This window comes from Amycolatopsis keratiniphila subsp. keratiniphila (assembly GCF_001620365.2).
In the GTDB taxonomy this organism is placed as follows: domain Bacteria; phylum Actinomycetota; class Actinomycetes; order Mycobacteriales; family Pseudonocardiaceae; genus Amycolatopsis; species Amycolatopsis keratiniphila.
On sequence record NZ_LQMT02000021.1, the window covers coordinates 114,086 to 160,159 of the forward strand.

Genomic DNA, 46,074 nt, shown 5'->3' on the forward strand with positions numbered 1-46,074 from the left:
GCATCTGGAACGCGACGGGCTGGTGAGCCGGACCGTCTATCCGGTGGTTCCGCCCCGGGTCGAGTACGCGCTGACGCCGCTGGGCATGACGCTGCACAAGACCATCCAGTCGCTGGTCACCTGGACCGAGGACCACCAGAGCGAAATCGCCCTCGCGCGCGCCCAGTACGACAAACGCGTCACCGCCTAGGGAGTCGCATGGCCAGGCTGTCCGGAGGGGATCCGTCACTGCTGCGGCGGCTCAACGCCATCGCCGTCCTGCGCGCGCTGTACGCGGCCGAGGAGCTCACCCTCGCGGAACTGGTCAAGGCGAGCGAGGTCTCCCGGCCGACCGTCGAGGAGATCGCCGCGGACCTCGGCGAACAGGGCCTGGTCGAGGAGGTCCCGCTCTCCCCCGGCGCGCCGCGGCCGCGGGGCAGACCCGCCAAGCGGTACCGGTTCCGCCAGGAGTCCGGGCACGTCGCCGGCCTCGAGATCGGCCCGCATCAGGCGTTGTGCCTGGTCGCCGACCTGCGGGGCGACGTCGTCGGGCGGGCGAGGGCCGGGCTCACCCCGGAAACGGCCGCCGCCGACCGGCTCGGCGCCGCGCACCGGGTGCTCGGCGCGGCCGCCGAAGGCCATGCCAACCTGCGGGTGCTCGGCGTCGGCACCACCGGTGTGGTGTCCGGCGGCAAGGTCGTCCACAACTACCGGCTGCCCGGCTGGACCGGCGTCGACCTGCCCGTGGAGTTCGGCGGCGGCTGTCCGGTGCTGGCAGGCAACGACACCGAGCTCGCGACGCTGGCCGAGCACTGGCGCGGCGCCGCGCACGGCCTCGACGACGTCGTCTACGTACGGGCCGGGCCCGCCGTTTCGCTGGGCCTGCTGCTCGGCGGGAAGCTCCACGCGGGCCACCACGGGGCGGCGGGCGAGATCGGCGCCCTGCGGCAGGCGGGCGGATTCGTCGAGCTCGTCGCCGCCACGATCATCGCCGTCGACCCGCAGTTGGTGGTGATCGACGGCGCCGAGGACCCGCTGACGGTGCCGCTGCGCGCCGAACTGGCCCGCCTGGCGCTGTTCCCGGTGCGCGTCGAAACGTCGGCGCTCGGCGAGGACGCGGTCGCGCTCGGCGCGGTCCGGCTGGCGCTGAGCCGGGTCGAGCGCGAACTGTTCAGCGTCGCGGACGTCGCCTGAGCAGGCTGATCACCACGATCAGCACGGCCACCGCGCCACTGGTGAACAGCTGCGTCCGCGCGTCGGCGTCCGTCCACATGAGAACGAGGACACCCGCCATCGCGAGCAGCGCGACCCAGCTGAGCCACGGGAAACCCCACATCCGCACCGGCAGGTCGGCGGCCGTGCCGTCGCGTTCCGCCGCCTTCCGCAGCCGCAGCTGGGAAACGGCGACGAAGATCCAGACCAGCAGGATGTTCGCCCCGATGGCGTTGAGCAGGAACGGAAGCACGTGTTCGGGGGCGAGGAAGTTCAGCAGCACGGCCACGAAACCGAAGGCCACCGACGCGAGCACCGCCGTCCGCGGGACGCCCGCGCCGGACAGTTTCAGCATCGCGCGCGGCGCTTCACCGCGTTCGGCCAAGGAGAACACCATCCGCGAGGCACCGTAGAGGTTCGCGTTGAGCGCCGAGAGCAACGAGGTCAGCACGACGAAACTCATCAGCAGCGCCGCCGACGGCACCCCGACCTTCTCCAGGATGGTGACGAAGGGGCTGGTGTTGGCCGAAGCGGATTCCCATGGCAGCAACAGCACCATCAGCGCCACGGAACCGATGTAGAACAACAGCAGCCGCACGATGACCGTGCGCGTGGTGCGGCGGATCGAACCCGCCGGGTCGTCGGACTCCGCCGCCGCGATGGTCACCAGTTCCATGCCGCCGAAGGAGAACGCGACCGCGAGCAGGCCGGTCAGCACCCCTTGAAGGCCGTTGGGCAGGAAACCGCCGTGTCCGGTGAGATTGCTCAGCCCGACCGGCGTCGTGCCCGGCAGGATCCCGAACACCGCGAGGGTGCCGAGCACGAGGAACGCGACCACGGCGGTCACCTTGATCGCGCCGAACCAGAACTCGAATTCCCCGAACGAGCGCACGGCGAACAGGTTCACCACGGTCAGCACCGCCATGAACAGCAGCACCCACGTCCATTGTGGAACCTGGGGCAGCAGCTCGTTCGCGATCGCCGCGGCCGCGGTCGCCTCGGCGGCCACCACGACCACCAGCAGCGACCAGTACAGCCAGCCGACGGTGAACCCGGCCCAGCGGCCGAGCGCCTTCTCCGCGTACACCGAGAACGAGCCGCTGCTCGGCTCGGCGGCCGCCATCTCGCCCAGCATGCGCATCACGAGCACCATGAGCAGGCCCGCGACCACATAGGACAGCAGGATGCCGGGGCCCGCGGTCTTGATCCCCGCGCCGGTGCCGACGAACAGCCCGGCGCCGATCGCCCCGCTGATGGCCAGCATGGTGACGTGCCGCCGCCGGAACCCGTTTCCGAGCGATTTCGTCTCGATCGCGGTCACGGGTTCGGCGGGACCTGGTGCGGGCATGGCGGATCCATTCGTCTGCGGTACTGGCGAGCTCAACCGCGGGACAACTCTTCCAGCCGCTCGTGCAGCCGGTCGACGTGGTCCTCGCTTTCGGGCTTCATCAGCACGCTACGCAGGATCCTCGCGCCGTCCGCATCCGCGTCGACCCCGGTGTGACGCAGACCGAACTGCGCCTCGCCGATCCGCAGCGTGCTGAGGAAGACCGGCTCCCTGGCAGCCGCCATTCCGGTGCGCAGGATCCGCGCGCTCTCCTCGTCGATCTTCGACAGCGAAAGCGGCTCCGTGCGGGGGAAGTAGGTGACGATGTCGAGTTCCGGTGGCTGGTACAGGTCGAACCGCTCGGAGTCTTCCAGCAGCTTCGCCCACCGCAACGCCGCGCGGCGCCCGGCCGCGAGCACCTTGCCCAGCCCGTCGGGGGTGGGCGGCAGGACGCGGAAGGTGAGCCACAACGCGGCGGCGGCCGCGCCCGCCCGGGAGCATTCGAGGCTGATCTCGCCGAGATGCAGCTCTTCCGAGGTGAAGTAGGTGTACGGCGAATCGTGCAGGAAGAACCGGCCCACCGCGGGGTCGGAGAACAGCACCGCGCCGCAGCCGTAGGGCTGGAGGCCGTGCTTGTGCGGGTCGATGACGATCGAGTCGGCCTCGGCGATGGCGTGCCACGGGGCTTCGGGCAGCCCCTCCGGACCGTCCAAACCGGACAGAATCCGGAAGAATCCCCCGTAGGCGGCGTCGACGTGCACCCGGACGCCGTAGCGCTCGCGCAGCGCCAGCGCCTCGTGGATCGGCTCCACCGTGCCGAGCGCGGTCGTCCCGGCGGTGAGGACGACGGTGCCGATCTTCCCGGTGCGCAGCAGGTCTTCGAGCGCGTCGAGGTCCATCGCGCCGCGCGCGTCGACGGGCACCGTATGCCCCTCGACGCCGAGGACGCCGCACATCCGGCCGTGCGTGTAGTGCGCCTCGGCGCTGTACGCGATGCCCTTGCCGGGATGCGTTTCCCGCGCGACGAACAGCGCCTCGAGGTTCGCGATCGTGCCGCTGGTGGTCAGATGCCCCAGGTGCTCCGCGTAGCCGAACATCGTGGCCAGTGCCTGGACGACCTCGCGTTCCATCTCGGCCGTCGCGGGGCCGCCGTCGAGCGCGTGGTTGTTGGGGTTGACCAGCATCGCGGTCAGGTAGCCGACCACGGCGGCCGGATGCGGCGGTTTGAGCATCTGGCCGGCGTAGGACGGGTGGAAGAACGGGTAGTTGTCCTTCAACCGCTCGGTGAGCTCCTCGAACGCCGTCTCGAACCGCCCGTCGGAGATCTCCAGCGACGGATGCGGCCGGACCGGGGTGAACGTCTCCGTCCACGCCTCGTTCGACGTCAACGCCTGACCGAGCCAGTACCGGAAGTCCATCAAGGGCGCCCTTCGCTTCGTTCGGCTCCAAAAAACGTAGGAGTCGCCGGAGGTCCCGCGCAACCGTCTTCGGTAGGGGTCAGCTCCCCCGGGTCCGCCGCTCCTCGCCCTTCTCCTCCAGCTGCCGGACGATCTCCCTCAACGAAGCGGCCAGCTCGGTGCACTTCTCGGAGCTGAGCCGTCCGGTGACGAACGCTTCCTCCTGGTTGAACTCCGGGAAGAGCTCCCGCATCAGCCGCTCACCCTCCGGGGTCAGCGCGAGCAGCACCAGCCGTCCGTCGACGGGGTGTTTGCGCCGGGTGACCAGGCCGTGCGCCTCCAGGGTCTTCATCACCCCGGTCAGCGTCCCCTTGGTGATCCCGGATTCCGCGGCGACGTGCCTGGTCTCCTTCTCGCCGAAGATCCAAACCACCCAGAGCACCACGAACGCGGTCCAGGTGAGGCCCGCGGTGCGCAGTACCGAGTTCTCGAAGTGCAACCGGACCGCGGTCGCGGCGCGGTGGAGGTTGGCCACCGCCTCCATCCGCTCCCACAGCAGCGGGATACCGCCCAGTTTGGCCCGGACGGCGTTCTCGGTCTCGGCCAGCGTGTGATACCCGGTCAACAGCCACATCCTCACCGGCCCCGGAGGCACCAGCCCGGTGGGCACGCACCCCCGCGCACCCGCTCCGCAGATCGTATGCGGAACGGGCGGGAGTCCACAGTGGTCTTTCCGGGTTGCTCTTCGCTAAGCGGCGGGCGCCAAGGGCTCCAGCAGATCCTGTCCTGTTTCGGACAATTCCGCGGGTACCCGGCTGCCGGGAACTCCGCCGGGGGTCCGGATCAGCCCGGCGTGGGCCAGGCGGTGGGCCGTGCTCTGGTCACTGCACGGCAGGCCGTCGACGTAGAGATCGGGCTCCAGGCTGACGGTGATCTCGGCTCTGCCCTGTGCCACGGCTCGCAGCATGGCCAGTGCTCGCGCTGACCAGCCTTCGGTGTGTTCGGTCATTCGGGGTCACTCCTCTGACCTGAGGTTTTCCCGGCGGCCGCGGTTCAAACATGAGCCCGGTCACCGTTGGGGAACGGCCGCGCGGTGCTCGGCGATGTCCCCGAACAGGTCACCCATCTCCTCGACGCGCTCGAGCACCTGCTCGGCGGTGAACAGCAGGTCGGCGGCCTTGCGGCAGGCCTCGACCTCCTCCCAGGTCACCGGCGTGGAGACGGTCGGGACGGCGCGGCCGCGCAGCGAGTACGGCGCGATGGTGGTCTTGGCGGTGTTGTTCTGGCTCCAATCGATGAACACGCGGCCGGGACGGATGGCCTTCGTCATCTTGGCGACGATGGTTTCCGGTGACCGGCGCGCGAGTTCCTCCGCGACGGCCTTGGCGTACTCGGAGGTGCGTTCGTCGGAGCGCGTGCGCACCGGGCAGTACAACTGCATTCCCTTGTTGCCGCTGGTCTTCGCGTACACGGTGAGACCGTCTCCGATGAGCAGGTCGCTGAGCGTCTCGGCCACCCGGCAGCAGTCGACGACGTCCGCGGGCGGCCCGGGATCGAGGTCGAACACCAGCAGATCGGGTGATTTCCGCGCGCCGCGCGCACCGACCGTCCACTGTGGAACATGCAGTTCCAGCGCGGCGAGATTGGCCGCCCACATCAGCGTCGGGAGATCGCCGACGACCGGGTAGTCGAGCGTCTCCTCCCCGCCCCGGCGGCCGCGGTTGGTGAGCCGCGCGGTGCGCACCCAGTCGGGCGCGTGCCGGGAAACGTTCTTCTCGTAGAACGGTTCGCCGTCGACCCCGTCGGGGAACCGGCGGAAGGTGGCGGCGCGATCGCGCAGATGCGGGAGCATCACCGGGGCTATCCGGCGGTAGTAGTCGAGGACCTCGCGTTTGGTGAACCCGTGCGCGGGATAGAGCACCTTGTCCAGATTGGACAGCCCCAGCCGCCGCCCCTCGACCTCGACCGTTATCCGCTCCTCAGGCACCCTTCGACGATAGATCACCGGCGGGGTTTCCGGGGTACCGTGAGGCATGAGCACCGTGCCGGACGCGATCGCCCCGATGCTGGCGACCGACGGCGACCTGCCCATCGGCGGGTGGGGGTACGAATACAAATGGGACGGCTACCGCTGCTGCCTGCGTGTCGCGCGCGACGGCGAAACGCGCCTGACCAGCCGCCGCGGGCTCGACATCACGGCGACGTACCCGGACGTCACCGGCGAAGCACTCGATGGACGCGAAGCCGTCCTCGACGGCGAGATCGTCGTGCTCGACGAGCAGGGGCGGCCCAGCTTCCCGCTGCTCCAGACCCGGCACCTGCGCACGCCGGACGCGTCGCTGCTGGAACGCAGCCCGGTGCACTTCTTCGCCTTCGACGTGCTGCTTCTCGACGGCGACGTCCTGCTCGACGAGCCGTACGAGGCCAGGCGCGAGGTGCTGACGTCCTTGGGCGCCGGCGGCCGCATCGCCATCCCACCGGGGTACACCGACGAGGACATCTCGCCCGATCAGCTGCTCGACGTCGTCCGGCAGCACGGGCTCGAAGGCTTGATCGCGAAGAAGCTCGACAGCCGGTACTACCCCGGCAAGCGGACACGGCAGTGGGTCAAACGGGCGCTCTGGCACACCCAGGAGGTCGTGGTCGGCGGCTGGCGGCCCGGCGACGGACGGCGCTCGGGGACGCTCGGCGCGTTGCTGCTCGGCGCCCACGACGAAGCCGGGGACCTGCGCTACATCGGCGACGTCGGGACCGGGTTCACCGACAAGGTCCTCGAAGACCTGCATGCCCGGCTCACCCCGCTGGAGCGGAAGAAGCCTCCCTTCGCTTCGGAGGTCCCGCGCGATCGGGCGCGGCGGGTGCACTGGGTGGAGCCGGAGCTCGTCGGCGAGGTCGTGCACCGGAACTGGACGCCGGACGGCCGTCTGCGGCATACGACCTGGCGGGGTTTGCGGGCGGACAAGACGCCTGAGGACGTCAAGCTTCCCTCCGCTGGGTGAAGCGCAGCAGATTGCCGGAGGGGTCGAGGAACGCGCAATCACGTACTCCGCCGGGCCGGTCGATCGGTTCCTGCATCACTTCCGCACCCGCGGCCTCGATGCGCTCGAAGGTGTCGTCGCAGTCGTCGGTCGCGAAGACGAGTCGGTTCAACAAGGCCTTGGACATCAGTTCCTCGATCGCGGACCGGTCGGCCGGTGAGGCACCGCGGTCCGCGTCAGGTGGTTCGAGGACGATCCGCACGTCCGGCTGCGAAGGCGGGCCGACGCTCACCGGGCCGTCACTCCACACGGTGAAACCGAGCACGTCACGGTAGAAACCGAGCGCGCTGCCGAGATCGTGGACGGCGAGCGTGCACGAGAAGAACCGGATCATCGGGCACTGAGGAAGACGATTTCGAGACCGCGGAGGCGTTCCGGGTCCGTGTCGATGTCGATCCGGGTGATCTTCCCGTCGTGAACGCTGAACGTGAAGACGGCCTTCGCTTCGCCGCGATGCGACCAGACCGCCGACGGATCCCCGCCGACCAGGGCCGGCCGGGCTGCCTCCGCGCGACCGGAGAAGAAGGCCGCGACCGCGTGGCCGCCGCGGACCTCGCCGACCACGGCGTCCGGGTCGAGCACTTCGAGCAGGGCTTCGAAATCACCGTTCCGGGCGGCTGCCAGGAAGGCGGCGATGACCTCCCGCTTCGGCGATCGCGCCGCGTCGGTCTCGTCGGAAGCGGTCTGCACCCGGCGTCTGGCCCGGCTCGCGAGCTGCCTGGCCGCCGCCGGCGAACGGCCGAGAACCGTGCCGATCTCGCCGAACGACACGGCGAACACGTCGTGCAGGACGAACGCGAGCCGCTCGGCGGGGTTCAGCTTGTCCAGCACCACCATCAGCGCGACCCCGACCGAGTCGGCCAGCAGCGCCTCGTCCTCCGGATCCTCCCTGGTGACATCGGGCAGCGCGGGCTCGGGCGGCATCGCCCCCGCGGACTCCTCCCGTCTGGCGCGGCGGGCTTCCAGCATGTTCAGGCAGACCCTGGCGACGACCGTGGTCAGCCAGCCCGCCGGATTCTCGATCTCGTCGGTGTCCGCGCGGCTGACCCGCAGCCACGCCTCCTGCACCGCGTCCTCGGCCTCCCCGGGTGAGCCGAGTATCCGGTAGGCCACCGCCCGCAAGCGGCCCTGGTGCTCGGCGAACCGCTCGCTCACCCACTCCTGCTCGGCCATCTGTCACATTCCTCCGTCCGGGTCTGTCACAGCGAATGACCGGCGAACCCGTCCCGATGTGACATCGCCGGTCCGACCACCCGTTTCGGATCCACAGGAGACCATCATGAAAGCGCACGTCAGCTCGATCCTTCTCGGCGTCCAGGACCTGGCCAGGTCCAAGGCGTTCTACACGGAGGGCCTCGGCTGGAGGATCAAGGACGACTACGGCGTCTCGGTGTTCTTCGAACCGGACGGCGGCACCTGGGTCGGCTTCTACGGCCGCGAAGGCCTCGCGGCCCAGGTGGGCACGAGCGCGGAGGGCAATGGCTTCAGCGGACTGGTCCTCAGCTACGTCGTCCGCAGCGAGGCGCGCGTCGACGAGATCGTCGCCGAGGCCGAGAAGGCCGGGGCCACGATCCTGAAGCCCGCGGGCGCCCTGCCGTGGGGCGGATATGGAGGCACCTTCGCGGATCTGGACGGCTACGTCTGGAGCATCAGCTACAGCGGGAAGGGCACGGATCAGCCGTACGCGGAGTGATCATCGGCCGAGCCCGGGTCCCTCGTGTTCTCGCGAGGGGCCCGGTGTCTCCGGCGTGTCAGCGCCATGGCGGTCCGGTGTCAGGCGGGTCGACGATCGTTGCTTTCACAACGAGAGATCACCACCACCAAGGAGTTCGAGATGTCCGTCTTCCCCACCCCGCAGCCGATCACCGCCGCCCTGGCCGTCGCCGGCGCCCGGGTCCGCCTCACCGCGAGCGAACGCACCGACACGGTGGTCCTGGTCGAGCCGATCGACGCCACGAGCAAGTCGGACGTGAAGGTCGCCGAGAACACCAAGGTCGGCTTCGACGGCGGAAAGCTGTCGATCGAGACGAAGAAGGCGGGAGGCAAGAACGGCTCGGTCGCGATCACGATCGAGGTGCCCACCGGTTCTCAGCTGGCCCTGAACACCGCTTGGTCGGACGTCGACGCCGACGGCCGGTTCGGTGACTGCGTGCTGGAGATGTCGTCGGGGCAGGTCCGGATCGACCGCGCCGCGTCGGTGCGAGGCGACCTCGCTGCCGGCGAGATCGCGATCGGGCACGTCGCCGGGGCCGTGAACATCGAAGGCGGCTCGGCCGGAGTCCGGATCGGCGAGGTCGAAGGCACCGTCAAGTATTCGGGCTCGACCGGGAAGGTCTGGATCGGGCACGCTCGGTCCGAAATCGAACTTTCCGGCTCCAGCGGCAGTTTCGACATCGACCGCGCCGACGGCGACGTCGTCGCGTCGGCGGCGAACTGCCCGATCCGCGTCGGGCGGCTGTCGCGCGGCGAGGCCGAACTGATGAACGCTTCCGGCGGCATCGAGGTCGGTGTCGACGGGGACACCGCGACGGTGGATGCCAAGAGCACCAAGGGATCCGTGCACAACTCGCTCGCGACCGCCGGTGAGGGCGGCGTGGGCGGCGTCAAGATCCACGCCCGCACGCGACTGGACGACATCGTCATTCACCGCGCCGCGTGATTCCGGATGGGCCGGTTGGGGTGGTCGCGTTTAGTCGGCTAATTGCGGCCACCCTCGCTCTCTGCATTGCCTTTAGGCGTCCTACATCGTTCGATATAGCCTGAACATGCTATAGCACAGGTGTTCGATCCGGCGTAGCGTTGATCTTGTGTCCAGCGACGAAGCACCTCCGAAGACGACCACCGAGTGGTGGCGCGTCGACACCGCGACGCTGCACGCCCGCAAACAGGAACTCGAAGTCCAGAAACGACAGTTGGATGCCGAGCAGAACGCGATCCTCGCCGAAATCAACTCCCGCGGGATCCGCGGCTGCAGCGGTCATTCGACACTGGCCGGGTTGATTCTCGAGGACTTCCTTGTCTCGGACAAAGAAGCCGCCGCCCGCGCCGACCGCGTCCTCGCCCTGCACCCCGGCCCCGCGATCGGCGGCGACCCCGAACCACCCCTGGCGCCACTCACTGCCGAAGCCGCTGCGGAGGGCGCGATCGGTGGCGGCCAGATCGACGCCATCATCAAAACGCTCGCCCGCATCCCCTCCACCGTCCCCGACGACGAGGTGCGGGCCGGGGAGAAGATCCTCGTCGAACTGGCCCGGCACGCCGGACCACGCCAGATCGCCCGCGCCGGACGTCGCCTGCTCGACGAACTCGACCCCGACGGCAAAGAACCCCGCAACGACGACCCCAAAGACACCCGCCCCGAACTACGCTTCGTCAAACATCGCGACGGCACCTTAGGCCTCAAGGCTCGCCTGGATCTGGAAACCTACGCCCGCCTGAAGTCCGACCTGGATCCCATGGCCAAACCCCACAAAGCCATCGACGGAGTCCGGGATGCCCGCACCCAGGACGAACGCTACGGGGACGCCTTCACCGACTACGTGCGGTTGAAGACCACCAGCCGCAACCTCCCCGGCCAAGCAGGCGAAGCCACCCACATCCTCATCACCATGTCCTACGACGACCTGATCCGCGACATCGGCGAAGCACACCTCGACCTGGTCGGCCCCATCAGCGCCACCGACGCCCGCATCCTCGCCTGCGACGCCCGCGTCCGCCCCGGCGTCCTCGGCACCACAGGCGACCCCCTCGACATCGGCCGCTCCAAACGCACCGTGTCCTTAGCACAGAAATACGCGCTCACCCTCCGCGACGGCGGCTGCGCGTTCCCCGGTTGTGACATGCCCGTCCCCCGCTGCACCGCCCACCACATCGTCTTCTGGCAACACCACGGCGAAACCAAAATCGACAACCTCGTACTCCTCTGCACCAAACACCACCGACTCATCCACCGCAGCGAATGGAAAGTCCAGATCGCCCAAGACGGACTCCCCGAATTCACGCCGCCCGCCTACCTCGACCCCACCGGCACACCAAGGAGGAACACCATGCACCTCAGAACATAGGCCGAACCACGGCTGCCCATGTCGTGTCCGCCTAGCAACCCGTACGGCGAAGTGACTGCGCTCCGGTGCCCCGATGCGACCAATATGGCATTGGGGACACTCAACTCGCTGGCCTCGGGGCGTAAAGCGAACCCGGCCGCAACCAGCAAGGCGCGAAGGGGCCTGTCACCGCATCAGACGCAACGAAAGCCCCCTTCAGCCCACGGACAAGCGCGTCACCTTTGCCTCACCCCTCAGTAAACTCGGAACACGCCGACAACCTCATCTAGGAGTCGCTCGATGAAGCTCGACTGGGCCGGCTGCCTCAACAGCCGCGACGTCGGGGGCTTGCTCTCGGCCGATGGACGGCGGATCCGTTCCGGCGTGCTTTTCCGGTCCGACAGCCATAATCGGTTGACCGTCGACGGGATAGCCGCGGTCCGGGCGGCCGGGATCGGTCGCATACTCGACCTCCGGTGGACGCGGGAAACCGAGCTGGAGCCCAGCCCGTTCGCCGGCGATCCGGTGTACCGCAACGCGCCCTTGATCGCCGAACTGGCCGAACAAGGCACCACCATGCCGGACGCGTACCGCACGATGCTCGACGACAACCGACGTCAGATCACCGGCGTCTTCGTTCAGCTGAGTGACGCTCCGCCCGGTCCGCTCGCGGTGCACTGCAGTGCCGGGCGCGATCGGCCGGCAGCACCCCTCCGCCTGACGAAGGGAGGAGCCACCAGGACTCAGCTAAGCCAGGTGAGAGATCGTCTGCTCGCTTAAGACGAAGCGAACCGGTCCAGCGCCGCGAGTTTCCAGGCCCGCTTCACGTCGCTCGAGTGGTGTCCTGAATCGTCGTCGATCAGCAACTCCGCGCCGGGCCAGGCGCGGGCGAGTTCCCAGGCCGTGTCCACCGGGCAGCTCAGGTCACGGCGGCCGTGGATCAGTACTCCGGGAATGTCGCGCAACAGACCGGCGTCGCGGATCAGTGCGCCGGGCTCCAGCCAGCCGGCGTGGGAGTAGTAGTGCGTGACGATGCGCGCGAGCGCGAGTTCCCATTCGCCGATCGAACCATTGTGGACGGTCGCGCCGGGTTCGAGTGAGAGCACGGTGTCCTCCCAGCGGCACCAGGAACGGGCGGCCTCGATCCGCACGTTCGGGTCGGGATCTTCCAGGAGCCGCGCGTAAGCGGCGACCAGATCACCGGAGAGATCACCTCGGAAACGGGCCCATTCCTCGGGGAAGAACCGGCCGGCGCCGTGATACAGCCAGTCGATCTCGGAGGGCCGTGTCGTACTGATGGCGCTGACGACGATCTCGGTGACCCGCTCCGGGAATCGTTCGGCGTAGGCGAGTGCGAGGGTGGTGCCCCAAGAACCGCCGGTGACGAGCCAGCGCTCGATCCCCAGATGTTCCCGCAGGCGTTCCATGTCGGCGACGAGATGATCCGTCGTGTTGTGCCGCATGTCGGTCGCCGGGTCACTCGCGTGCGGGGTGCTGCGACCGCAGCCGCGCTGGTCGAACAGCACCGCGCGATAGCGGGCCGGGTCGAACATCCGCCGCATCCCCGGCGTACAGCCCTGCCCGGGGCCGCCGTGCAGCATGACCGCGGGCTTCCCGGCGGGGTTCCCGCAGGTCTCCCAGTAGACGAGGTTGCCGTCACCTACATCGAGCAGTCCCTTGTCATATGGCTCGGCAGGTGGGTACAGATCGATCATGAACGAAGACTAGACCGTCAGTGAGGCCACGAAACACTTTCGCCGCAACGAAGTTCAGCACACCGGCCCTTTCCTCACCGCGCCCGAAGGGGCAGATTCGGAGGTTCACCGGCGAAAAACCACGAACGGGGAACCATGGCGGTCGACGGCATGAACCACACCGTTGGGGTGGAAGAAGAGTTCGTCCTGCTCGACCCGGTCGACGGCTCGGTCGCGTTGCGCGCGCCCGAGCTTCTCGAAAGCCTCGCCCCCGGGCCGGACGTCACCGGTGAGCTGATGCGGTTCCAGATCGAGACCGCGACCGGCGTCTGCCGCGGCCTGGACGAGGTGCGCTCGGAACTGACGCGGCTACGGCAGACGGTCGCGACGGCGGCGGAAGCCGACGGCTGCCTGATGGTGGCGGCCGGGATCCCGCCCGGCCGCCTGCGGGGAGACACGCTCACGCCGGAACCCCGATACCGGCGGATGGCGCAGGCGTTCCCGGAGCTGATCGGCGAGGCCGGGACGTGCGCCTGTCATGTGCATGTCGGCCTGCCGTCGCGGGATCTCGGCGCCCGCGTCCTCGCCGGGCTGCGGCCGTGGCTCGCGCCGTTGCTGGCGCTCAGTGTCAACTCCCCGGTGGAGAACGGTGCCGACTCCGGCTGGGCGAGCAGGCGTTTCCCGATCTGGAACCGGTGGCCGACGGCGAAGCCGCCCGACGAATGGTCCGGCGCGGCCGCGTACGACCGGAGCATCCGGGAGGCCTTGCGCCGCGGCGCCGCGCTCGACGCGGCGGGCGTGTACTTCTACGCGCGCCTTTCCCCTCGGCATCCCACGGTCGAGGTGCGGATCGCCGACGTCTGCCTCGCCGTCGACGACGCCGTGCTCCTCGCGGCGCTGGTGCGCGGGCTGGTCGCGACCTGCGCCGCGACGACGAGACCGCCGCGCGCCCGCGGTGCCCGGATCGACGCCGCCTTGGCGGCAGCCGCGCGGAGCGGTCTCGAAGGGCCGGGCATCGACGTCTTCACCGGACGGGAGGCCGATCAGCGGGAGCTGATCGGCGAACTGGTCGAGTTCATCCGGCCGGCGCTCACCGCGGCGGGCGACGCCGAAGACGTCGACCGGGGGTTGGACTCACTGTTCGAACACGGGACCGGCGCGGACCGGCAGCGCCGGTTGCTCGCGGAAGCGGCTTCTCCCGGCGAGTTCGCCGCGGATCTCGCCCACGCGACGATGAACGTCCCCGCCCGGTAGACGGGCCGTCGTCACAGCCAGCCGGACTCGCGCGCGATCCGCACGGCGTCGACCCGGTTGCGGGCGCTGAGCTTCGAAACGATCGTCGTCAGGTAGTTCCGCACGGTGCCGGCGGACAGGAACAACTCGGCGGCGATCTCGGTCGGATCGGAGCCGACCGACGCCAGCCGGAGCACCTCGATCTCGCGGGCGGTGAGCGGGCATTCCTCGCTGTCCCAGGCGGCGAGCGCCAGGTCGCCGTCGACGACGCGCCGTCCGGCGGCGACTCCGCGGACCGCGTTGGCGAGCCGGTCGGCGGGCGCGTCCTTGCGCAGGAAACCGTTGACCTTCGCGGCCAGCGCCCGCCGCAGGGTGCCGGGGCTGCCGAGCGAGGTGAGGATCAGTGTGCGCACGCCGGGCAGTTGCTCGTGCAGTTCGGCGGCCGCGGTGAGCCCGTCCTTGCCCGGGAGGTCGATGTCGATCAGCGCGATGTCGGGGCGCGCGGACTGGGCGAGCGGGAGGATCTCGTCGCCGCTGGCGCATTCGGCGACGACTTCGATGTCGGGTTCCAAACCGAGCAGCGCGACCAGGGCCCCCCGGACAATGTGCATGTCCTCGGCCACCAGGACCTTGATCATCGACCCCATCTGCCTTTCGCCTGCGTCTCGCCCCACGAGCCGACGATACTATCCTCACACACTCGTTCCGCGAAATGGAAACCGGCCCTTGACCGCCGCGGGGGGACGCGGTCAAGGGCCGGTTCTGTGTTGCCGCGGGAATACGTTCTTCGGACCGCGCCAACACGGCCGGGGAGGTTCCGGCGTGAATGCGCTACCAGGAATTCTGCGGTCGCCGACCACCAGGATCCAGTGCGCGTACCACCGGTGGACCATGGTTTTCGCATGCTCCACACCCCGTGAAATTTTCACGTCGGCGCACACATGAATCCATATCCGGCGGTGAATCAAGCACTTCAGGAGAAGCCGTGGCGAACACTACTGTCGGAAACCGCAAAGCATGCCAGAAATCCTCGAGCGAAAGGACGGCACAATGGATGAGACTGTCCGGCGAGCCGTGGAGCGAGCCATTGGGGCCATGAACGAGAAACTGGGCGAAGAGCTCACTATCGACGACATCGCCCGCGCCGCGACCTTCAGCAAATTCCATTTCACCAGGGTGTTCCAGCAGGCCACCGGGGTCTCGCCCGGCCGGTTCCTGTCCGCGCTGCGGCTCGACGAGGCCAAGCGCCTGCTGCTGACCACCTCGATCACGGTCGCCGACATCAGCCACCGCGTCGGCTACAACAGCGTCGGCACCTTCAGCACGCGGTTCAGCAGCCGCGTCGGCCTGTCCCCGTCCGCGTACCGGCGGCAGGGCGGCTTCCAGCGCCGCCTGGCCGGCGAGCCCCGCCCCGACCCGAAGCGGGCGATCGTCCGCGGTTTCGTGTCGGCGCCGCCGGAGATCTCGCCCGGCCTCGTCTTCGTCGGCCTCTTCCCGACGCGGATCCCCGAGGGCGCGCCCGTGCGGTACACGGTCATCGACGCCCCCGGCCCCTATCAGCTGACCGAGGTCCCGGAAGGCGACTGGCACCTCGTCGCACACTGCGTGACCGGCCCGCTCACGCGCCGCGGCACCGGATACACCGGGCACCACGGTCCGATCACCGTCGAGCCGGGGGTCACCGCGCGGCTCGCGGACCTGCGGATGCGCCCCAAGCGCCTGTTCGACCCGCCGGTCCTGCTCGCGCTGCCCGATCTGCGGCACCGGCCGGAGCCGGTCAAGCGCGCGGCCTGACCCTCACCCGGATGTCAGGAAAGGGTCGTTCAGGACGGGAAACGTCTTGAACGACCCTTTCCTGACATCTGCGGGACCTCAGGCGGAGAGCCGGCCGGCCGAAGGGGCCAGACCCTCCCGGATGTTCTGCCGCCACAGCTCGTACGCGGGCGTCCCGTCGGCGGCGTCCTCGGTGACCTCGGTCGAGTCGGCAAGCCGAACGGCCTCCTCGATGCTCAGCCCGGCGAGCGCGCGGGCGGCGCGGCGGGTGTGCGGCGGGACGAACGACGAGAACGTCCTCGCCTTCACCGCGAAGACGACGCCGAGCCCGAGCTCGTCCTGGTGCTCCCCCGCCGCCTCGCGGAGCCTCACCAGCCCGGGCCGGTCGCAGCCGCCCGCGAAGGTCGAAGCCAGCCCGACACCGCTCCAGAGGTCCGGGCGGCGTCCGGCCGGGAAGCGGTCCACCGCCGCGGCGACCTTCACCGGATCGCCGCCGTTGATGAACCACAGCGCCCGCCCGATGCCCTGGTCGCAGGCGCGCGGGAAGTACGCGGGGGCGCCCGCCCACGGGTACGGCTTGGGGACGAACTGCTCGTCGACCCATTTGCGCGTGTCGAAGTAGGCGCGGTCGAAGGCGTAGCCGTCGACGGCCAGCCAGCTCATCGTCGGGTGGAACGGCACGCCGTCCAGCTCCGGCAGCACCTTCTTCCACAGCGGCCGGGGCAGCCGGGCCATCGCGAAGCCGATGCCGATGTAGGTCAGGAACACGTGCGGGAGTCCGGGGCCGCTCATCAGTTCGGCCGTGCGGTCCTTGCGGCCGCCGGGCATGACGTCGAGGATGGTGAACGCCATCGCCGCGCCCTCGTAGGCGAACCCGCGCATCTCCGGCTCGACCATGTCCAGCCGCCGTTCGGCCTCCCACAGCGCAGGCGCGTCGATCCCCCACTCGAAGCCGCACACCACCGACTGCGGGATCGACTCCAGCCGCGCGGTCGACGGCGTCCGCGGCACTCCGAAGCCGCGCCCCTCGAAGCCGACCGAAGCCAGCGAAGGCGCGAACATGACCTTGCGCAGGGCACCCAGCAATGAGCTCATCATACGTCCTTTGTGGATAGTGGCGGCTTCGCGCGAACCGGCTCGTGCCGAGGAGACCATGCCGCGATCGACGTCCGATCGAGGTCGGCGCCGGTACCGCCGAACAGTCCATCGCCGTCTCCGGAATGGAGAGAGTTCACCCGTTCGCCGGACCGATTCACCGGAATGGAACGTACTCGACAGGGAATGAAAACCACTTGAGGTAGCAATTTTACCTTCTTCTGACCTGACAGCGAGTAATCGATCGCTCGCAGTTTCAGTACCTTCGAAGCCGACGCATCGCCGCAGCTCACCGCCACATTGATCATGTCGGGCCGACCGCGAGGAAAAGCGCAACCTTGCATCGTGCGATTCCGATTCACTCTTCCGGGTTTGCTATGTACACTGAGAGTTAGCGCGTTTTCTGGGGAAGAGGAGGTCGGAGTGATCCGAGTCCTATTGGCCGAGGATATGCACATGGTCCGTGGCGCCTTGGTCGCCCTGTTGAACCTCGAACAGGACATCGAGGTCGTCGCCGAGGTCTGCTCCGGCGACAAGATCCTCCCGATGGCCGCGGAGTATCTCCCGGACGTCGCGATCATCGACATCGATCTACCGGCCAAGGACGGGCTCGCGGCCGCTTCCGAGCTCTGCCAGCAACTTCCGAGCGTCCGCACGCTGATCCTCACCTCGCTCGGCCGCCCGGGCACCGTGCGCCGCGCGCTCGACGCGAAGGTCAACGGCTTCCTGCTCAAGGACGCGCCGGCCGACAAGCTCGCCAACGCCGTCCGTTCGGTCGCCATCGGCCGCCGGGTCATCGACAGCGAACTGGCGTTGTCCGCCTGGGAAACGGAAGACTGCCCGCTGACCCCGCGGGAAGCGGAGATCCTCCGCCTCGCCGCGAACGGGCGCACGGTCGCCGACATCGCGGCGGAGCTGTTCCTGTCACCGGGGACCGTGCGGAACTATCTCGCCACCGTGGTCACGAAACTCAACGCCCGCAACAGGGTGGACGCCATCCGCATCGCCACCGATTCGGACTGGCTCTGACCCGTTCCGCGTCTTCTCTTTTGCCACAACCGGTTCATCGCGGCAGGTTGTGACGATCGCATACCGCGCAACGAAGAAATCATGGCCGACCGGGTGTTTCCGGCACTGTTCCGAAGGTTCCGCCTCTGTCACCGTCATCGAGGGGGACTCCGCCGGAGGGGCAGGGATGCACGCGATGACCATCGAAGCGGGTGACACGGCCAGGTTGCTGGGGCCACTCGAGCTGCACATCGACGGCGCCGACCGCGCGCCGAGCACGCCGAAACTCCTGCAACTGCTGGCGATGCTGCTCATCCGTCCCGGCAAGACGGTCCACGTCGACTCCCTCGTCCACGAGCTGTGGAACGACGCGCCCCCGCGCAGTGTCCGCCGGACCCTGCACACCTACGTCCACCACCTCCGCCGCCACCTCGACCCCGGTGGCAACGGCGGTCTGCTGGTCACCAGCTCGCCCGGCTACCGGCTCGAGATCGACGCGGGCGTGGTCGACGTGTCGGAGTTCCAGCGGCTGCACCGGCTCGGCCGCGACCTGCTGGACGAGGGTGACAACGCGGCGGCCGCGCACGCGTTCCGTACCGCGCTGGACCTGTGGTCCGGTCCCCCGCTGGCGAACATCCACTGTGGACCGACCTTGGCCGCCTACACCGTCTATCTGCTGGAGCATCGGCGCAACGCCCGCGACCTGTGGATCGAGGCCGAGATCCGGGCGGGCAGGCACCGGGAGATGCTCGGCGTGCTGCGGTCGCTGACCACCGCCGACCCGTTCGACGAAACCCTGCACGCCCACCTGATCCGCGCGCTGGGGCTCAGCGGACGGCGCAGCGACGCGCTGGCGGCCTACGAGTGGCTGCGATCCAGGCTCGAGGACGAACTGGGGGTGACACCCTGCGCCGAACTGCGAGAGCTGCACCGCGAGCTGCTCTCCGAGGGACATCCGGTCCGCTGAAGCACCACCCGCCACCACCAGATCAAGGAAACTGAGGAGTCAAGCATGACCGCTCGTACCTATGGCCAGTTCTGCGGCCTCGCCCGCGCGCTCGAGATCATCGGGGAACGCTGGTCCCTGCTCGTGATCCGCGACCTCGTGCTCGGGCCGAAGCGCTTCGACGAGCTCCAGCACGGCCTGCCGAAGATCCCGACGAGCATCCTGTCGACCCGGCTCAACGAACTCGAACGGCACGGGGTCGTCCAGCGCCGGGTGCTCTCACAGCTCGACGCCGGGGTGGTCTACGAGCTGACCGAATACGGCAACGACCTCGACCAGATCCTGCTGCAGCTGGGCCTGTGGGGCGCCCGTTCGCTCACCGACCCGGCAGCCGACGACCTGTTCACCCTCGACGCGGCCATCCTGTCGCTCTACACCACGTTCCAGCCCGACGCGGCCCGCGGCATCGACTGCGCGTTCGAGCTGCACTACGGCGACCAGATGATCGTGCACGCGGTGGTCGAGGACGGCGCCATGACCGCCGGGGAGGGCCCGCACCCGAACCCCGACCTCGTCATCGAGCCGCGCGGCCCGGTCGTGCTGAAGCTGCTGAACGGCGAGATGGCCGCCGCGAGCGCGCTCACCTGCGGCGCGGTGGCCATCAAGGGCGAGCCTGCCATGCTGGAGCTGTTCACGCGGCTGTTCCACATCCCCTCGGCCCCGTCCAAGGCCGAAGGGCTCGTCACGCACTGAACCGCGGGCGCGTGGGACCGGGACGCCGGTCCCACGCGTCATTCGAAGCGCGAGGTGTCGCCCGCGCCCCGGCGTACGATCTCCGGCTCGCCCGACGAGAAATCGATGACCGTGGTGGGCTCGACCCCGCAGTCGCCGGAGTCGATCACCGCGTCCACCACGTGCTCCAGATGCTCCTTGATGTCCCAGCCCTGGGTCATCGGCTCCTCCTGGTCGGGCAGCAGCAGCGTGCTCGACAGCAGCGGCTCGCCGAGTTCGCCGAGCAGCGCCTGGGTGACCACGTGGTCGGGGATGCGCACACCGACGGTCTTCTTCTTGGCGTGCAGCAGCCGTCGCGGCACCTCCTTGGTGGCCGGGAGGATGAACGTGTAGCTGCCCGGTGTGGACGCCTTGACCGCGCGGAAGACCGCGTTGTCCACGTGCACGAACTGGCCCAGCTGGGCGAAGTCCTGGCACACCAGGGTGAAATGGTGGCGGTCGTCGAGTTTGCGGATGCTCCGGATGCGGTCGATGCCCTGCTTGTTCCCCAGCTGGCAGCCGAGGGCGAAACAGGAATCCGTCGGGTACGCGATGAGCCCGTCCTCGCGCAGGATGTCGACGACCTGTCCGATCGCGCGTCGTTGCGGATTCTCCGGATGTACGTCGAAATACCTGGCCATGCGCAGAGCTTAGGGCCACCGGTGCCCGCCCGCCCCGCGTGGCGTACAAAGTGGAACCCACGTCTTCCATCGTGGCGTGTTCCGCGATCCCCGGCGTGGTCCGAACGCCCCACACCCGCGCGGGTGACCACGGGGATTTTCCCTGTCCCGGGCGGGAAAATGTCTCCCTGATCATCCTCCTCCCCGCCACGGAAGCGGGAACCGGGGTAACGAAGATGGGTTAGGATCCGAATCACACCGCGATGGAGGTCGTGCGACGGCCTCGGCCGTCGCAAGGGGGCAGCACGACAAGGATCAAGACGTCTTCTGTTACCACTGGGGTGCCCGTGCCGGATCAGCTCGCCGTGACCGCCGAACCTCTGGGTACCGCCGGGGTCGACCGGCGGCCGCGCCGGGCACTGTTCCTCGCCGGGCTGATCATCACCGTCGTCTTCGTCAACTCGTGCCTGTTCGGGCTCCTCGCGGTCTTGTTCCGGCCGGGGGTGGACTTCTGGCAAGGCCTGCTGGCCGTGCTGTACGTCGGTCCCGTGCTGGCGATCCAGCTGCTGTACTTCAGCCGTCCGGCGGTCCGGCTCGACACCAAGCTCGCGAAGGCCATGCTGGTGGTGCAGGCGTGCCTGGCGTTCTTGTCGACCCTGCACTTCGACGCGGCGTTGAGCTCGCTGACCACCCTCGCGGCGGGCAGCGCGCTGCTGCTGTTCCGGCCGCGGACGGGCTGGACGGTGTTCACCGTGTTCATGGCGGGCACGATCTGGATCCTGTGGACCTACGACGAGACCTGGCTCGGCGCGCTGTTCGACAGCGTCACCGCGGTCTTCTACGCCCTGGTCGTGTACCTGCTGACCTGGCTCGCGCGGCTGGTGACCGAACTGCACCAGGCCAGGACCGAGCTGGCGAGGCGGGCCGTGGCCGAGCAGCGGCTGGCCTTCGCGAGGGACCTGCACGACCTGCTCGGCCTCAGCCTGTCCGCGATCGCGCTCAAGGGCGAACTGGTGCACCGGCTGCTGAGGAAGTCGCTGGACCGGGCGCGTGAGGAGCTCGCCGAGATCACCGGGATCGCGCAGCGGACGCTGTCCGACGTGCGGTCGGTGGCCAGGGGCTACCGGGAGCTGTCGCTCGACAAGGAGTCCCGGACCGCGGTGTCGCTGCTCTCGGCGTCGAACGTCGCGGTGCGGGTCGACCTCGAACAGGTCGAGCTCCCGGTGAAGCTGCGCACCCTGCTGGCGAAGGTGCTGCGCGAGGGTGTCACGAACGTGCTCCGCTACACCGGCGTCGAGCACTGCGAGATCACCGTGCGCGCGAGTGGCGGCCGGGTCGCGCTGGAGATCGTCCACGACGGGACGGCGCACGACGACGTGCCCGAGGAGACGGCCGAGAGCCTGCGCGAGGTGACCGGGGAGGTCGCCGGGCACGGCGGGAAGCTGAGCGCGGGTCCCGACGCGGCGGGCCGGTGGCGGCTGCACGCCGAACTCCCGGTGCCCGAACAGGCCGAGCCCACCGAGACCGCGCTGGCCGAGGGTTCCGGGCACTGGTCCCGGATCGACGCCAGGAACGTCCAATGGACGATGACGGTGGTCTTCATCGTCTTCAGCCTCTCCGCGATGGCACGGGCGTTCATGCTGACCGACGACGGCTGGTCCCTGGCGCTCATCGCCGGCTACCTCACCGCGCTGACCACGCTGCAGCTGTCCTACTTCGCCCGCCCGAACGTCCGGTTGCGCTCGCGGCAGAGCTACGCGCTGCTGTTCGTGCAGGCCTGCCTGATCTTCCTGCCGCTGATCCCGCTCGGGAGCGCGTGGGTGAGCCTGCCCAGCCTGTTCGCCGGCACCGCGCTGCTGGTGCTGCCGCCGCTGGCGGGCTGGACGGCGTTCGCGGTGACCGCCGCCGGGGTGGTGCTGATCCGGATCGCCTACGGCACCGACTTCCTCGGCGGCTTCTACACTTTCGCGTCCATCCTGAACACCGGGCTGATGGTGTTCGGGCTGATCTGGCTGATCCGGCTGGTGACCGAACTGGGCGAGACCAGGAAACGCCTCGCCGAGGTCGCGGTCGCGGAGGAGCGGCTGCGGTTCGCCCGCGACCTGCACGACCTGCTGGGGATGAGCCTGTCGGCGATCGCGCTGAAGAGCGAGCTGACCACCCGGATCATGGACATCGACACCGATCGCGCCTCCGCCGAGCTGGTGGAGATCCTCGGGCTGACGCGGCAGGCGCTGACCGACGTCCGGTCGGTGGCGAGTGGCTACCGCGAACTGTCGCTGGATCAGGAGTCGCGGTCGGCGCAGGCGGTGCTGGTGGCCGCCGACGTCCAGGTGCGGCTGGAGATCGAGCACGAGGACCTGCCGACGACGGTGCGGACCGTGCTGGCCGTGGTGCTGCGCGAGGGCGTGACGAACGTGTTGCGGCACAGCAAGGTCGAACGCTGCGAGATCGCCGTGCGGCGGACCGGCGACGGCGTCGCGCTCGACATCGTCAACGACGGCGTGGTGAACGGGCGGCCGCCGAAGCCGGAGCAACCGGTGCGGGTGGAGGCCCCGGGCAGCGGCATCACGAACATGTCCGACCGCGTCGCCGGGCTCGGCGGGGAACTGACCGCCGGCGTGGAGCCCGACGGGCGGTTCCGGCTGCGTGCCGTGGTGCCCGTTTAGATCCAGCCCGATTCCTTGGCGATGCGGATCGCGTCGACCCGGTTGCGCGCGTTGAGCTTCGACACGATCGTGGTCAGGTAGTTGCGCACGGTTCCGGTGGAGAGAAAGGCCTTCGCCGCGACCTCCAGGGTGTCGCGGCCTTCGGCGGTGAGCCGCAGGACGTCGATCTCCCGCGGCGTCAGCGGGCATTCCACGGTGTCCCAGGCGGCGAGGGCCAAATCGCCGTCGACCATCCTCCGCCCGGCAGCCACCCCGCGCACGGCGTTGGCGAGCTTCTCCGCGGGGGCGTCCTTCAGCAGGAAGCCGCTCACTTTGGCCGCCAATGCCCGCCGGAGCGTGCCGGGCCTGCCGAGGCTGGTCAGGATCAGGGTCCTGACCTCCGGGAGCTGCTCGTGGAGCTCGGTGGCCGCGGTGAGCCCGTCCTTGCCGGGGAGGTCGATGTCGATGATCGCGACCTGGGTGCGGGAGCCCCGTGCGGCGGGGAGGATCTCGTCACCCGACGCCACCTCGGACACCACTTCGATATCCGGTTCGAGCCGCAGCAGCGCCACGAGCGCCCCGCGGACGATGTGCATGTCTTCGGCCACGAGAACCCTGATCACCATGGCGCCGTCCCCTCACGCACACCCCCATGGCCCCCAACATAAACACGCCCGCACGGAACGCGTTCCACCGTTCGGGTGGTGAGCCGGCCGGGGACGGCCGGGCGACAGGGTCACCTGTCGACGGAATTCGCAGTCGGTCGGCTACTTTCCGTCGACCTGACGGGGAGGCACCCCGCACACGAAACCGGCCGCCACTCGCCTTCAGGGTGCGAGTGACGGCCGGAAGAGTGCGTTCAGCTCGCTTCGGCCAGCGGCGGGGCGGTGCAACAGGCGCCGGTGAAGCAGCTGAATGCCTCACTGCGGTGCTGGTTGGTCCAGTGGTCGAACCGGTCGATCACCAGCTCGACCTCGTTCCCGGCGAACCCGGTGTCGATCCCCCGGACGGCGAAGAGCGAGCGGACGTTGTCGGTCGCGGTGTTCATCATCGATGGCTCCCAGGCTGTTCGGTGGTGTTCCTTCGATGAGGAAATCGTGCTGCTCAGGGCGGGTACGCGGCCAGTGCCATGCATCATCGCGGGGATGTGCTTTTCACCTAAGCCGGAAGGTGCCTTCCGGCTGCTCCGTTTCCGCGATCATGGGCGCCGAACGGAGTAGCGGGCACCGATTTCGACGACGGAAAGTGGTGGCGCGATCTCAGCACGACATGGTGACCCCGCGTGGTCATCACCCGGTTACCCGCACCCGAATGGCCCAGTCAGCGGGATGCGTCTCCGAGCAACGTCGCGAGGCCGGCGTAGCCGCCTTCCTTCAACCGCACGCCCGAGATCTTCGCGTAGGCGTCGTCGGCGCGGATCCCGAGCCCCTCGACCATCCGGTTCATGAAGTTGAACAGGGCGCACACGAGGACGGCGTCGTGCAGCGCGGTCTCGTCCCAGCCCGCCGCGTACACCGCTTCGGCGTCCGCGTCGGTCATCCGAGCCGGAGTGCGCGTCAGCTTGCCCACGTAGGCCAGCACGGGCTTCATCCGGTCGTCCACGGGCGAAGAGTCGAGATCGGCCAGCGCGGCGGCCAGAAGTCCTTCCGGCACACCGAAAGCCTCCGCGGTGACGGTGTGGACCCCGTGGCAGTACCGGCAATCGTTGACGCCGGAGACGTAGGCCGCGATCAGCTCCCGCTCCCCCGCGCCGAAGGGCGACGGCGCCCGCATGAGGAGTTCGTGGAGCTCCAGCAGTTTCGACGCGGGCGCGGGGAATTTCTGGAAGACCTGCAGCAGTGTGGCGTCAGTCGGCAAAGACCCGAGATAGGACATCCTGTGTATCGCTCCCGTTTTCCGGCGCCCGCCGGTGTCCGGCGAACTCGTTGACGTCGTCGCGACGCAGCCAGCAGGCCGCGAGGCACGCCACCGATGCCGGCCCCAGCCCGGTCACCGTGGCGGTGACCCGCGCGGTGGCGTGTTCCCATTCTCGGCGCAGGGAACCCGCCGCCGTCATCTCCGGACCTGCTTCGATCAACGGGCGGACCGCGCGCCAGCGAACGATCCCCGCCTCGACGAGCGCGCCGAGGCCGAGGTCGAGCGCCTCGTGCCGGGCCTGGTCCACGGCGAGGGCCACCAGCGCGGGCTCGTCGGCGAGCCGGGCCAGCCCGACCCCGGCGAGCAGGCGTTCGGCGTCCAGGCCCAGCAGGATCACCCCCGACTCGGTCGAGGGCGGGTCGTCGATCGACGGCAGGGTGAACCGGGAGTCGTAGGGCTCAGACACGGGCGACGTCCTTCGTGGCCGTCCGCAGCGGGGTGTCCCGGTGGAGGTTCCCGGCGACGGCCGCCGCGACCCGGGCGGTGGCGACCCGGTGGCCGTCGATGTTGCGGGCGGCCGGGCCCAGCGCCATCCCCGCGGCCGCGCCGACCGCGAAGACCCGGGGAGCGCCGGCGTAGGCGAAGGTGCGCTCGTCCAGCCGCGGCCAGCCGCCGCGATCGAGCACCGCCTCGTCGGGCATCAGGCCATCTCCGATCGACGGTGTGGTGCCGAGCGCCAGCACGGCGTGGTCCACGGAAACCCGTGAACCGTCTTCGAGGTGGAGTCCCACGCCCGGCGTCACCTTCGTGATCGCCTTGCCGCGATGCACGATCAGCCGCCCTTCGGCTTCGGCCGCCTCGAGCATCGGCCGGAACTCGAACATGATCGACGCGCGCCGGAACCGGCCCATCAGTTCGAGCCGCTCCGCCCAGCTCACCCCGTCGAAGCGGGCACGGCCTTCGGGACGGAAGAACGACGAGTTGACGTCGGCGCACTGGTAACGTTCGCCGGCTTCGCGGACCACCCAGTGCACCTCGCGCCCCTGGGCGAGCCCGTTGGAGATCAGGTGCGCGGCGGTGAGTCCGGCGCCGACGACGGCGAGGCGCTTCCCGCCGTCGGGCACGGGTTCGTCCCAATAGGTCACTCCGCGCGGCGGATGGCCGCCACCCCACCAGGTGTCCGGGGCGGACCGGCGTTCCTCGCCGAGGCAGAGCACGACGTGGCGCGCGGTGACGGAGAACCGGTCGGCGCGCACGGTGACCGCTTCGGAGGTCGGCAGCACCTCGCGCACCGAGCCGCGCCAGGTCCGTTCGGTGACGTGGTGGCTCGCGGCCAGATGGCGGCAGTAGGCCTCGAAGACGTCGACCGGGACGACCGAACGATGTCCGGCCTGCGCCATGCGGATCTCCCGGCGCTCCACCGGGGTCAGCACCGACCAGTGCAGCCGCGCGAAGTCCAGCAGTTCGCAGTCGCGGTAGCCCTCGACGCCGGGGTGGTGTTCGTACGGCGACCGCAGCACGCGCTGGCCGAGCAGGTCGACACGGTCGAAGAACCGGCCGCAGGGGCGGCCGTCGCGGTCGACGAGGACGAGGTCGCGGACGCCGTGGTGCCACAGGGCGGAAGCGACGGCGAGCCCGGCCGGGCCCGCCCCGACGATGACGACGTCGGCGGCGGACGGCGGCTCGGGGGTGATCGCCGCACGGGAACCGGGGAGAATCGGCCATTCCCGCCCGCGCGGCGATTCGAGCAGATGCGGTTCCGGGACAAAGGTGATCACCGGGGTGCTCAGCCGATCACGGTCACCGGGACGATCAGCTCGATCACGGGGCGCTGCTTCATCCCGTCGCTGATCAGTTCGTCCAGGGTCTGCTGCGACTGCTCGGCGGTGTCGGTGGCGATCGGGCTGTAGCGGGAATAGGAATAGGTCGGCTTCCGCCCGCCGGCGTCGAGCGAGTACACCTTCAGCACGGCTTCGCCGGGCCGGACCTCACCGTCGTAGAAGGTGAGACGGCGCTGATCCGGTGTCATGAAGGATTTCGAGAACTGGCGGGAAAGCACGAGGGTGTCGGCGTCGTTGACGAAGGTCGAGTCCTCGTCGGTGACGACCTGCATCGCGACCCAGGTCTTGTCGGTCAGGTTGGTCTCGGATTTGATCACCTGCCAGCGGCCGGGTTCGGGGAGATTGACGCTGACCGAGATGTCGTGCTCGGTGGTGTCGATGGCGCCGGAGATCATCAGCACCCGCCGTCGGACGTCGGCGACCCCGGCCATCTGGATGTCACGTGCGCGCACCCGTGTGGAAACATCCAACCCCGGGAATTCAGGAGATGACATCTTTCATGCCTCCAGACCTCGACAACCGCAATTCCAGACCGGCAGAATTTCCCCATCCGCAAACACCCGCAGAATTTCACGCCGAACTGGACGATGTCAAGGTGAGGAACACATGATCCATTGGTACGAAAGGCTGCCGGTACCGGGGCGCGGACTGGGCCGTTCAGCGGTACCGGCTCAGGAGCCGTCGACGTCGTCGGCCCATGCCGCGGCGGGTGTCCCGTGCTCCAGCGCGCCGATGTAGACGATCTCGAACGAGGAATCGGTCCGTTTGAGCCCTATCCTGATGACGAGATCATGTTTCACCAGAATGATGAACTGATGCGGATCGCGGCCATCTCCGAAAATGTCGTAGATGAGAAACGCGGATCCGTCGGCTACCGCGAAAAGCGCTTCGTAGATAACATTGCGGTCGGCCTGCGGAGCATTGATCGCCCATTCTTCCAGCACCTGCAAACCCGACGTGAGCTGGAGGCGCATAGCCATCCGGAGGCCTCCTCGTGGTCTGGCCGGTTCGCGGGCGATCCTCATTCTCGCGCGCGCGATATCCGGCGGTCTTCTTCGTCCGTGCTGTCCGTACGGGGGTGATCTAGTTGTAGCCGAGGACGATGTGCTCGGCCGGGAAATCGTTTTCGGCTGCCGGCCTCGGCTCCGGGACGAACGCCGTCGCGTCGGCCTCGGCGGCCCCGCGCGGGTCGAGATCATCGGTCACGACCCAAATTCGCACCTGTGCCGTCATGGCGTTCCTCCCGGCCTTCGATGAACGACTCACTTGACAACCAAGGATGACCCCGTCCGATCGGGAGCCGGTCGTGACGCGATCGAGGATGCCGGGCGCGCGCGGTGAGCAAAGGAAAAGTCGCCGGTGGCGGGGTGCCGGTAGTGCCCTTGTGGTACCCCGAAACCCAAGGAGCGCGCCATGACCGAACGTCTCGACCCGTATGAGATCTACGCCGAAGACGAGCTCGACGTCGACCTGCTCGGCCTGTCGTGGCCCGACCCCGCGGTCCCCGAACAGCGGGACCGGCAATGAGCGCGGCGGAGCGGCAACGGACCTGCGCGGCCTGCGGGGGCGCGTTCGAGCCCGGGGAACGGACGGAGCTGGAGACGGTGGTCGACGGCGGGATCCTTTACGTCGCCGTGCACACCAGCCACAGTACTTATCCGCCGCGGCGGGAGACCGAGGCCGCGCGCCGGCTCGCGTGAGGACACGACGCGAAAGCCACTTTCGCAACGTTGAACGTTGCGAAAGTGGCTTTCACAGCACCATGACCGCGTTTCGCGCGCGGCTCAGCGCAGCGCGGAGGTGCGCCAGCTCGGCGCGACGAGCGGCGACCAGGCCGATCGGGCCGGCGCCGCGGGCGGGGGCGCGGCCGAAGCCAGCGCGGTGAAGACGGCGACGAGCGCCGCGAGGTCGGCGTCTTCCGGGTCCCCCCGCAGGACCCGGAAGACCGGCGCACTGTCCATTCCGGACGGTGACATGGGTTCCCCCGTTCAGATCGGGTGGTTGCCGTGCTTGCGCTGAGGCGCCGCCTTTCGCTTGTCCTGCAGTATGTCCAGCGCTCTGGCGACGGCGGACCGGGTGTCCGCCGGGTCGATGATGTCGTCGACCAGGCCGCGTTCGGCCGAGTACTGCGGGTTCATGAACTCCTCGGTGTACTCGGCCACCAGGTGGGCACGCAGGGCGTCCGGATCGGGTGCGACGGCGAGATCCTTGCGGAACAACACGTTCACCGCGCCCTCGGCGCCCATGACGGCGATCTGGTTGGTGGGCCACGCCAGCGAGAGGTCGGTCCCGATGGACCGCGAGTCCATCACGATGTACGCGCCGCCGTACGCCTTGCGCAGGATGACCTGCACGCGCGGCACGGTCGCCTCGCAGTAGGCGTGCAGCAGCTGCGCGCCGTGGCGGATGATCCCGGAATGCTCCTGTTCGACGCCCGGCAGGAAGCCCGGAACGTCCACAAGGGTCACTAGCGGGATGCTGAAAGCGTCGCAGAACCGCACGAATCGCGCCGCCTTCTGCGACGCCGGGCCGTCGAGCACGCCGGCGAACACCACCGGCTGATTGCCGACCAGGCCGACCACGCGCCCGTCGACGCGCGCGAGCGCGCACAGCACGTTCTGCGCCCACCGCTCGTGCAGCTCGAAGAACTCACCGTCGTCGGCCAGTTCCGAGAACACGTCACGCATGTCGTAAGGCTTGTTCGGCTCCACCGGGACGAGTTCGGCGAACCGCGGCCGCCGGTCCTTGCCCGCGTCCTGCGACGGCTCGCGGGGCGCGGGGTCCAGATAGTTCGACGGGAGCAGCGACACCAGGTACCGGACGTCGGCGAGGCAGGTCTCCTCGTCGTCGTGCACCACGGTCGCCACGCCGGACGACGCGCCGTGCACGTCCGCGCCGCCCAGTTCGTCGTGGCTGACCCGTTCCCCGGTCACGGTCTCGACGACGTCCGGCCCGGTCAGGTACATGCGGGCGGTGTCGCGCACCATGAAGACGAAATCCGCGAGCGCGGGCGAATACGCCGCCCCGCCCGCGCACGGCCCCAGCACCACGCTGATCTGCGGGATGACCCCGGACGCCTCGACCTGGCGGCGGAAGATACCGCCGTAGCCGTTGAGCGCCATGACCCCTTCCTGGATCCGCGCTCCCCCGCTGTCGTTGAGCCCGATCAGCGGCGAGCCGGTGGCGATCGCCAGATCCATCACCTTCTGGATCTTCGCCGCGTGCGCCTCGCCGAGCGAACCGCCGAAGACGGTGAAGTCCTGCGCGTAGACGAACACGCGCCGTCCGTCGATGGTGCCCGAGCCGGCGATCACGCCGTCGGTGTACGGCCGGTTCTCCGCCAGTCCGAGCCCGCTCGCCTGATGCCGCCGGTACAGCTCGACCTCGGTGAAGGAATCGGGGTCCAGCAACAGATCCAGCCGTTCGCGCGCGGTGTGCTTGCCGAGCGAGTGCTGACGGCGGACGCCGTCGAGCCGTCCGTCGACGATGTGCTCGCGCAGTTCGTCGCGCTGGGTGCGCAGCAGCGGCATCGTCGGTTCCGGTGGATGCACCGGCTCGGTACCGCGGGCGAGCGGGATCACCCGCCCGTCGGTCGGCCTCGGGATCCGGGAGCGCCGCAGGCGGTCTTCCGGCAGCGGCACCACCTCGGAGTCCTCCGTGCGCTGGGCGCCCGGATCGCCCTGCAGGGTCACGCCGCCTCCCTCATACGGGCCTCGCGCTCGAGCTCGTCGAGTTCGATCTCGCGCACGATGTCGCGCCAGCACACCCCCCGTCCGAGGCGGGGCATCGTGGTCACCACCGGCGGCCGTTCGGCGACGGGGGCCGGAGCGGGCGTGGCGGATTCGTTGGTGGTCATGGCATTTCCTCTCCTGTCAGGCGGATGCCCGGATGCGGCCGTCGATCTGGTGGTAGCCGCCGCTGTAGAAGACGAGCGAGTCCTGCGCGGTGCCGCGGCTGGAGGCGACCACCTTGCCGAGGAAGATCGAGTGGTCACCGCCTTCGTAGACCTCCGCCAGTTCGCATTCCAGCCACGCCAGCGCACCGTCGAGCAGCGGGGCGCCGGTCTGCGGCCCGGCCGTCCAGTCCACCGAGTCGAACTGCGCGATCCCGGCCGGGCGGCGCCAGTCCGCGAAGTACTTCGCCAGTTCCTTCTGGTCCGACGCCAGCACCGTGACCGCGTACGAGCCCGCCGTCACGATCGCCTCGTGCATCCGGGCCGCGCGGGAAACACAGCACAGCACCATCGGCGGCTCCAGCGACACGGAGGTGACGGCGTTGGCGGTCATCCCGTGTGCCCGTTCGCCGCCGGCGGTCAGCACGGTGACGCCGGTGGCGAACTGGCCCATCACCTCCCGCAGGCCGGCCTGCGCGGACAACCGGCGCCGGGCGACGGGTGTCGGCAGCCGTTTCAGCACCGGCCGCGACGGTTCCTCCAGCGTGCCCACGTCATTCCCCCTTGCCGTCGACCGCGTACGGGGCCAGCGCCTCACGCAGCTGTTCGGGCACCCGGCTGGGCACCGTGGCCGTGTTCGGGCCGCGCATGCACGCGATCCGCTGCCGTCCCCGTGCCACCAGCCGCTCGCCTTCCGCGGTGAGGTGGACGTAGTCGAAGGTGAACTGGATCTGGGTCTGGGTCAGCTCCTCCAGCCGCAGCCGGATGGACAGCTCGTCGAACGCGGTGATCTCCGCGTAGAACTCGCAGTCCACCTTGAGCGTGAACAGCTTGAGGTCGTGGCGGACCTCTTCGAGCACCGCCGGCGCCTTCTCCTTCAGGAACATCTCGCGGCACCGGCCCTGCCAGCGCACGTAGTTCACGTAGTAGACGTTGCCCACCAGGTTGGTCTCTTCGAATCCGACCGTGTGGAGGATCTCGTAGTAGTCGGCCATGTCAGCTCTCCTCTCCCTGGAGCACGGCGAAGACGACGGGATCGGTCCGGTCGTTGACGGTCGTCACCCAGGTGGCGATGCGGGCACCGCCGTGGGAAAGCACCGCCCAGCCGTCCGGGTCGACCCGGTGCACGGTGAGCGCCTGCGACATGTCCCCGGTCTTGCGCACGCATTCGAGCGCGCTCCAGACCCGGGTGTGCGCCACCGAAAGCGGCTCGCGGGCGTCCGCGGCCAGCAGTTCGCCCACCGCGAGCAGATCCTCGCCGAGCAGGCCCGCCCAGTCCTCCGGCGTCCGTTCGATCGCCGTTTCGACGTCGCACGCGATCCGGCCGGCACCCGCGATGGCCAGGGTGAGGCCGGCGCTGTGCGACGCGCTCACCTCGACGCCGTCGGCCTCCGGTTTCCCGTCCGGGCGGTAGCGGATCTCGAGCGGCGCGTCGACGGCGCGGCCGGCGGCCAGTGCCGTCTGCGCCCGCCGCTCCGGCGTGGTGTCCACGGAGACGCCCACCGGATCCGGTTCGACGACGATCGCGCGGGACGAGCCGAGCAGCCGTTCGACGGAACGCTCCAAATAGGACCCGAGCATCGACGGGACCCAAGGCCCTTCGCCGTCACGCTTGCGCACCGCGCGCAGCTTCAGCCCTTCCCACCGCTCGACCAGCTTCCCGTCGGGATTGCGGACGTCGAGGTCGTAGACGTAGCTGTCACCGTCCTGCGAACGCTCACGAGCGTCGAGGAGCACGTACTCCGGATGCTGCTCACCGGGTTCGGCGAGGTACAGCCGCTCGATCCCTTGCGGCAGCAGGGTCGCGTCCGGGACACAGCACTGGATCGCGTGCATCATCGCGTCACGGGTGCCCGGGTCGGCCAGGAGCTGTTCCTGCGGGAGGAACGGCGCGAACCAGTCGACCTCGGCGCCGGTCGCGATCTCCGCGACCGCGTGCCGCGCGCCGGCCCGCCGGTATCCGATGACCCGCTGGAATCGCTTGCCCTGGAACAAAACCGTGCCGTAGAGCTCGGTCGTCGGGTCGACCGGCACCGGCGGCAGCGCGACGTCGCGGGCGACGGTGTCGCCGAGCGGATCCGGCCGCGAGAAGCTCAGCCGGGCCCGGAAGTGATCGGCGCTGAAGCCGGTTTCCCCGCTGCGCAGCACCACGTCCACCGTTTCGGCGTCCCTGGCCAGCGCGGCGAGCCGGATCGTGGTCGACCCGCCCGGCGAGACGATGATCGGGCGCAGGAACTCGACGTCGGAGAACACCGGCGCCGGCAGCGTTTCCGCGGCCAGCGCGGCCTTGGCGACCTGGGTCATCGCCTCCATGCCGATCACCGCCGGGAACAGCAGCTGACCGTCGAGCAGGTGGTCGGCCAGATACGGGTCGCTGCCCGCGGACAGGTCGGCTTCGGTGATCAGCTCGACCCCCGGATAGTGCACGACGGCGCGGTCGACGAAGCGGGTCAGCGGTAGTTCGCGCTTCTCCACCGGAAGGGTGGCCAGCCCGGCGGTGCGGCCGCAGACGACCAGTACCGACGGGGCGGCCGGGTCGCCGACGACCTGGCGGAGGATCTCGATGCCCTCCTCGGTCGGGATGGGGGTGATGCCGTCGCGCATCAACGCGCTGACCACACCGAGCTTTTCGCCCATCCCGGTGCCGGACCAGACAGACCATTCGAGCGCGATCGCCTTGGCCCGAGGGTGTTCCCGGCCGAACCGCACGGTCAGTTCGGTCATCCAGTCGTTGGCCGTGGCGTAGTGCGCCTCACCGCGCAGGCCCGCCCGGCCGATGATGCTGCCGAAGGTCACCAGCAGCTTGATCTTGTCCTTGTCGACGGCGTCGAGGACGGCGTTGAGACCGCCGATCTTCGGCGCCAGCGTCTTGCGGAAGCTCTCTTCGGTCAAGGAGAACAGCGCCGCGGGCTCGTTGCGGCCAGCGCCGTGCAGCACCGCGGTGACCGGGCCGAACGCCTCCTGCACCCGGCCGATCGCGTCGGCCACCTGCCGTCCGTCGGTCACGTCGGCACGCTCGTAGCGGTAGGTGATACCCGCCGCCGCCATGCGGCCGAGGTTCTCCGACAGTTCGGCGTCGTCGGCCGGGTCGCTCCGGCCGAGCAGTGCCAGCTTCGCACCGGAATCCTTGGCCAGCGCCAACGCGCTCTCGGCGGTGATGCCCTTCCCGCCGCCCGTGACGAGCAGGACGTCGCCGGCGTCCAGCGGGGTGCCTTCGGCCTCGGCCGGGGTCAGCGCCGCGAGCTTCGGCACCGTGCGGACTCCGGCGGTGTCGTAGCGGACTTCGCTGAAGTCGGTCGTCGCCGCCACTTCGGTGACCACAGTGGACACTGCGGCCTCCAGGGCTTCGGGGTCGACCGGGCTGAGGTCGGCGAGGTCGACGATCGTGGTGCGGGCCGACGGGTCCTCCAGCCGGAGCGTCTTCGCCAGCCCGGAGGCACCGAGACCGTGCTGCACCACGACGAACCGCGTGCCGTTGGGCGCGGCCAGCACCGCGCGGCCCGCGTCCAGGAACAGGCCGACGTCGCCGGAAGCGCTGTCGGCGTCCAGGCAGAGGAGGACACCGTCGCCGACGCCCGCCGTGGCCAGTGCCGCGCGCAGCGGCTCCGCCAGCGGGTGACCGGCCGGGGCGAACGCCGTCCACTCCGCGGTGGAGATACCCGTGGCGAGATCGGGCGACGGCTTCGGTGCGACGACGTACTCCACCGCGAACGGCCGGACCCACGGCCCGACGCCGGCGACCTCGGCCTGGTTGCTGTCGGCGGGTTTGGCGGTCTGCGCGAGTTCGTCGATCATCTCGGCGAGTTCGCCGAGGCACACGGTCGCGAAGTTCGGCATGCCCTCCAGCGCCGGACGGCCGAGCGCCCTGGTCACGTCGTTGACCAGCTGGCCGACGGTGATCGACGAAAGGTGCAGATCGTCGAGGGGATGCGTGTCGGCGGTGACCGCTTCGAGCGGCAGCTCGACCCGTTCGGACGCGAGCTTGCGCAGCAGGTCGAGGGTGCTGCTGCCGCCGCTTTCCGAAGCCGTTCCTGCGGTGGCCTCGGCGGGCTCGGCGACCCGGTCGCGGGTCAGGACGGCGCCGATGGACGGCGCGGCCTCGCACGGGCTGGCGAGGAACGAGAACTCGCCGTCCGCGGGCAGGGCCCGCACGACCCGGCCGTCGAACAGCGCGGACGTCTCCAGTCGCGCACCGAACGCGAACGCGGCACCGGCGACCTTCAGCACCGGCGCGAGCGTCAGGCTGTCGGTGTCGATCGAAAGCACCGGGGTACCGGGCGCGATGGCGCCGAGCAGGCCGGTGAGCACGCGGCCGGGGCCGACCTCGATCACCAGGTCGCTGCGCTCGGCGACCTTCGCGGCCGCCTCGCGGAAGCGGACCGGCAGGACCACCTGGTCGCGCAGCAGATCGCGCAGGTCTTCGGCGGCGTGCAGGACGTCACCGGTCACCGTGGAGACGACGGGCCGGTCGAGCCGCGCGAAGTCGATCGCGGCGAGTTCCCCGGTCATCGCCTCGGCGGCCGGGACGACCGCGGGCGAGTGGAAGGCGTGCGAGACGTTGATGCGGGCCGCGGTCACCCCTTCCGCGCGGGCACGGGCGACCACGCGGTCGATCGCCTCCGCCGGTCCGGAAAGGACGGTCTGCTCGGGCGCGTTGTAGCCCGCGATGACGACCTCTTCGCCCTCGGCGAGCCCTTCGGCGACACTCGGCGTGGCCGCGATCGCCGCCATGGCCCCGTCCCCGTCGCTGGCGGTCGCCATCACCTTGCCGCGGATCTTGGCCAGTTTGAGCACTTCGCGTTCGGTGAGCGCGCCGCCCCAGTGCAGGGCGGTGAGCTCGCCGAGGCTGTGGCCCGTGACCGTGGCCGCCTCGATGCCGAGGCTCTTCAGCACCCGCAGCCCGGCAAGCGAACCGGTGACGATGCGCGGCTGGGCGACGTCGGTGGCGACCTGGTCGGCGCCGGTGGACAGGTTCGCCGCGCGGTAGATGTCGTCGGCGTGCGCGAAGCGTTTGCGCAGCGCGCCGACCCGGCCCTGCCCGGAACCCTGGCCGGGGAACAGGAAGCCGATCTTCGGGGACTGGGAGCGGGAGCCGGCGAAGATGCCTTCCTTGGCGGAGAAGACTTCGGGCTCCCCTTCACCGAGAAGGTCGAGGAGTTTGGCCAGTTTGCGCTCGGCGTCGTCCGGTCCGGCCGCGACGACCGCCGCCCGGACCGGTTTCCCGGACAGCTCGGCCGAAAGCGTGCCCGCGAGGTCGGCGAGTTCCGCGAACGAGAGCTTCGGGACGATCTCCAGCAGGCCGGTCACCTTGCCGCGCAACGACGCGGCGTCGGCGGCGTCGAGGAGCAGCAGTTCGCTGTCCTGCCGTCCGGCGACCAGCGACCTGGTCCGCTCGTCGAGTTCCTTGCGACGGGCCGCGCCCGGCGCTTCGGTGACGGTGACGTGCGAGTTGATGCCGCCGAACCCCATCGCGGAGACACCGGCGCGGACCGGCTGGTCCGAGGGCCACAGCCCGGCCTCCGCGGGCACGTACATCCGCGCGGAGTCGCCGACCAGCGACTCGTGCGGTTCGAAATGGCCGGTCGCGGGCGGGATGACCTGGTGGTACACCGCCAAGGTCGCCTTGATCAGCCCGGCGACCCCGGCCGCGGCCTTGGTGTGGCCGATATTGCCCTTGATCGTGCTCAGCGCGGCCCGCTCGGCGAGCGGATCGGCGTCGCGGCGGGCGGTGGAGAGCGCCTCGATCTCGGTGGCGTCGCCCAGCGCGGTCCCGGTGCCGTGGCCCTCGAAGTAGGAAACGGTCTCGACGCCGTAACCCGCCTTGTCGTACGCCCGCTTGAGCGCGAGGCGGTGTCCCGAGGCCTCGGGTCGGGTGATGCCGCCCTTGCCGTCGGACGAGACACCCCAGCCGCCGATGGTGGCGTAGATCCGCTTGCCCTGCGCGATCGCGTCCGCCTCGCGCATCAGCACGAGCATGCCGGACCCCTCGCCGGGCCAGAACCCGTTGGAATCGGCGTCGTAGACCTTCATCTCGCGTTTGGCGAGCGCGCCGGTCTTGGCGAACCCGATCACCTCGAACGGGTCGATCGACAAGTCGACACCGCCCGCGATGGCGACGTCGAGGTCGCCCTCCGAAAGCGCGTTCGCCGCCGTGACAACGGAAAGCAGCGACGACGAGCAGGCACCGTCCACAGTGAACCCGCCGCCGCCGAAGTCGAAGAAGTTGCAGACCCGGCCGGCGATCGTGTTCGCCAGCCCGCCCGCGAGCGTGTCCTCGTCGATCTCCGGGAAGGGGGCCTTGTACTGCGCCTCGAGATCGTGGAGGAATTCGGCGGTGTCGCCGTCGGCCCAGCCGCGCTCGGCGAGCGCCGCCGCGACCGTGCGGCGCACGTACGGCCAGCGCAGCCGCATGATGTTGGCACGGGAGAACTCGCCGGTGAGGCTGTTGCCGATGACCACGCCGGTGGCGGACCTCGGCAGCCCCTCGCCCTCGGGGAAGCCCGCGTCGGCCAGCGCCTGCGCGGCGACGTCGAGGGCCAGCCAGTGCGTGGTGTCGGTCGAGCGGAACGTGCTGCCCGCGACCTTGTACTTGATCCGGTCGAACTCGTAGTCGCGGAGGACCGCGGCCTTCTGGGCGTAGAAGCGGTCCGGCGCCTTGGGGTCGGGCGAGTAGTAGTCCTCGCGGTTCATCCGCTCGTCGGGCAGCCTCCGGAACGCCCGGCGGCCGGCGAGGACGTTCTCCCACAGCTCTTCCGGGGAACCGGCGTCCGGGTATCGGAGACCGATACCGACAATCGAAATCCGCTCAACGCTCATGCCACCGCACTCCCCTAGCTCTCAACCACTCAAGTCACGGAATCCGGTCCCGGCGCCGGCTCTGTCCCCAGATACGCGGCCGCCGTCCGTTCGCGCAGTCCGGTCAAGCATGAACCGGGGGCGTACGCGGAGTCTTCTCTCAAGTTGTTGACCGGGATCGGTCATCCGGCCGAGGATCCGGCCCTACGACGACGCGAAAGCCACTTTCGCAACGTTGAACGTTGCGAAAGTGGCTTTCGCGTCACAACACAGGCAGTACTCCGCGCTAACCAGGAAGCGGGGAGAGCGAAACGGCGCGAGCCGCGGCGGTGAAACCCGCCCACCCCACCAGCTCGACCAGTTCCCGATCACTCAACCCCGCCGCCGCCACCAAAGCGTCGTCCACCTGATAGGGCGCCTTCGCGACCACCAAGGCCAAACGGACCGCGGGATCGTCGAAGGCGTCCACCCAGGATCGGCTCAACCCGGGCGGCGCACCGTCCCAAGTGGACAGTTCTCGCTCCACGACGTCCCGCACGGACGAAGGCACCGGCAACGCGGCGAACGCCGACGCGGCGCGGGAGAACGCGTCCTCGACCACGGGATTGCCCGCGGCCCAGGCGAAGTCCCGGGAGCCCACCGGCAGCAGCTCCAGCGACTCCCCCGGCGCGGCCCCCGTCACCGGGCGAAGGAACCGCCCCAAGACGGCCCTCGCCTTCGCCCGCGCCGAATCCGGCACGGACGACGGCAGCGGTGACGGTCCGAGGAACACGCTCACCACCCGGTTCAGGTAGTGGAACGTGAACGCGACCGCGGTCAGCTCCGCCCGGGCCCCAGCCGAAAGGGGGCCCACACGAGGATCCGTCACGGGCCGCCCCGAGGCGATCGCCGCGGCCTCCGCAGGGCGCCCGAGCGACTCCAGCGCCATCCCGTGGACCTCGACACAGTACGGGCACGAGTTCCCTCGCGACACCACCGTCGCGACGATCTCCCGGTCCGCCCGGCTCGTCTCCCCAGCCGCCACCAGCGATTCCCGCAGCATCACCCAGCTCGCCGCGAGCACCGCCGGCGACGGCGAATGCACCGCGACCGGCGGGGCCAGCATCCCGAAATCGCGTTCCAGCCGCCCGTAGACGTCGCGCACGAGCCCGGTCGCCCGGCCGAAGGGAACCGGCCGGACGTACCGGGCTTCACGTACCGCGCGCCGCAGCGCGAGCCTCACCAGCACGGGTGCCACGCTCAGCTCCCGGCCACCAGCGACAGCTTGCCGACCGCCCGACGCCCCGTGATCGAACCGTCCGGAGCGGGGGCGCCGTAGGTGACGTCGACACCGCGAGCCTGCAGCGCACGCACGATCCCCGGCACCGAACGCTCGGCCAGCGCCGCGATCGTCATCGCCGGGTTCACCGTCAGCGCGCCCGGTACGGAAGCGCTGTCGGTCACGAAGATCCCGGGGTGATCGCGGAGTTCGTGGTTCGGGTGCAGCGCCGAGGTCGCCGGGTCGTCACCGATCCGGCACGACGCCAGCGGGTGCACGGTGTAAGCGCCGACGACGTCGTTGGTCCACGGCGCCACCTTCGCCAGGCCGTCCTTCTCGAGGATCTCCTTGCACTCCGCGTCGGCCAGCGCCCAGCCGTGCCGGGTGTTCGGCGTCGGGTCGTACTTCAACGGACCGCGGCCGAGCATCTGCTGCGAGATGCGGTAGGCGTTGCCGGTGGGCGGCGGCGCGCCGAAGACGCCCTCGTTGTCGTCTTCGGTCATCAGGAAGATGGTCAGCCAGGAGGCCCACTTCTTGAGGATCTCCTTCTTCTGCACCCCGAACCAGCGCGGTTCGTCGCCGTCCGGCACCTGCGCGAGGATGGTGCCGAGCCCGGGCGGGAAGTACAGCTGCTCCAGCGAATACCGCTCGTACTCCGGCAGCGAACCGTCGAGCTTGTCCCAGTTCGCGACGGTCGGGCCCTTGCCGATGTGGTTGGCCTCGTAGACCTTCCCGTCCTCACGGGACAGCCCGAGCACCTCGCGGACGCGCTCCTCGTTGATGATCGCGGTGTTGAGCCGCTCGCCGTTGCCCGAGAAGTACCGGCCGACGGCGTGCGGCATGGTGCCCAGCGCCGCCTCCGACCTCTGCAGGATCACCGGCGTCGCACCGGCGCCCGCGGCGATGATGACGACTTTCGCGTCGATCGTCCCGCTGCCGGACTGGAGCCGGTAGTCCTCGTCGTCGACGATGTTGAAGTGCACGCGGTAGTCGCCGTCGTCGATCCGCTCGATCCGCTGCACCTCGTGCAGCGGCCGGATCTTCGCACCGTGCGCGAGCGCCGCGGGCAGGTAGTTGGTCAGCAGCGAGCGTTTCGCGTCGAACCGGCAGCCCGCCATCATGAAGTTGCAGTTCACGCAGCGGTCGTTGTCCACCGCGACCGGGGCGGGGTTGGCGGTCCGGCCGGAGTGGTCGCAGAACGCCGCCCACAGCCCGCCCGCGTACGAGACGTCGTTCCAGTCCTGTGTGGACACCGGAAGCGACTCCGAAACCCGGTCGTACCAAGGTTCCAGGGTGTCGCGCGTCAGCACCGAGGGCCACATCCGACGGCCGATGCTGCCGTGCCGTTCGAACACGAACTTCGGCGCGCGGGGCATGGCGGCGAAGTACACCACGCTGCCGCCGCCGACACAGTTCCCGCCGAGCACGCTCATCCCGTCGCCGACGACGAAATCGAAGGCCCGGGTGTAGGACGAGCCGAGCAGATAGTCGTGCTCGAACTCCTTCGTCTCCAGCCACGGCCCGCGTTCCAGCACGGTGACCTTCGCCCCGCCCGCGGCCAGGTGGTAGGCGGGGATGGAGCCACCGAACCCGCTGCCGACGATGACGACGTCGGTCTTGTCGTAGGCGGTCATGCGGGACTCCCGGAAGGCGTGGTGTCGGGGTGGACTCGGGCCAGCTCGCGGCGGTAGGAGAACTTCGGGAACCGCCACAGACCGTCTTCGTCCGGCGCGGTGTACCCCATCGCCAGCAGGCCGGGGTGGCCCTCGGCGATGGCTTCGGCGGTGTGCTTGTGCGCCGCGCTGTCGAAGGACATGTTGCAGAACAAGGCGAGGCTGACCCAGCCGTCCTTCTCCGGATGTCCCGGCGCGGTCAGCGACCGCACGAGTGCCGTCCTGTCCGCGAAGGACAGCGCGACGAACGCCGGGAGCGACTCGTCCAGCGTGACGTCGTGTTCCTTGGCGTAGACCTTCGCGTGGTCGTTGAGGGATTGCGCCAGATAGGGCAGCCCGACGGTCACCCCGGTCGCCTCGGTGTGCAGCAGTTCGAGCGCGCCCGCCGCGACCGCGCCAGGCCCCGGCGAAGCGCCGGCGATGGCGTGGTCGCCGGGGAAGCGCTTCTCCCCCGGCACGATCGTGTCCGCGTAGGCCTCCAAAGTGGACACCTCGACCTGTTCATCCGAATCCACGGAACCTACCTCCTGTTCCTGGTGTGCACGGTCATCGGCAGCCCGCCGCGCACCCGGAGCGACAGCATCGCCTCGGGAACCACGTCGTAGCCCGGGAGCTTTCTGAGTTCGAGGTCGCGCAGGACCATCGTCAGCACGAAGACGGCCTCCATCACGCCGAGGCTGTTGCCGATGCAGAACCTCGGCCCGGCGCCGAACGGGATGTAGGCGTAGCGGGGCCGCCCGCTCGGCCGGTCCGGGTCGAACCGGTCCGGATCGAACTTCTCCGGCTCCGGCCAGAAATCCGGATGCCGGTGCAGGGTGAAGGGCACGACGACGACGTCGGAGCCGGCGGGGATGTGATAGCCGCCGATCTCGTCGTCGGCCTGCGCCACCCGCGGCAGCAGCCACACCGGCGGGTACAGGCGCATGACCTCTTCGACGACCCTCGCCGTGTACGGCAACCGGTGCAGATCCTCGTGCGTCGGCAGCTGGTCGCCCAGTACCGCGTCGGCCTCGGCACGCAGTTTCGCCGCGATCTCCGGATGCTCGTCGAGCAGATGGAACGCCCAGCCCAGTGTGCTCGCCGTCGTCTCGTGCCCGGCCAGCAGCAGGGTGATCAGCTCGTCGCGCATCTGCTCGCGGGTCCCGTCGGTGGCGATGAGGCGCGAAAGCACGTCCTCGCCGTTCTCGACCGGGTTGGCCAGCCGCTGCTCGACGAGTTCGTCGGCGATGCGGCGGAGGTCGTCCCGCGACTCCCGGAACCGCAGCTGTTTCTTCAGCGGCGCCCATTGCGGGACCATGCTCAGCGTCACCGCTTCGAACATCGCCTGGTCCTGCACGGCCTCGAACGAGTGGCCCAGCGAGGTGAAGCCGCCCAGATCCGCGTCGAGCAGCGTCTTGCCGAGTACGCCGAGGGTCAACCCGGTCATCTCGTGCAGGATCTCCACCGGTCCTTCGGTGTCCCGCAAGCGTTTCACGAGTCCTTCGACCTCGTTCGCGACGACCGAGGCCTGCCGCGCGATCCGCTTGGGCTGGAACACCGGCTGGATGGTCCGGCGCTGCTTCTTCCAGACGTCGCCGTCGCTGGTGAGCAGCCCGTCGCCGAGTGCCCGCCTCGCCTCCTGGAGGCCGATTCCCTTGTGGTAGTTGGCCGCGTTGTCCGCGAGTACGTGTTTCGCCAGTTCGGGGTGGTTCACCAGGTACATCGTCTTGGGACCGATCGCGATCCGGACGACGTCCCCGTGTGCCTCCGCCGAGTCCGACATGAGCGCCAGCCGGTCGGTGAAGAGCTTCTTCAGCAGACCGAAGGTCGCTCGGCGCGGCGGGCCGGGCGGCGCGAGACGCGCCGCCCGGCTGCTTTCCGCACCGAGGGTCATGCCGCCACGGCCCCGGTTTCCGGCTTCTCGGCCGGCTTCGGCAAGGCCGTGATCTCGGCCGACTTCGCCTGCTCGGCCTCCCACTTTTCGGTGGCCTTCTTGGAGAAGTGCAGGCCCCACAGGAACATCCCGCGGATGAGGCAGACCAGCGCGGTGGCGAGGAACAGGCCGTAGGCCACGTGCACGACCATGAAGAACCCGTACGCCAGCGCCACTCCCGAGCCGAACAGGATCTGCGACGCGGGCTTGGACGGGGTCGTGCCAGGGTCGGTGACCATGTAGTTCGTGTAGAGCACGAACGCCACCCCGGTCATCATCCCGAGCGCGCCGGGGATCGCGGTGTCGAACATCCACCCGCGGATGATCGCCTGCAGCGCGAAGGTGATCAGCCAGGCGCCGATCAGCCACATCCGCTGGGTCAGCATCGCGTTGAGCACGGTGCCGGAGACGATGATGATGCCGACGATCAGCCAGCCGACCCACGAGTCGACCTGCTCGGTGAAGTGATACGGCGGCGCGATGCTCGCCCAGGGGAACACCAGCAGGATGATCGTGATGCCGAAGTTCGACGGGTTCATGTAGTGACGGAGCCTGCCGCGCACCGGGGCCTGCAGGACCCATTTGGCGCCGACGGCGACCACGACGCCGAACATCATGACCAGCACCTGGTCGTTGACGTAGGTGAGCATGTTCAGCGCGAGACCGGTGATATGCGCGGGGAAGAGGAATTCCACCAGTCCCTTGAACCCGTTGCCCCGGAAGCGGACGCCGCGCCCCTGTGCGCGGGCCCCGATGATCTCCAGCAGGATTTCCGTGGCGTACGCCGTGGCCAGCGCGATGAACGGATAGGTGTAGGGCTGCTCGAAACCGAGCACGGTGTAGCCGATGATGTTGAAGATGGTGATCGAGATCGCGAACCGGCGAAGGGCCGTGATCGTCTTGTTGCTCTTCGGTGCGGTGAGTGTCTGCTCAGCCATGACGGTCATTTCTCCTTAGCCTGAGCGCCGAGCTGGAACGTGTGGTCGCCCGGGGTCAGCTGGACTTCCTGCGTGCGGATCTGCCCGGTCAGGTCGCGCCACTGCAGGCAGACCTTCACCGGCCCGGTGACCTTGCCCAGCCCGATCTGGATCTCGTGGCTGCGCTTGCCGGAGTGGCCGCTGCCGCCGTCGACGCGGTCCATGTACTTCTTGCCGTCAGGGGTGACGACGGTGACCTGCGCGCCGATCGCCGCGGTGCCCGCCGCCTTGAGCGGGCCGTCCGCCGAAGCCTTGTCGTGCACCAGCTTCAGGTTCAGGTACGACCCGGTGTCGGGGCTGACGTTGCGGTAGAAGATCGGCTGTTCCCACTGACGGGCCACGGCGAAGTCGAGCTTGCCGTCGCCGTCGGCGTCACCGGTGGCGATACCGCGGGTGGGCACCGGGACCGCGAGACCGAGGCGCGGGGCCAGGTCGGTGTAGCGGCCGTCGGAGCTCTTGGCCCAGAAGTGCAGGGTGTGGTCGCCACCGACGTCGTCACCGGCGACCATGTTCGGCCAGAAGTACGGGTGCTTCAGCAGTTCGTCGTTCGACGTCGCCAGTTCCTGCAGCTGCGGCCAGCGGTTGACGTCGCCCTTGACGAAGCCGGTCGCCTGGGTGATCACCGATTCGCCGCTGTTGTTGTAGTCGGCGATCTTGACGTCCCAGCCCCAGCCGGACCAGGCGGTGCCGGCCTGTGCGCTGCGGTCCACCCACGGCGCCTCGCCGCCCTGCAGACGGCCACGCAGATCCGCGGTGTCCTTGGCGGTGTTCATGAACTGGAAGTGGCTCTCCTCGATACCCCAGGACGTCGTGATGTTGCTGACGTACAGGTCGTAGAGACCGTCGTGGTCGAGGTCGGCGAAGTCGACGCCCATACCCTTGAAGGAGTCGTTGCCGATCACCTTGGACTTCGGCTCGTTGGGCCCGCGGATGCCCTTCACCTCGGCGAATTCGACATGGCCGGGCCGGGACTTGTTGTACAGCAGGCGGTCGTGGCCGAAGTCGTTGCCGATGTAGAGCTCCGGCAGGTTGTCCCCGTCGACGTCGGTGGCGCTGGCCGCCAGCGACCAGCCGCCCTGGGAGTCGGCCGGGATGGCCTTGTCGTCGAGGGCGAACGTCGCGCTCGGCTTCGCCCCCTGCGTGGCGCCGGTGAACCGCAGGATGTACTTGCCGCCGGCGTTGTCGGCGTGCGACATCGACTTGTTCATCTCGACCCCGCCGGAGACGCGGTCGTCCAGCACCGCGCTGTCGGGGAAGTAGTTGCCGATGAAGATGTCCTGGTGACCGTCGCCGTCGAAGTCACCGACCGAGGCGGCGTTGGTGTTCCACAGCGGACCGGAGTACTCGCCGTTCTTGGAGTTGTTGCCCGGCACCAGTTCCACCGGCTCGTAGGCCTTCGGCTCCAGCTTCGTGGCGCCCGGCTTCGAGAGGAACAGGATCGGCGTGCGGCCCCAGTAGTAGGCCAGCAGGTCGACCCGGCCGTCCTCGTTGTAGTCCGCGGGAACGCAGCCCATGGGCGCGATGTACTTGCCCATCGGCAGCGGTGCCGCGTCGAGCGCGAACGGCGAGTAGCGGTCCCCGCCCTTGCCCGGCGTCGGGGTGATGACGACCTGGTCGCTGCGCGGATCGACGAAGCACAGGTCGTTCGCGAGCTTGTCGCCGTCGAGGTCGTTCACCGCGATCGCGGCGCCGACCGAGGAGATCCAGGCGCGGATGTGCTCGTACTCCTTGTTCACCGTTCGGATCGACTGGCTCTTCGCCGCCTCCGGCAAGGCGATCGTCAGCGGCTCGAACGCGTACTTCGAAGCCATGGTGTCGGCCTCGGCGGTCGAGACGGTGGGCAGCTGCGCCACCACGAACAGTCCCGCCATCAGCACCAGCGCCACGATGCCCGCAAGCTGCTTGCGGAGCCAGCCCAAGGTCGCGGTCATTTCCCTGCACCTCCAGAAAGAATCGCTTCGGCGATGCGCTGTCGCCAGGTTTCGAATGCCGGGAGTTCGCCGTCGACCACGGTCGCCGGGCGTACCTCCTGGGTGATGGCCGCGGCCCGCTCGGCCGGCAGCCCGCAGATCGCCTGGGTGGCGACCTCGGTCTCGGGGATCAGCAGTCCGGCGCGGACGCGGGCCTCGGCGGCGAAAGCACTGCCCTGGGCGAGGTTCCCGCGGTGCTCGCCGGCGAACTCGGCCAGTTTCAGCAGTTCGTCACCGGTGACACCGCACGCGTAGGTCGAGGCGAGCCCGATGCCGGCGTAGAGGTCTCCGTGCCGCTTTTCCGGGAACCGCGCGACCGTGTCGGCGACCAGGTCGACGTCGGTACCGCAGATGAACCACAGCGCCCGCCCGATGCCCTGGTCGATCGCCCGCAGCGCGTAGCCGTCGTTTCCGGGCGGCCAGGAGAAGTCCGGGTCCTGGAACTGCCCGTCGACGTACTTCGCCGTCTTGAAGTAGGCCTGGTGGAAGCCGTACCCGTCGAGCACCAACCAGCGCAGCAACGGGTCGAAGTCCTCGGCGGAGGGCCAGCGGAACCGCGGCAGGCGCGCCATCGCCCAGCCGACGCCGACGTAGATGATGTAGTCGTGCTTCTCGCCGGGGCCGTCGAGGAACCGTTCGATATGGCGGCGGCCGCCGCCCGGCAGCCCGTCCAGCATTCCGTAACCCATTCCCGCGCCTTCGTAGGCGAAACCGCGGTATTTCACCGGAATACGTTCGAGCCATTCTTCCGCCTGATCGACGGACCGTGCTTCGACCGCGTGCGCGTAGCCGAGCAGGAACTTCTCACCGACGGTCTCCAGCAATTCTTGAGCGGCTGGGCTCTTCTTGTGGAAACCGCGCTTGTCCAGTGACGTCTCGGAGACGTCCGGCGTGATCATGCGACGTCTGATCGTGCGCCAACCATTGCCCAACGCACTCTCCCCCTAACGGGTGGATTCGAATTCCGGATTGCTAAAAGGCTCACATGTGTGCCGATAAGGCGACTACTCCACGGTTGCGCCCGCGGTTCTCCCGGTTTGCGAGATCGGGAGGCCGCGGGAATATCGAGGGGTAAGGCAAGGTGGCGTGCCGCCGAGGCGTGTTGCGAAAGCCAC

At 69.3% G+C, this 46,074-nt stretch carries 46 protein-coding genes (1 of these 46 running past the window's edge); 14 read left to right on the plus strand and 32 right to left on the minus strand.

What is annotated here, in order from left to right:
• Positions 1 to 190, plus strand: partial view of a winged helix-turn-helix transcriptional regulator gene (locus AVR91_RS22205; protein ID WP_081809649.1) — the end only. It extends 239 nt beyond the left edge of the window; 190 of the gene's 429 nt are visible here — the last part of the coding sequence; its start codon lies beyond the left edge, outside the window; its stop codon occupies positions 188 to 190.
• An 8-nt stretch (positions 191 to 198) separates the two neighbouring features.
• Positions 199 to 1,173, plus strand: coding sequence for an ROK family transcriptional regulator (locus AVR91_RS22210; protein WP_063277704.1), 975 nt, complete (start codon positions 199 to 201; stop codon positions 1,171 to 1,173).
• Here the strand turns inward: AVR91_RS22210 and AVR91_RS22215 are convergent.
• The 5 genes from AVR91_RS22215 to ligD (AVR91_RS22235) form a co-directional block, all read right to left on the minus strand.
• Positions 1,151 to 2,539, minus strand: coding sequence for an amino acid permease (locus AVR91_RS22215; RefSeq protein WP_063277705.1), 1,389 nt, complete (start codon positions 2,537 to 2,539; stop codon positions 1,151 to 1,153). The two genes, AVR91_RS22210 and AVR91_RS22215, sit on opposite strands and share 23 nt — an antisense overlap.
• Before the next feature lie 32 nt (positions 2,540 to 2,571).
• The gene (locus AVR91_RS22220) at positions 2,572 to 3,936 is read right to left on the minus strand and encodes a pyridoxal phosphate-dependent decarboxylase family protein (protein WP_063277706.1); all 1,365 of its coding nucleotides are present in this window, start codon (positions 3,934 to 3,936) and stop codon (positions 2,572 to 2,574) included.
• Between the two features lie 79 nt (positions 3,937 to 4,015).
• The gene (locus tag AVR91_RS22225; RefSeq protein ID WP_143254064.1) at positions 4,016 to 4,549 is read right to left on the minus strand and encodes a MarR family winged helix-turn-helix transcriptional regulator; all 534 of its coding nucleotides are present in this window, start codon (positions 4,547 to 4,549) and stop codon (positions 4,016 to 4,018) included.
• 114 nt (positions 4,550 to 4,663) lie between these two features.
• Positions 4,664 to 4,924 carry a hypothetical protein gene (locus AVR91_RS22230; protein WP_063277707.1) on the minus strand — a complete coding sequence of 87 codons (261 nt, stop codon included), beginning with the start codon at positions 4,922 to 4,924 and terminating at the stop codon, positions 4,664 to 4,666.
• A gap of 60 nt (positions 4,925 to 4,984) precedes the next feature.
• Entirely contained in the window at positions 4,985 to 5,902 is a 918-nt protein-coding gene (gene ligD / locus AVR91_RS22235) for a non-homologous end-joining DNA ligase (RefSeq protein ID WP_143254062.1), read from the minus strand.
• 46 nt (positions 5,903 to 5,948) lie between these two features.
• On the opposite strand from ligD (AVR91_RS22235), the gene ligD (AVR91_RS22240) reads away from it, so the two are divergent.
• A complete protein-coding gene (ligD, locus tag AVR91_RS22240; protein WP_063277708.1) occupies positions 5,949 to 6,914 on the plus strand; it encodes a non-homologous end-joining DNA ligase in 966 nt (321 codons plus the stop codon).
• Here ligD (AVR91_RS22240) and AVR91_RS22245 read toward each other — a convergent pair.
• Positions 6,892 to 7,287 carry a VOC family protein gene (locus AVR91_RS22245; protein ID WP_063277709.1) on the minus strand — a complete coding sequence of 132 codons (396 nt, stop codon included), beginning with the start codon at positions 7,285 to 7,287 and terminating at the stop codon, positions 6,892 to 6,894. The two genes, ligD (AVR91_RS22240) and AVR91_RS22245, sit on opposite strands and share 23 nt — an antisense overlap.
• Positions 7,284 to 8,126 (minus strand): sigma-70 family RNA polymerase sigma factor, encoded by an 843-nt coding sequence (locus AVR91_RS22250; RefSeq protein WP_063277710.1) that lies wholly within the window; start codon positions 8,124 to 8,126, stop codon positions 7,284 to 7,286. Before AVR91_RS22250 ends, AVR91_RS22245 begins: the two co-directional genes overlap by 4 nt.
• A gap of 106 nt (positions 8,127 to 8,232) precedes the next feature.
• Between AVR91_RS22250 and AVR91_RS22255 the strand changes: the two genes are divergently transcribed.
• From AVR91_RS22255 to AVR91_RS22270, 4 genes are all read left to right on the plus strand, one after another.
• On the plus strand, positions 8,233 to 8,646 hold the full coding sequence (locus tag AVR91_RS22255; protein WP_063277711.1) for a VOC family protein: 414 nt from the start codon (positions 8,233 to 8,235) through the stop codon (positions 8,644 to 8,646).
• A 141-nt stretch (positions 8,647 to 8,787) separates the two neighbouring features.
• Positions 8,788 to 9,612, plus strand: a complete 825-nt coding sequence (locus AVR91_RS22260) for a DUF4097 family beta strand repeat-containing protein (protein ID WP_063277717.1) — start codon at positions 8,788 to 8,790, stop codon at positions 9,610 to 9,612.
• A gap of 148 nt (positions 9,613 to 9,760) precedes the next feature.
• Entirely contained in the window at positions 9,761 to 11,017 is a 1,257-nt protein-coding gene (locus AVR91_RS22265; protein WP_076857398.1) for an HNH endonuclease signature motif containing protein, read from the plus strand.
• A gap of 279 nt (positions 11,018 to 11,296) precedes the next feature.
• Entirely contained in the window at positions 11,297 to 11,776 is a 480-nt protein-coding gene (locus AVR91_RS22270; RefSeq protein ID WP_063273476.1) for a tyrosine-protein phosphatase, read from the plus strand.
• Here the strand turns inward: AVR91_RS22270 and pip are convergent.
• Positions 11,773 to 12,711 carry a prolyl aminopeptidase gene (gene pip / locus AVR91_RS22275; RefSeq protein ID WP_063273475.1) on the minus strand — a complete coding sequence of 313 codons (939 nt, stop codon included), beginning with the start codon at positions 12,709 to 12,711 and terminating at the stop codon, positions 11,773 to 11,775. The two genes, AVR91_RS22270 and pip, sit on opposite strands and share 4 nt — an antisense overlap.
• Before the next feature lie 150 nt (positions 12,712 to 12,861).
• Between pip and AVR91_RS22280 the strand changes: the two genes are divergently transcribed.
• Positions 12,862 to 13,944 carry a carboxylate-amine ligase gene (locus AVR91_RS22280; protein WP_228708358.1) on the plus strand — a complete coding sequence of 361 codons (1,083 nt, stop codon included), beginning with the start codon at positions 12,862 to 12,864 and terminating at the stop codon, positions 13,942 to 13,944.
• 11 nt (positions 13,945 to 13,955) lie between these two features.
• Here the strand turns inward: AVR91_RS22280 and AVR91_RS22285 are convergent, their stop codons facing one another.
• The gene (locus AVR91_RS22285; protein WP_043848645.1) at positions 13,956 to 14,561 is read right to left on the minus strand and encodes a response regulator transcription factor; all 606 of its coding nucleotides are present in this window, start codon (positions 14,559 to 14,561) and stop codon (positions 13,956 to 13,958) included.
• A gap of 457 nt (positions 14,562 to 15,018) precedes the next feature.
• On the opposite strand from AVR91_RS22285, the gene AVR91_RS22290 reads away from it, so the two are divergent.
• Entirely contained in the window at positions 15,019 to 15,717 is a 699-nt protein-coding gene (locus tag AVR91_RS22290; protein ID WP_063273473.1) for an AraC family transcriptional regulator, read from the plus strand.
• A 78-nt stretch (positions 15,718 to 15,795) separates the two neighbouring features.
• Here the strand turns inward: AVR91_RS22290 and AVR91_RS22295 are convergent, their stop codons facing one another.
• On the minus strand, positions 15,796 to 16,791 hold the full coding sequence (locus AVR91_RS22295) for a DUF1702 family protein (protein WP_211282757.1): 996 nt from the start codon (positions 16,789 to 16,791) through the stop codon (positions 15,796 to 15,798).
• A gap of 423 nt (positions 16,792 to 17,214) precedes the next feature.
• On the opposite strand from AVR91_RS22295, the gene AVR91_RS22300 reads away from it, so the two are divergent.
• From AVR91_RS22300 to AVR91_RS22310, 3 genes are all read left to right on the plus strand, one after another.
• The gene (locus AVR91_RS22300; protein WP_037347757.1) at positions 17,215 to 17,820 is read left to right on the plus strand and encodes a response regulator transcription factor; all 606 of its coding nucleotides are present in this window, start codon (positions 17,215 to 17,217) and stop codon (positions 17,818 to 17,820) included.
• A 166-nt stretch (positions 17,821 to 17,986) separates the two neighbouring features.
• Entirely contained in the window at positions 17,987 to 18,766 is a 780-nt protein-coding gene (locus tag AVR91_RS22305; RefSeq protein ID WP_063273471.1) for an AfsR/SARP family transcriptional regulator, read from the plus strand.
• 45 nt (positions 18,767 to 18,811) lie between these two features.
• On the plus strand, positions 18,812 to 19,498 hold the full coding sequence (locus tag AVR91_RS22310; RefSeq protein WP_063273470.1) for a winged helix-turn-helix transcriptional regulator: 687 nt from the start codon (positions 18,812 to 18,814) through the stop codon (positions 19,496 to 19,498).
• A gap of 38 nt (positions 19,499 to 19,536) precedes the next feature.
• On the opposite strand, the gene AVR91_RS22315 is transcribed toward AVR91_RS22310, so the two are convergent.
• Positions 19,537 to 20,157 (minus strand): L-threonylcarbamoyladenylate synthase, encoded by a 621-nt coding sequence (locus tag AVR91_RS22315; protein ID WP_005154159.1) that lies wholly within the window; start codon positions 20,155 to 20,157, stop codon positions 19,537 to 19,539.
• Between the two features lie 326 nt (positions 20,158 to 20,483).
• On the opposite strand from AVR91_RS22315, the gene AVR91_RS22320 reads away from it, so the two are divergent.
• Positions 20,484 to 22,805, plus strand: coding sequence for a sensor histidine kinase (locus tag AVR91_RS22320; RefSeq protein WP_083715725.1), 2,322 nt, complete (start codon positions 20,484 to 20,486; stop codon positions 22,803 to 22,805).
• Here AVR91_RS22320 and AVR91_RS22325 read toward each other — a convergent pair.
• From AVR91_RS22325 to AVR91_RS43535, 8 genes are all read right to left on the minus strand, one after another.
• Positions 22,802 to 23,410, minus strand: a complete 609-nt coding sequence (locus AVR91_RS22325) for a response regulator transcription factor (protein ID WP_083715723.1) — start codon at positions 23,408 to 23,410, stop codon at positions 22,802 to 22,804. The two genes, AVR91_RS22320 and AVR91_RS22325, sit on opposite strands and share 4 nt — an antisense overlap.
• Positions 23,411 to 23,643: 233 nt before the next feature.
• Positions 23,644 to 23,835, minus strand: a complete 192-nt coding sequence (locus AVR91_RS22330; protein ID WP_016332241.1) for a hypothetical protein — start codon at positions 23,833 to 23,835, stop codon at positions 23,644 to 23,646.
• A 269-nt stretch (positions 23,836 to 24,104) separates the two neighbouring features.
• Entirely contained in the window at positions 24,105 to 24,659 is a 555-nt protein-coding gene (locus AVR91_RS22335; RefSeq protein ID WP_063272884.1) for a carboxymuconolactone decarboxylase family protein, read from the minus strand.
• Complete coding sequence (locus tag AVR91_RS22340; protein ID WP_063272885.1) at positions 24,631 to 25,107, minus strand: DUF6187 family protein; 477 nt, start codon at positions 25,105 to 25,107, stop codon at positions 24,631 to 24,633. Before AVR91_RS22340 ends, AVR91_RS22335 begins: the two co-directional genes overlap by 29 nt.
• Positions 25,100 to 26,419, minus strand: a complete 1,320-nt coding sequence (locus AVR91_RS22345; protein ID WP_063272886.1) for an FAD-dependent oxidoreductase — start codon at positions 26,417 to 26,419, stop codon at positions 25,100 to 25,102. Before AVR91_RS22345 ends, AVR91_RS22340 begins: the two co-directional genes overlap by 8 nt.
• An 8-nt stretch (positions 26,420 to 26,427) precedes the next feature.
• On the minus strand, positions 26,428 to 26,913 hold the full coding sequence (locus tag AVR91_RS22350; protein ID WP_063272898.1) for a DUF6423 family protein: 486 nt from the start codon (positions 26,911 to 26,913) through the stop codon (positions 26,428 to 26,430).
• Between the two features lie 240 nt (positions 26,914 to 27,153).
• Complete coding sequence (locus AVR91_RS22355) at positions 27,154 to 27,462, minus strand: DUF6235 family protein (RefSeq protein WP_016332236.1); 309 nt, start codon at positions 27,460 to 27,462, stop codon at positions 27,154 to 27,156.
• Between the two features lie 103 nt (positions 27,463 to 27,565).
• Positions 27,566 to 27,715, minus strand: a complete 150-nt coding sequence (locus AVR91_RS43535; protein ID WP_211282759.1) for a hypothetical protein — start codon at positions 27,713 to 27,715, stop codon at positions 27,566 to 27,568.
• A gap of 290 nt (positions 27,716 to 28,005) precedes the next feature.
• Here AVR91_RS43535 and AVR91_RS43380 point away from each other — a divergent pair, with 290 nt between their 5' ends.
• A complete protein-coding gene (locus tag AVR91_RS43380; RefSeq protein WP_170064562.1) occupies positions 28,006 to 28,182 on the plus strand; it encodes a hypothetical protein in 177 nt (58 codons plus the stop codon).
• An 84-nt stretch (positions 28,183 to 28,266) separates the two neighbouring features.
• Here AVR91_RS43380 and AVR91_RS22360 read toward each other — a convergent pair whose 3' ends face one another.
• The 13 genes from AVR91_RS22360 to AVR91_RS22415 all read right to left on the minus strand — a co-directional run bounded on the left by AVR91_RS22360 (position 28,267) and on the right by AVR91_RS22415 (position 45,870).
• Complete coding sequence (locus AVR91_RS22360) at positions 28,267 to 28,458, minus strand: acyl-CoA carboxylase subunit epsilon (RefSeq protein WP_063272887.1); 192 nt, start codon at positions 28,456 to 28,458, stop codon at positions 28,267 to 28,269.
• 12 nt (positions 28,459 to 28,470) lie between these two features.
• Positions 28,471 to 30,012: an acyl-CoA carboxylase subunit beta gene (locus AVR91_RS22365; protein WP_394329963.1), complete on the minus strand. Its 1,542-nt coding sequence runs from the start codon at positions 30,010 to 30,012 to the stop codon at positions 28,471 to 28,473.
• 158 nt (positions 30,013 to 30,170) lie between these two features.
• Positions 30,171 to 30,338, minus strand: a complete 168-nt coding sequence (locus AVR91_RS43385) for a DUF6222 family protein (protein ID WP_162836920.1) — start codon at positions 30,336 to 30,338, stop codon at positions 30,171 to 30,173.
• A gap of 16 nt (positions 30,339 to 30,354) precedes the next feature.
• The gene (locus AVR91_RS22370; protein ID WP_063272889.1) at positions 30,355 to 30,927 is read right to left on the minus strand and encodes a flavin reductase family protein; all 573 of its coding nucleotides are present in this window, start codon (positions 30,925 to 30,927) and stop codon (positions 30,355 to 30,357) included.
• 1 nt (position 30,928) lies between these two features.
• Positions 30,929 to 31,369, minus strand: a complete 441-nt coding sequence (locus tag AVR91_RS22375) for an acyl-CoA thioesterase (protein WP_005154182.1) — start codon at positions 31,367 to 31,369, stop codon at positions 30,929 to 30,931.
• A 1-nt stretch (position 31,370) separates the two neighbouring features.
• Positions 31,371 to 37,190: a type I polyketide synthase gene (locus tag AVR91_RS22380; protein WP_063272890.1), complete on the minus strand. Its 5,820-nt coding sequence runs from the start codon at positions 37,188 to 37,190 to the stop codon at positions 31,371 to 31,373.
• Between the two features lie 265 nt (positions 37,191 to 37,455).
• Positions 37,456 to 38,406, minus strand: coding sequence for a carboxymuconolactone decarboxylase family protein (locus tag AVR91_RS22385; protein WP_063272891.1), 951 nt, complete (start codon positions 38,404 to 38,406; stop codon positions 37,456 to 37,458).
• 2 nt (positions 38,407 to 38,408) lie between these two features.
• Positions 38,409 to 40,061 carry a GMC family oxidoreductase N-terminal domain-containing protein gene (locus tag AVR91_RS22390; protein ID WP_063272892.1) on the minus strand — a complete coding sequence of 551 codons (1,653 nt, stop codon included), beginning with the start codon at positions 40,059 to 40,061 and terminating at the stop codon, positions 38,409 to 38,411.
• Positions 40,058 to 40,615 carry a DUF5987 family protein gene (locus AVR91_RS22395; RefSeq protein ID WP_063272893.1) on the minus strand — a complete coding sequence of 186 codons (558 nt, stop codon included), beginning with the start codon at positions 40,613 to 40,615 and terminating at the stop codon, positions 40,058 to 40,060. The genes AVR91_RS22390 and AVR91_RS22395 overlap by 4 nt, the downstream gene beginning before the upstream one ends.
• A gap of 5 nt (positions 40,616 to 40,620) precedes the next feature.
• On the minus strand, positions 40,621 to 41,973 hold the full coding sequence (locus tag AVR91_RS22400; RefSeq protein ID WP_063272894.1) for a cytochrome P450: 1,353 nt from the start codon (positions 41,971 to 41,973) through the stop codon (positions 40,621 to 40,623).
• On the minus strand, positions 41,970 to 42,959 hold the full coding sequence (locus AVR91_RS22405) for an enediyne biosynthesis protein (RefSeq protein WP_211282761.1): 990 nt from the start codon (positions 42,957 to 42,959) through the stop codon (positions 41,970 to 41,972). Before AVR91_RS22405 ends, AVR91_RS22400 begins: the two co-directional genes overlap by 4 nt.
• Positions 42,956 to 44,920, minus strand: a complete 1,965-nt coding sequence (locus AVR91_RS22410; protein ID WP_063272895.1) for a CRTAC1 family protein — start codon at positions 44,918 to 44,920, stop codon at positions 42,956 to 42,958. The genes AVR91_RS22405 and AVR91_RS22410 overlap by 4 nt, the downstream gene beginning before the upstream one ends.
• A complete protein-coding gene (locus tag AVR91_RS22415) occupies positions 44,917 to 45,870 on the minus strand; it encodes a DUF1702 family protein (protein ID WP_267284128.1) in 954 nt (317 codons plus the stop codon). Before AVR91_RS22415 ends, AVR91_RS22410 begins: the two co-directional genes overlap by 4 nt.
• Positions 45,871 to 46,074: the final 204 nt, after the last annotated feature.

Coding starts and splice junctions, on each gene's coding strand:
- AVR91_RS22210 (WP_063277704.1), top strand. CDS start 199: ATGGCCAGGCTGTCCGGAGGGGATCCGTCACTGCTGCGGCGGCTCAAC.
- AVR91_RS22215 (WP_063277705.1), bottom strand. CDS start 2,539: ATGCCCGCACCAGGTCCCGCCGAACCCGTGACCGCGATCGAGACGAAA.
- AVR91_RS22220 (WP_063277706.1), bottom strand. CDS start 3,936: ATGGACTTCCGGTACTGGCTCGGTCAGGCGTTGACGTCGAACGAGGCG.
- AVR91_RS22225 (WP_143254064.1), bottom strand. CDS start 4,549: ATGTGGCTGTTGACCGGGTATCACACGCTGGCCGAGACCGAGAACGCC.
- AVR91_RS22230 (WP_063277707.1), bottom strand. CDS start 4,924: ATGACCGAACACACCGAAGGCTGGTCAGCGCGAGCACTGGCCATGCTG.
- ligD (WP_063277708.1), top strand. CDS start 5,949: ATGAGCACCGTGCCGGACGCGATCGCCCCGATGCTGGCGACCGACGGC.
- AVR91_RS22245 (WP_063277709.1), bottom strand. CDS start 7,287: ATGATCCGGTTCTTCTCGTGCACGCTCGCCGTCCACGATCTCGGCAGC.
- AVR91_RS22250 (WP_063277710.1), bottom strand. CDS start 8,126: ATGGCCGAGCAGGAGTGGGTGAGCGAGCGGTTCGCCGAGCACCAGGGC.
- AVR91_RS22255 (WP_063277711.1), top strand. CDS start 8,233: ATGAAAGCGCACGTCAGCTCGATCCTTCTCGGCGTCCAGGACCTGGCC.
- AVR91_RS22260 (WP_063277717.1), top strand. CDS start 8,788: ATGTCCGTCTTCCCCACCCCGCAGCCGATCACCGCCGCCCTGGCCGTC.
- AVR91_RS22270 (WP_063273476.1), top strand. CDS start 11,297: ATGAAGCTCGACTGGGCCGGCTGCCTCAACAGCCGCGACGTCGGGGGC.
- pip (WP_063273475.1), bottom strand. CDS start 12,711: ATGATCGATCTGTACCCACCTGCCGAGCCATATGACAAGGGACTGCTC.
- AVR91_RS22280 (WP_228708358.1), top strand. CDS start 12,862: ATGAACCACACCGTTGGGGTGGAAGAAGAGTTCGTCCTGCTCGACCCG.
- AVR91_RS22285 (WP_043848645.1), bottom strand. CDS start 14,561: ATGATCAAGGTCCTGGTGGCCGAGGACATGCACATTGTCCGGGGGGCC.
- AVR91_RS22290 (WP_063273473.1), top strand. CDS start 15,019: ATGAACGAGAAACTGGGCGAAGAGCTCACTATCGACGACATCGCCCGC.
- AVR91_RS22295 (WP_211282757.1), bottom strand. CDS start 16,791: ATGAGCTCATTGCTGGGTGCCCTGCGCAAGGTCATGTTCGCGCCTTCG.
- AVR91_RS22305 (WP_063273471.1), top strand. CDS start 17,987: ATGCACGCGATGACCATCGAAGCGGGTGACACGGCCAGGTTGCTGGGG.
- AVR91_RS22310 (WP_063273470.1), top strand. CDS start 18,812: ATGACCGCTCGTACCTATGGCCAGTTCTGCGGCCTCGCCCGCGCGCTC.
- AVR91_RS22315 (WP_005154159.1), bottom strand. CDS start 20,157: ATGGCCAGGTATTTCGACGTACATCCGGAGAATCCGCAACGACGCGCG.
- AVR91_RS22325 (WP_083715723.1), bottom strand. CDS start 23,410: ATGGTGATCAGGGTTCTCGTGGCCGAAGACATGCACATCGTCCGCGGG.
- AVR91_RS22330 (WP_016332241.1), bottom strand. CDS start 23,835: ATGATGAACACCGCGACCGACAACGTCCGCTCGCTCTTCGCCGTCCGG.
- AVR91_RS22335 (WP_063272884.1), bottom strand. CDS start 24,659: ATGTCCTATCTCGGGTCTTTGCCGACTGACGCCACACTGCTGCAGGTC.
- AVR91_RS22350 (WP_063272898.1), bottom strand. CDS start 26,913: ATGGCCGGGGTCGCCGACGTCCGACGGCGGGTGCTGATGATCTCCGGC.
- AVR91_RS22355 (WP_016332236.1), bottom strand. CDS start 27,462: ATGGCTATGCGCCTCCAGCTCACGTCGGGTTTGCAGGTGCTGGAAGAA.
- AVR91_RS43535 (WP_211282759.1), bottom strand. CDS start 27,715: ATGACGGCACAGGTGCGAATTTGGGTCGTGACCGATGATCTCGACCCG.
- AVR91_RS43380 (WP_170064562.1), top strand. CDS start 28,006: ATGAGCGCGGCGGAGCGGCAACGGACCTGCGCGGCCTGCGGGGGCGCG.
- AVR91_RS22360 (WP_063272887.1), bottom strand. CDS start 28,458: ATGTCACCGTCCGGAATGGACAGTGCGCCGGTCTTCCGGGTCCTGCGG.
- AVR91_RS22365 (WP_394329963.1), bottom strand. CDS start 30,012: ATGCCGCTGCTGCGCACCCAGCGCGACGAACTGCGCGAGCACATCGTC.
- AVR91_RS43385 (WP_162836920.1), bottom strand. CDS start 30,338: ATGACCACCAACGAATCCGCCACGCCCGCTCCGGCCCCCGTCGCCGAA.
- AVR91_RS22375 (WP_005154182.1), bottom strand. CDS start 31,369: ATGGCCGACTACTACGAGATCCTCCACACGGTCGGATTCGAAGAGACC.
- AVR91_RS22380 (WP_063272890.1), bottom strand. CDS start 37,190: ATGAGCGTTGAGCGGATTTCGATTGTCGGTATCGGTCTCCGATACCCG.
- AVR91_RS22390 (WP_063272892.1), bottom strand. CDS start 40,061: ATGACCGCCTACGACAAGACCGACGTCGTCATCGTCGGCAGCGGGTTC.
- AVR91_RS22400 (WP_063272894.1), bottom strand. CDS start 41,973: ATGACCCTCGGTGCGGAAAGCAGCCGGGCGGCGCGTCTCGCGCCGCCC.
- AVR91_RS22405 (WP_211282761.1), bottom strand. CDS start 42,959: ATGACCGTCATGGCTGAGCAGACACTCACCGCACCGAAGAGCAACAAG.
- AVR91_RS22410 (WP_063272895.1), bottom strand. CDS start 44,920: ATGACCGCGACCTTGGGCTGGCTCCGCAAGCAGCTTGCGGGCATCGTG.